Below are 57,671 nucleotides of genomic sequence, written 5' to 3'. Positions count from 1 at the left end.
GTGTTTGTAAAACCAAGGTCTCGTAGTAAATTCTTGATAATTCTTCTCATTGTTGAAAAATCGTCAACAATTAGCACTTTCATATTTCTGTCCAAAACATTCCCCTAAGTAAAAAATATTTTTATTTATCTACTACAAATAAATAAAAGCAAATATAAAAAAAAATGAGCGTAATAGCCTGTCATTTCTTTATTTGTTAATGCAACTGTGATGTATCTCTTAGTAATCGAAGAGCATGTCTAGCAACTCACTAAGCAATTAGCGCTTTTGCTTTCAAGCGGTGTAGTGCTTGGCTATGAATTTGGCTTACTCTAGACTCACTCACATCGAGTACTAAACCAATTTCTTTTAAGTTTAACTCTTCATCATAATATAAGGATAATACTAATGCTTCTCGTTCAGGAAGCTGTTTTATCAACTCCACGAGCTTGCTTGAAAATTGATTTTCACTGACAGCATCAAAAACAGTATCACTACTTTCTTCCCCATGCACTTCATCACAATCAGAAATATCTTCATAGGCAACTAATCTAGCACAATTTACATCCTGCAACATTTGTTGATAATCAATAAGTGATATACCTAACTCTTTTGCAACTTCACTGTCCTTTGCATCTTGACCAGTACGTTTTTCAACCGCGTTGATTGCAGCCGCTATTTCACGACTGTTTTTATGCACTGAACGCGGTACCCAATCGCCTTTACGTATTTCATCTAACATTGCACCACGTATCCGGATACCTGCAAAAGTTTCAAAACTTGCGCCCTTAGAGGCATCAAAATTTCTCGCAGCTTCCAATAAACCAATCATACCAGATTGCAGCAAATCATCGATCAGCACGGTAGCAGGCAACCTAGCATTAAGATGATAAGCTATTTTTTTTACTAGTTCAGAATGGCGGTCAATGAGATCTGAAGTATTATTGTAATAGCCCTGTGCTTTTATCACTTATGGCAACTCGCTTATTTTAGCATTATCATTGAGTAACAATTTTTCAATAAAGAACTCCAAGTGTCCGCCGGGTTGATTCGGGATAGGCCAATCACAAACTCGATTTGCTAATGCCTTTAATGCTAATGATGCAGGTGTTTTAGGGTATGCTTCAACAACCACTTTTTGCTTACGCACCGCTTGGCGAACATTGCCATCAAATGGGATACAAGCAACAAGCTCTAAGGAAGCATCGAGGAAACGATCCGTTACGCGCGTCAATTTAGTGAATAGGTCTTGCCCTTCTCGTAAGCTACGAACCATATTGGCAACAATTTTAAAACGATAAACGCCATTTTGTTTACTTAAAATTTTAATCAGTGCATAGGCATCTGTAATTGATGTAGGTTCATCACAAACCACCATGATCACATCCTGCGCCGCTTGAGCAAAACTGACAACCATATTGGAAATACCGGCGGCGGTGTCGATCAGAAGAATATCGATCGGAGTTTGTAAAGAGCTGAAGGCTTGAATCAGCCCAGCATGCTCAACATCAGACAATTCAACCATTGACTGTGTTCCAGATGTCGCAGGAACAATCATGACCCCATCCGGACCTTCCACAATCACTTCATCAAGGGTGCATTCACCAGATAAGACATGCGATAAATTTTTGGTGACGCGAATACCAAGTAGCACATCGACATTTGCCAGACCTAAATCGGCATCTAGAATTAAAACTCGTTTGCCTCGTTGCGCAAGTGATACAGCAAGATTCAAAGTAACATTCGTTTTACCCACGCCGCCTTTACCACCGGTAACGGCAATTACTTTTACTTGATTATTTGTCATTCTTCTTAAGCCACTTGCTTGATCTGAAATCATCATATTACTCATTATTTATTAACTTATTTTATACGATAAAGGTTTGCTATTACCTTTATTGCTAATTATAACAAAAAATTTAATCGCTAAAGTTATCAAACCACTGCTGTTGCTGCTGTGTGAATAACTCGTTCATCATCTCTAATGTTTGCGTGATTAAACTTTCCGTTTTTGCTATTTCAATATCTTCAGGCACTCGCTGCCCCGTTGTCACATAACTAATAGGTAGCGCATGCTCCATGGTAACACTCAGCACTTCACCTAAACCGACACTTTCATCGACTTTTGTTAAGATACAACCAGAAAGTTTAATTCGTTTAAAATGTAATAAAGCTTCTTCAATAACACGCCGTTGAGATGTAGATGATATAACTAAATAGCTATGGATATTGACCCGACTATTACGCATTAACGTATCAAGTTGTTCCGATAATCGTACATCTCGTTGCCCCATCCCAGCTGTGTCAATAAGTACTAAACGCTTTTCTCTGAATTGATACAATATCTCTGAAAGCTCATCGGCATCTTTTGCAACCCGTATCGCACAGCCCATTATTTTAGCATAGGTTGCTAATTGCTCATGAGCCCCTATACGATAAGTATCAGTAGTAATTAATGCAACCTGTTCAGCACCATATTTCATGGCAAATTGCGCTGCAAGTTTGGCAATGGTGGTTGTTTTTCCAACCCCAGTTGGCCCCAAAAGCGCAATGGCTCCTCCCTGCGCTAAAATTTCATTATTACCTACTTTTAATTTTTCTTGCAATAATGCTTGTATATAATCCTGAACTTGTGACGAAGACGCATCCTCTGGAATATATTCGGCTAATTTATCTGCAACATCATGAGAAAATCCGGCGCCAGTTAGCCATTTGATAACCATCGCACGAACAGGCTCTTTACGTTCTAATTCTTGCCATAGTAATCCAGATACTTGATGTTCTAATAATTTGCGTAATGAAGCAACATCTTCGCTAATTTTTGCTATCTCTTTATTCTCTCCACTACGACTAACAGGGGCGCTTCGTCGAATAGAGGGCGAAGCCGGTTTCGCTTCTTTAGGATGACTCCAATTCTGTTGCTCTGCTAATGTTTTAGGCTGCGCCACATCAGCTGAATATTTATTTTTAGCTAATGAATATTCCCCGTTATGGTTAGCCGTTGGAGCGACCTTATTTGCACTGTTTTTTGCCTGCTGTGCATTCACTTTACCGAAGAATGAATTTAATGATTTAGCAAAATCATCACCACTCTCTTTATCCTCTTTACGGGGGGATGCTTTTAACCTAATCGGCGCTTTACTAGCCTGAGAAGAAAGTTGCACATTATCCTCAGCTAACAAGCCGTAGGGGTCATCATTTTTTTTATTTTTTTGTAATTCCGTTTTTTCCGATTGATAATCGACGGCAGCAACAATCTCAATGCCGCCAACTACTTTTTTATTAGACATGATCACAGCATCAGGTCCAAGAACTTCTTTAACCTCAGTCATTGCTGTACGCATATCTTTTGCAAAAAAACGTTTAATTTTCATCTATAACAACCAATTATTGCCCTATCGAACTAATTATTTTTATCTGCTTGTCATCGGGTATCTCTTGATATGACAGAACATGTAAACTCGGAATTGTATATTTTACAAATTTAGCTAACGTACCGCGTAATATACCGGAGGTTAACAATACCGCAGGCTGCCCCATCAATTCTTGCTGTTGTGCCGCCTCTAGTAATGAAGATTGTACTCTTTCAGCCAATCCCGGCTCAATACCTGCACCATCAGCACCACCAGCTTGCATAGATTTATGCAAAATTTGCTCCAAATCTGAAGATAGTGTTATAACAGGTAATTCGAGTTCATTGCCAATGATTTCTTGCACGATCATGCGTTTTAGTGAAATTCGACACGCGGCAGTCAATACCTCCGTGTCTTGGCTTTTAGGTCCATAGTCAACTAAGGTTTGAACAATTGTACGGATATCCCTCAGTGCTACATTTTCATTGAGCAAATTTTGTAATACTTTCACAACACTACTCAAGGATAATGTCTCTGGTACTAATCCCTCGACTAATTTAGGGTGTTTTTTAGCCAACAAATCTAACAGATTTTGCGCCTCTTCATGGCCTAACAATTGCGCGGCATTGTTACTTAAAATCTGGCTTAAATGAGTAGCAACCACGGTGGCGGTATCCACCACGGTATAACCTAACGCTTGGGCTTAAGTTTCGTTGAACTTCATCTATCCAAACTGCTTCCAAGCCAAAGGCAGGATCAATCCCAGCGACACCATCGATAGGGCCAAAAACTTGTCCTGGATTAATAGCCATCTCTTTATCGTGATAAATATCAGCAAAACCACAGCTAACACCCATCAAGGAGATATTATAATTATTAGGTGGTAAATCTAAATTATCACGTATATGAACTGGTGGGATTAAAAACCCCATTTCTTGCGACAATTTTTTACGCACGCCCTTAATACGATCAAGTAACTGACCTCCTTGACTTCGATCAACAAGGGGGATCAAACGGTAGCCGACCTCAAGCCCGATGGTGTCAACACTTCGCACATCATCCCAGCCTAACTCTTTATTAACGGCTGTTTGTTTGGCGTTCTCATTTACGCTACTCTCTTGCACTTGTAGTGCGGCTTCTTCTTTAGCTTTACTACGACTAAATTGCCAATACGCGCCACCAGCAGCCATACCACCTAATAATAAAAAGGCAAAATGAGGCATCCCCGGTACAATGCCCATTACTAATAAAATAGCCGCCGTGATCATTAATGCTTTGGGGTTGTCAAACATTTGACCCAGCATCCGCCCACCCATGTCGGCATCAGTATTTTCACGGGTAACGGTAATGGCAGCAGCAATGGATAAAAGTAGAGAGGGTATTTGTGCGACTAAGCCATCACCAATGGTCAATATAGTATAAATTTCAGCGGCTTGTGAAAATGGCAGGTCATATTCCAACATACCAATGATGAAACCACCGATAATATTAATAAATAGGATCATAATACCGGCAATGGCATCACCCTTCACGAATTTACTCGCACCGTCCATGGAACCGTAAAAGTCAGCTTCCATAGTTACTTCTTCGCGTCGTTTTCGTGCCTGATCTTGATCAATTAATCCCGCATTGAGATCGGCATCTATTGCCATCTGTTTTCCGGGCATGGCATCCAAAGTAAAGCGGGCGCTTACTTCTGAAATACGACCAGCACCTTTAGTCACAACAACAAAGTTAATGATCATTAAAATAAGGAAAACAATTAAACCAACAGCTAAATTGCCACCAATAACAACCGACCCAAATGCTTCAATAACATGTCCTGCAGCAGCGCCACCTTGATGACCTTCAAGTAACACAACGCGTGTTGAGGCGACATTTAACGCAAGCCGTAATAATGTAGCAATCAACAATACACTTGGGAATGCAGCAAAATCCAACGGACGTCGGGTATAAATGGAAACGAATAAAACCACTAAAGAAAGTGCGATATTAAAGGTAAAGAGCATATCAAGTAGAAACGCGGGCATTGGTAACATAACCATACCTAGCGCAGCCAACACCATGATAGGTGTACCTAAACCGCCACCTAATTTTGCTCTATTTGCCCATAGGGAAGTAAATAGTGTATTAATGTTGTTAACCTATAATCAAGTGATGATGTCTGTGATAGGAATCATGCCATAAATTGTATGATCATGCTGAATTCAAACGGCTACTATAATAAATCATTTACAATAATTTGAACAACTTCTAATTAAATAGATGATAAAAGTAGGTCGCAAAAAATTAACTATCATATTTAAAGTCATCTGGTATCACCAAATCACTAGGAAGTGCTTTAGGACGGCCAGACTTGCCTTGACGAAATCGGTCCAATTGATAAATGTAAGCAAGCACTTGTGCCACTGCGGCAAATAGAGCTTCAGGCACCTCGTCATTGATCTCTGTACTATGATATAAGGCACGACAGAGCGCTGGTGATTGTAAAATTGGCACCTCATTTTCCCGTCCAACTTCCCTTATTTTCATCGCCATAAAGTCAACCCCCTTAGCGACAACATAGGGAGCTCTGTCACCACTTTGCTCATACTTAATAGCGACCGAATAGTGTGTTGGATTGGTCACTATCACATCCGCATCGGGCACATCTCCCATCATTTTGCGTTGTGATGCCTCATATTGGAGCTGTCTGATCCGCTGTTTTACCTCGGGCTTCCCCTCTGAATTACGGTACTCATCTTTCACCTCTTGTTTAGTCATTTTTAATTCTTCACTGTGTTTATGTATTTGATAAGGTACATCAACAGCCACTATGATTAACAATGACAAACATAACACCATAAACATCCAAGCAATCATATCTAATGCTTTAAAAACACTACCAGGCAAAGGCGATACGGATAACTGTAATATTTCGTTAAAGGTAACGCCTAAAATCCACCACGCTATTCCCATCACGACAAGCACCTTTAGAATTGATTTTATTAACTCAACCCATGCCTGTTTTCCAACCATACGCTTCAAACCCGCAGCAGGGCTTAGACGACTCCATTTAGGCATCATCGCTTGCGTACTAAATATCATCCCACCCAATAGTGAGCTACCTAAGATGGAAACAATGAAAAGCATAAATAAAATAATAAACATCGGTAAACCCAAGCCAGAAAAGCCTGCCGATATATGTAACCACATCTGCTCAGGGGCAAAAATATCATCACGAACAAGGGTGAAACTTCGTTTCATCATTAGAAATAGCTGATAAGCGAGACGCTCGCCAAAAATAATAATGGCAATAGAGGCTGAAATTAATACGGAAGCTGTCGCTAACTCTTTAGAGCGAGCAACTTGCCCCTTTTCTTTGGATTTTCGCAGCTTATCGGGGGTGGCATCTTCGGAACGTTCCGTGCCGTTTTCATTTTCAGCCATCGCTACAACTCTCCTAGATGATCAAAGTGAAGCCCCATATAAGGCAGATAATAGTTACGGCCTTTCACAGCTATTATTAATTAATTCACACATTAAATTAATCGCACGCAACCATTGATTATCAAAGTGTATAGGGACATTGATCATGGTTACCCACAAAATAAATAGACCAAACACCATGCTAATTGAAAAGCCTAAACTGAATATATTTAATTGTGGTGCCGCTTTGGTCATTATGCCAAAGGAGAGGTTGACTAAAAGCATGGCTACCATGGATGCGATTGAAAAGGCTAATGCGGCACTAAACATCAAAGAAAACCAACTGGCCAGTTTTTCATAATCGGTTGCTAATAAGCCTTGCATAGATATTGGAAGCGTATCAAAACTGCGCACAATCATTTCGATCATCAACAGATGTCCATCTACCGCTAAAAAGAGAAGTGTCACTAATAGCACATAAAATTGCCCAACAACGGGGGAGGATTGCCCATTAGTCGGATCGGCCATCGAAGCAAAACCTAAACTGGTTTGCATTGCAATAATTTGTCCCGCAACGACAAAGGTCTGCACCACGAAAATTGAGATTGTACCGATTGCAATACCAATCAATAGTTGTTGCAAAATAACAATGACACTGGCAAATGAAAAGAGCTCGATAGTGACATGCAAAGGAGGTAGGACGGGTAACACAGCAAATGTAATTGCCAGTGCATAAAAAAGGCGAATACGTGTTGGTGTGGTACGAGAGCCAACCACAACCATCACCATCAACATGGCCGCAATACGACAAAATGCCCATAAATAAGAGGCAAGCCAATCGAGCAAAAATTCAGCAGAAAATACCATCAACCTACAACTTGCGGTATCTGTTCAATCATTGAGATAAAAAACACCATCAGCTTTTCCATTCCCCAATGCGCACCAAATGCAAGCGCGATTAAGGTCATCATTAAACGCGGTAAAAAACTTAATGTTTGCTCATTGATAGAAGTCGCCGCTTGGAAAATGGCAACCACTAAACCAATTAACAAGCTCGGTACAATAACGGCCGAAACTAACATCAGTACAAGCCATAATGCTTGTCTAAAAATAGAGACAAATACTTCAGGTTCCATCTGCTCTCCTACAGGCCAAAGCTATTAGCTAAACTACCCATAATCAAATTCCAACCATCCACTAAAACAAATAACATCAACTTAAATGGTAATGAAATAATCATCGGTGACAACATCATCATCCCCATTGCCATTAAAATACTTGCCACGACCAAATCTATAATTAAAAAAGGAATGAAGATCATAAAACCAATTTGAAATGCGGTTTTTAATTCACTGGTAACAAAAGCAGGAATAAGCACTGTGATAGGCACATCTTCTGGTGTCTCGGCCTGAACATTCGCGATTTCCATGAAGGTTTCCAAATCTTTCAGACGCGTCTGCGCTAACATAAAATCCATCATCGGCTTTTTGCCTTTTTCAAGCGCCTGAACAATGGTCAATTCTTCACTTAAGTAAGGCTGCAGCGCAGCCTCATTAATACGGTCGAAGACCGGAGCCATAATAAAAAAAGTTAAAAATAATGCGATCCCGTTAATCACTTGATTTGAAGGGGTTTGTTGCAAACCAAGTGCCTGTCGTAAAATTGACATCACGACAACAATACGCGTAAAGGAGGTCATTAAAATAAGCATCGCAGGCAAGAAACTTAACGCAGTCATGAACGCTAATACTTGTAGCGTAACGCTATACTCTTGATTTCCTGCGCTATTAGTGGTAACGGTTACAGCGGATAACGCCCCTGTTTGTGCCAATAGCTGAGGTGAGAAGAGTAATAAGATAAGGGCAAGTAGCGGATATATTTTACGCATCTGATTTACGACTTATTTTAGCTAATAATGTAGCAAAAGAGGTATTTACTTCTTTTGTAGTAGGCTCGTCAGTAGTTAACGGTTTACTATATTTATCAAGTAGTGAGATATTTTGCTCCGTCACTCCTAATAGATAGTGTTGACCATTAAGTTCAACTATCTGCACGCGACCTTTATTAGTTAGTGGCAATGTCGCAACCACTTTCATTGCAGTTTTTCCCTGTCCATTTTTTAAAAGATTGGTTTTTTTCATTAAAAAAGCAAATAAAAAAATACAGGCAATGACTAATAGCAAGGAGGCAAGTACGCTACCCAAAGCAAAATCAGGGTTGTTCATACTCTCCTCCATAGCAGATACATTGCTAGAAAAAACGGCTGCAATAGTAAGGAAAAAAATCCTCATTTTAGCTTTTTAATTCGTTCAGTTTGGCTGATGACATCCGTTAATCGGATACCAAACTTATCATTAACCACAACCACTTCACCATGCGCTATCAAGGTCCCATTTACCAAAACATCCAAAGGCTCTCCAGCAACGCGATCCAGTTCAACCACCGAACCTTGGTTTAACTGTAATAAATTACGAATATTAATTTTGCTACGGCCAACTTCCATGGAAATAGTCACGGGAATATCAAGTATACTCTCTAAGCGTGATGATTCTTCACTATCTAATCCCGTTGACGTGTCCTTAAGTTCATCAAGTTCAACACTATTAATCTGATTGGCTTTGCCAGCGTCACCAGATTCTTCGAGTGCCGCAGCCCACTCATCAGCCATATCTTGTTCATTACTCATATTTTTCCCTATTTACCATTTTTATGACTATCGTTAGTTATCCTAAGAACTAATTATGCTAGTGTTCTTCAGAGCCTAATTTTAAATTTGAAATCTGTAATTTACTATTATGTATCTTCGGACGTCTCAAGCGCTCTGTTATTTTCATGGCTAACTGCTCATTAGACTGCCCTAACGTTGCCTTGAATGTCGGCAATCCCTCTACAGATACCAACATTGACTCTGGCATATCCACAGGAATAATATCACCCACTTTAAAATTCATCATTTCGCGCAAGGTTAACTCTTTTTCCAATAATTTAGCGGTAATATCGACCGATACATCCATAATTTCATCTTCAAGCGCCTGGCTCCAGCGCTGATCGGTATCTTCTTTATCACTCTGCACACCCGCATCAAGTAATTCTCTTATTGGCTCTAACATAGCGTAAGGCATTGCAATATGAAAATCACCGCCACCGCCATCAAGTTCAATATGAAAAGAATTAACGACGATAACTTCGGTCGGGCTAACAATATTCGCCATGGCAGGGTTAACTTCTGAATCAAGGTACTCAAATTCAGCGTCCATCACGGGGGCCCATGCATCGTGGTAATCTTCAAATATTATTTTTAACAGCATTTGAATAATACGGCGCTCCGTTGGCGTAAATTCGCGTCCTTCTATCTTTGCATGATAGCGACCATCACCGCCAAAGAAATTCTCCACAAGAATAAATACCAAACGTGCTTCCATGGTGACGAGAGCGGTTCCTTTCAATGGGCGAAAACGTACCATATTCAAACTGGTTGGTACAAAAAGGGTGTGTAAATATTCACCAAATTTAAGCATTTGCACGCCATTAATGGAGACTTCTGCCGTGTGACGTAACATATTAAATAAACTAATTCTTAAATGACGCGCAAATCGTTCATTAACCAACTCCAAGGTTGGCATACGTCCTCGAACGATACGATCTTGTGAGGAAAAATCAAAATGAACAAGAGATTCTTCAGAGCCACCATCAATTTCAGCAATATCCTCTTCAACATCATCTACGCCATGAAGTAGCGCATCAATCTCATCTTGGGATAACAAATCTGCCATGAAAAATCCTACTGATATAAAGAATTAAAAAAGTAATGATTCAGGCAAACATCATGTTTGCCGTTCGACCATTAATAAAATTAAACCGCTTAAACTTTGCTCTTCGTAATAACGACTCTATTATGATGAAAGTAAAATGGGCTAAATAGTCACTAAAATTTACTGTAAAACAAAGCCTGTAAATAGTACCGCATTAATTAATGCTTTTTGCTCAACTTTTGATGTAGCTTCATTTAGTGCTTTTAAAAGATCGCTCTTAAGAGCTTCTTTACCTTCTGGACTACGCAATTGTGCAACCGTTGCAGAACTTAATACCTTAACAATTGTGCCTTCTAATAGTGGCCTATGCTTGCGAGTAAGTAACGCATATTCGTTGTTTCGAACCATTAATTGCACTTTAATTTGTACCAAACGCGTACGTTTACCATCTTCAACATTAAAAACAAAAGGCAGAGGCATAGGCACATAAACATTTTCAACAAACCCATTATCCACTTCTTCTTCAACCACTTGCTCTACGACGGGTTGTTCTTTTTCAGCGCTGTCATTGAAAAATAAAAAGTAAGCGCCGGCTGCAATTATTAATAATAATATACTGGCGGCTGCAATAATGATGATTAACTTTTTTTTACCGCCTTCTTTGACAGCTTCACCTTCAGCTGTTTCTTTATTGTTATCCGTGTCAGCCATTAACCTATATCCTTAAACTGTTAAAATAATTGTGCGGATTTTAATGCATTTCGATGACAAATTCAGTAATAATCAAAAACGTTATGCATAATAGTCTATTCCTTGAGCAGCCAAGGTGATATTTCCTTTAACCCATCCATCTAACTCCGACGTTGCAGACAATGTATTTTCACTTCGTGAACTATCACTATGTGCTAAATTCGTTTGCTGTTGGTTCTGCTGCTTTTGTTGTTGGCTTTGCTGCTCGATATTAGCTTCACCCAAATTAACCCCCTGTTGAGCAAGTTGTTCACGGAGTTTGGGTAAATGTTGCTCAATAAAATCGCGCGTTTGGCTCATTTGCGTGTGAATGGTTAGCTGCACTTGGTCCTGCTGTACTTGTACTTTTATATTCATTGAGCCAAGTTCAGCGGGATCAAGGCGAATTTGTATTTCCTGCTTATCCTGTGAAATCATCATCATCACTCGCTCTCCCAATAAAGCCGCATTCTGTTTAGCATGCAGAGATAATGGATCATGTAATGACGTTGCGTGCATGGTTAACATTGGTTGCGGCTGCCCATTCAATTTATCGCTTTGAGTCCCCGTGATGTGATTCGAACGAAGTAGCGAATTGCTATCCATCGATGCCGTTAATGCTGTTTTATCAGTTTGATTTGACGTTAAAATGTGTTCTTGTTTATCAGGGATAACCACGGCTGCTTGATTTTTTAAAAATGCTTCAGTTGATGCTTTATCGTTACTCATAGCGTTATCTTTTAACGCGATTTTTTCAGGCTCAAATAAACTTTTAGAAATCAGTTTACCCTTTTTTTCATCCTGAACTTCTACACTCTCATTTTCTGATTCTGTTTTATCCGATCCGCTCACAGCTTGACTGTTTAATCCACTAATACGTATATTGGTTTTTTGTGCTTCTTCTATCTGCGCTAAAATATTGGCAGGTTGCAACTCTGCTTGTGAGGGCTTAATCTCACCACTAGAATTGATAGAAGTACGCTTATCATCTTGCTGCGATAGCTTTGCGTCACCAGCAATATTAGCCGGGTTCCTTGTTTCGTTATTAGATGAAAAATAATGCGCTTCAAGCTGATTTTGAGCAACATTTTGTAAGCGACCTTCTGTATCGGATAAGACTCCTTGGGCTTGGATCCCTTCTTGGTCATTAATACGTGACGATAGCGATTGATGTTCCTTTTGCTTTTCGGCAAATGAAACACTATTTTGCTCCCCTTTTTTGACTTTATCATTTTCTATTTCGTTATCAATACCAGAAACATTGACCTTATTTGATTTATCGATGTTGCCTGTCGATAAAACAGCGTTATTCTTATCTGATTCGTTAATTTCTTGATCAACAGAGAGTTCCCTGTTTTTCTCTGAGTGCAACTTTTCATTTTCACTCCTATTGAGCAGGCGCTCGCCCTCAGCAACTACCGCGTGAGTATCAACCTCAACGGTCTGATTATCCCACTCAAAGCTGACCTCTGTCTGGCTATAATCTTGAACGCTCAGCTCCTCTTCAACTGCATCAACTAATTCGCTCTCATTGATTGAACTAGGCTCAGCACTATCTTTATTTATTTCTTCTTCAGATAAAGTTGATTGAAGTTGCTCTGATAATGTTTTTGCACTGGCATCGATTGCTTGTTTTGGTGTTATCGCAGCATCAAGCAGAGTAGAAAAAATGCTATTTTTCTTTTTCACTTGCGTCTCTGCGGATGATCCATCAATCTCATCGCCCTTGGATTCATTTGAGCTAACCGACTCTTTTGACTGCAAGGAGGACGGTGAGGTCGGTAATAAAATAGATTGCATCATGTAATAACTCTCTTAAACAACATTTATTGCCGCTTTTTCTAATTCAACACCAAAAGCAAACAATAAATAACATTAAAAATCAGATAATTAACCAAAAAACAGAGCAATTAACCAACATGTAAAGTAGACATTTAAAAATAAAGCAATATATAGGCCATAAATTATCTTCGTGGGGCGCTTTTTTGAAAAAACTGAAAGGTGGAAAACTCATCAAGTAATTGTTGCTCTTTACGGTCGGCTATTTTCGCATTTTGTTGCGCTTTCTTCTCTAATAACATTAGCAATGCTTTGCAGCTCACCTGACTATCTAACCAATGCTTCTTACTGGCCTGCACATCGTATTCAAATTTAACCATCGATTGCTGCTGATTGGTGATCCCTTCATCAATCTGCATGATGAAACGCTGGTATTTAGCCAATTCAGAGATGGATAGCCCCTCCCCCCTTTGCAGTTAATTGGGAAATATATTGTTGTCGGTATTGGCTTAGATTTTGTAATTGTTTGCGCTGCTCAAACAACATCTTTTGTGATTTTTGATAGGCGTATAATGCTTGCTCTACCTGTTTTTCACGCTGTTCATAAACAAGTTGTAGTGCATCTCTGGCCATCTAAATCCCTTTTTCATAAAGTTAACTATTAACAAACTGTTGCGTTAAGGACGCTAGTTGTGTCAAACAATCGTTATAACTAATGCTATCTTTCATACCCTGCTGCAAAAAATGGTCCAACTTTGGCTTAATTACGATCGCTTTATCAATTCTTGGATCACTGCCCCTCGCATAGGCGCCAATAGTTATCAACTCTTTGTTCTCTTGATATAAAGAATAAGCTTGTTTTAAAGCGCGAGCTAAAATTTGATGTTCATCTGAAGTGACCATGGGCATCACACGACTAATCGATTTACCCACATCAATCGCGGGGAAGTGGCCAGAATCGGCCAATTCTCGAGATAATACGATATGACCATCAAGAATAGCTCTTGATGCATCGGCAATGGGATCCTGCAAATCATCACCTTCCGTTAATACTGTGAAGAAGGCGCTAATAGACCCTTGATTTTCATTACCATTTCCAGCTCGTTCAACTAAAGCGGGTAATTTAGCAAACACGGAGGGAGGATACCCCTTGGTTGCAGGAGGCTCTCCGATGGCTAAGGCGATTTCACGTTGAGCTTGTGCAAAACGCGTTAAAGAGTCCATTAAAAGTAAGACATTTAAGCCTTGATCACGAAAATATTCTGCAATAGTTAAAGAGGTTTCACATCCTTTTAAGCGCATTAATGGCGAAGCATCCGCCGGAGCTGCAATTACAACGGCACGCTTACGTCCCTCTACACCTAATATTTCCTCAATAAACTCTTTAACCTCTCGGCCACGTTCCCCAATAAGACCAACCACCACGACATCAGCCGTTGTACCACGAGTCATCATACCTAAAAGCACACTTTTACCGACACCAGACCCCGCAAATAACCCCATACGTTGACCTTTGCCAACAGTTAATAATGAATTAATCGCTTTAATACCAACATCCAGAGGCTCTTTAATTGCTTTACGACTTAGTGGATTAATACGCGGGTTATTATATTGGCTAGATTGTGCCGTAATGATATCTCCCTTGCCATCAATCGGTTTACCAATGCCGTCTAAGACCCTTCCCAATAATTCCATGCCAACGGGAATTCCCTGTGCAACGGTTTGTGGGATAACTTTCGCACCTGGGACAACTCCTGTTAGCCTTTCACTGGGCATTAAAAAAAGACGTTCATCAGAAAAACCAACGACTTCGGCATCAATAAAGCCATCCTTGGTTTCCACTTTGCATAAACTTCCCACCGCAGCGGTACAACCGATAGCCTCCAAGGTTAGCCCAACGACACGAATAAGTTTCCCTGATACCGTTGGGTGAGTCACTAACTGATCTGTTTGGTATTGCGTAAGTCGCTGTGCAAGGCTATTCATTTTTAGCATCAACATCCGAATTAGGATTAAGCTCATCGCTATCACTGACATCATCGGGCGGCGCTATTTCTGGCTGGTCAATATTATCGATAGGCGCATTATTTGATAAGTCAGAATCATCATTTTTATCTGGCATGAAATCATGGTTTTCTTTAAAGAACTGCTTTAACACCTGATCTATTCGATGTGAAAATAGATAATCCACACTGGAAATTTTTGTCTGTATTTGACAGTCGCCACGCGCTAATGCCGGCTCAGCTTGCAAATCCCAACCTCGTTTTTCACAGAGCGAAGGAGGATAGGCGGCTTGTACAAAGAGTAGATCATCTGGATGTAATAAAATATGTATTGTTTGCTCTGAGACAGGGAGTGCTTCAACGGCTTGTTTTAAAGCATGCAAAATTATCTGCGGATTAGTTTGTACTTCACAACGGGTAATTTGTTCAGCAAGCGCTGTTGCTAAACGCACCAATTGATACTCAACACTATCATCAAGCTTTTCGAGTGGATTATGCAGCCGCTCAATCAAACGTTGCCAATGATTGACTTGCTCATCAATTTGCGTTTGCCCTTCACTACGACCTTCACTCAAGCCTAATTCCGTACCTTCTTGTTTGCCCTCAATAAAACCTGCCGCCTTCCCTTCTTCATGTCCAGCACTGTCACCGGCTTCTTTTCCTTCTTTAAAGCCATCCTCATAGGCCGATAAACGAATTGCCTCAATGTCCTCTAACGTTAATGGGGTTGGTTCATCTTCAAGGGCTTCTTCTTCTTCGCTTATTTTTTCATGACTATACCAAGCAGCAGGTTTACCAAATAAACTCACCTCATCAGCATCGTCCTCTGTTTCTCCCATTTCGGGCAAATGCCAATTAACAAATTCTGGTTTGTCATCTTTCATGAGAGTACTCTCCGGCTACCTGAATTATAAGTATTCATCACCACCACCACCACCAAGCATGATTTCACCAGCATCAGACAGGCGACGAGCAATGGTAAGTATCTCTTTTTGAGCCGCTTCCACTTCACTAATACGCACAGGTCCCATCGCTTCTAGATCGTCACGTAGCATTTCAGCTGCACGAGAAGACATATTTTTGAATATTTTTTCTTTAAGCTGTTCATCGGCACCTTTAATCGCTAATTTCAGCTGCTCACCAGGTACTTCACGTAATAATGTTTGTGTACCACGGTCATCAAGGTCAATAAGGTTATCAAAGACAAACATAAGATCTTGAATTTGTTGACTCATATCTTCATCAGACTCGCGCAGAGCATCCATTAACGGACCTTCTATAGCCGTATCTAAATAGTTCATTATATTAGCAGCAGCTTTGGTTCCCCCATTTTCGCTGCTTGAGCACCCGCCTGTCCGGCAAACTGTTTCTCCATGATTTCATTCAGCTCTTGTAATGCGGCAGGTTGTACCTCTTCTAATCCGGCAATACGCATCATCAGATCCAGTCGAATTTTTTCGGGGAATTGAGTTAATATTTCAGCAGATTGTTCCGGCTCCAAGTAAGACAACACAATGGTTTGGATTTGAGGATGCTCATTTTGAATAATCGCAGCCACTTGCCGCGCATCCATCCATTTCAATGAATCAAGTCCTTTCGAGCCACTGCCTAATATAATTTGATCAACCAAATTCCCGGCTTTATCTTCACCTAATGCTTCAATAAGCGATGCTCTAACAAAGTTTTCACTATCTAAACCGATGTTGCTATATTTTTGGATATCTTCTATAAATAAACGGTGCACACTACTCACACTCGCCTGTGAAGAATCCTTTAAAGCAGCCATCTGCATCCCTAACTTTTGCACTTGTTTCGGCTCTAAGTTACGAAATATTTGTGCAGCATCGGCAGGCGTTAAACTGAGCATAAGTAAGGCTGATTTTTCTACACCTGTAAGCGTAGTGACATCAAAATCGGTACCCGCGACCTTATTATTTTTACTATCTACTTCTGCTTTTTTATCCGTCATCTTTAATTAACCACTCTTTAATTACCTGTGCAGACAAACCGGGCTCATTGGCAACTAATGCCCGCACCGCTTTAAGTAAGTCTTCATCTTTGTGTAAATCTGGCAATACAACTTGACCATTCGTGATACCAAATTCAATACCATTATCATCGTCATTCAATAACTGCAAATCATTACCAGACATAGAGCCAATTGCACCACCTAACTCATACTCATCCACTTTTTCAAGCATTTCAGGATAAAGTAGTTTTTTCATAATAGGGCGTACAATTAACAGTAAAGTTAATAAAATAATCAACATACTGCCACCGAAGCGGACATAGCTTTGGAATATCTCAGTTTTCCAGAACTCTTCTTCTGCATCACTTGCTAACTCGGGGCGGTTAAAACTCACCGATGCTATTTCTAACACATCACCACGAGCAACATTAATACCTAATCCACCCAATAGTAAACGACGTATATTGGCGATTTCTTCAGCAGGACGAGGCGTATAAACGACATCACCAGCTTCATTGGTGGTCGTGACATAATCTAGTGCAACGGAAACAGCTAAGCGATCCACTTTACCAATTTTATGCTTAATATAGGTAACCGTACTATCCACTTCGAAATTTCGCGTTGTTTCATTATGTGAATTACCATCAACGGTTTTAGCCGATTCGTTTCCAGCAACTTCTTCTGGTATAGAGGACGTTGCTGGAGGCTGATTACTTAATGCTCCGGGTACTGAGCCAGCCAAGGCACTGGTTGATTTTGTTTCAACAAGCATTTCACTTCTAACTGCTTGCTGAGTTGGGTTAAAGGTTTTCTTGGTCTCTTCAACAACGGTAAAATCCATCATCAAATCGACTTCAGAAGTGTAGTTAGCCAATCCTAGCACCGGAATTAATATGGCATCAATTTTCGCTTTATATTCGTCTTCGCGTTCACGTTGGAGAGCAAATTCTTTACTCGATTGAGCAGACATGCCACTACTGCTACCAGAATGAAGTAAACGTCCCCGCTGATCGCTCACGGTGACATTATTCGGAGATAACCCTTGCACAGCGGATGCCACAATATCGACAATGGAGTCAACTTCTTGACTCGAAAGCGTATAAGAGCGAGCAGTCGTGACCACTACGGTAGCACTTGCTTCACGTTCTTTTCGTGCAAACACACTCTCCTTTGGTATCGCCAGTAATACCTTCGCGTTAGTCACACTTTTCATCTCTTGAATGGCCAAGGCTAATTGGCGCTCACGACTTAGCTTCAAACGCTCTTTTTCTACACGTTGGCTAACCCCAAAGCCCATATCTTGGAGAAGAATATCATCACCATCTTCACTATTATCATTAACTAACCCAGCACGTGTCATCTGTAGTTTTATTTTCTGATATTGTTCAGAGATAACAAGTATCGAATTTCCTTCGAGTTTGTATTGAATTTGCTGTTTATCAAGGAAATCAAGTGTCGTAATTAACTCCTCTGTTTGGTAGGTACCAAGAGGACGGTAGTCAGCTTCTTTACCCCATGACCAAATAATAACAACGATGGCCAAAACAATCAGCAAACCGATAATCATGCTAATTTGTCTGAGTACGTCAACATTTGAAAAGAAAGCCGCGATAGCCCCCTTTTGAGGCGCAACCGTTTCATCATTGTTGTAGTTACTATCTTCTAATAACATGTTAGGGGTATTATCTGAACTAGCCACAGTTTATCCTTTTTCTGAGTCAATACACCTAAACAGGCATGCTCATCACTTCTTTATATGCTTCTACCATTTTATTACGTATTTGCACGGTTGCATCAAATGCCAAGCTTGATTTATTGGCAGCAATCATCACTTCGCCTAAACTAATCTCTTTATCACCCATTTCAAAGCGATTACGTAATTCTGTTGTATTTTGTTGTAGCCCATTCACATTATCTATCGCTTGTTTGAGCATTTTAGAAAAATCAGCGGATGAGGAGTTGGTTGGTTGGCTGGCAAATTCGCCTTCGATTCGCTTATTCTGAATGTTTGCGCTGCCTAACTCATTAAATAATGCAGAAGTATTAAGATTCATAATATTAACCCATTTATTGACACATACATCCAGAAAAGCAATATTCATGCCATTAAATGGGCTGATTAACTCTGCGTTTTAGCCAGCAACACTATTGTTGCTGTAATTTTTCTAATTCAGCATCAAGCTGTTGTTCAGCTCTTTGCGCTTTAAACTCCGTATACAACAGATCTTTTTGTTGTGCAGACATAGGGCGTTTTGCTGCATTTACTAAATTATCAAATATCTCTTTAGTAGATTCTTGACCAATAGCAACCAAGACACAGAGATTATCTTTACCAGCAATTTCAACAATATCTGTTTTAACAAGGCTAGTACCCACTAACGTTTGTTGTGTTACCTGCTTAGAAACACTAGAAAATGTAGTCCCAGATTCTACGCCACTGCTCACTTCTATTTTATCCCGATATATTTTGTCTAGCGCACTGACTCGCGATTCAATACGTTGAGCAAGAGAAGCACGCCCATTAGCTAATGCTTGTTGCCTATCAATGGACATATTTCCAGAAAATAAAACACACTCAGAAACAGCAATACCATCTTCAATTTGCGGATCTAAAATCCATTTAGGAATACTGCCAATGGATGTCTCTTTCTCCGTTGATGAAGAGCAACCAACAACTAAAACAAGCAAAGATAAACTCAAAACCTTCATTATAGATAACATCGCTTTATTCCTTATCGTTATTATAATCAAAAAAACACCTTTCTATGACTATAACTGCTCCCAATTAAAATGCAAAAATAGCCGTTGGTTATAGTATCAACTAAGAGACACTTAAACTTCGCTTTCTGTTCCACGAAAACGTTTAGTTATACCATTTAAAAAATTTCTAAGTAATTGATCTCCACAGACTTTATAATTACGGTAATCTTTTTTCCTAAATAAAGCTGAAAGCTCCGCTTTAGAAACAGGGAATTCCACCGAGTCTAACGCAGCAAGCATATCTTCTTCTTTAAAGTTAAGTGCGATGCGTAATTTACGTAAAATATCATTATTAGAAATCACCGCTTTAGCAGGCAAAAGAATTGGACTACTACCTTCTTTTTTACCACGTTTAGCATCGATAAGCCCATCAAGAAATAAAGAAAGTAAGCTATCACGACAAAACACAAAATTATCTTCGCCCTCTTTTGCGATGATGCTATGCAGATAATTTTCATCGATAGGATTATCTACCGATGCAAATATTTCTAACATCTTTTTATCATTAAGTTGTAGCGCATAACGTACACGTCGTAGAACATCATTTGTGATCATAATTTCTCAGTAAGTAATAAGTAAGTAATAGGGTTAATTAAGTCAATGCAATGGGTATAATCAAATTGATATTATGCATTACCTTGCACTTTCAACTGTTGCTCCGCAGCAAAGTCAAGCATACGATTTAATGAAACTAATGCACCTTGAGCAACTTTTTCATCTACATAAATCTCATGGCCCGTTGCATCCGTTAATGCATTATAGATCGCTTTCAACCCATTCATTGCCATCCAAGGACAATGCGCACAACTTCGACAGGTTGCACCGTTGCCAGCGGTTGGTGCAGCTAGAATCTCTTTATCCGGGCAAGCCTGTTGCATCTTATAAAAAATGCCCTTATCCGTTGCTACAATGAGCTTTTTATTAGGTAACGCCTTCGCTGCTTTAATTAATTGACTTGTTGAACCAACTGCATCGGCTAATTTAACGACGCTTTCGGGTGACTCAGGATGGACTAAAATTGCAGCATCTGGGTACACAGCTTTCATATCTCGTAACGCACTGGCTTTAAATTCATCGTGAACGATACAGTCGCCTTGCCACATTAGCATATCTGCATCTGTTTTAGCTTGTATATAACCACCAAGGTGTCGGTCAGGCCCCCAAATTATTTTTTTATTTTCACTGTCTAAATGTTCAACGATCTCCAATGCAATACTTGATGTTACAACCCAGTCTGCTCTTGCCTTTACTGCTGCCGATGTATTGGCATAAACAACCACGGTACGATCTGGATGTTGATCGCAGAACTCGCTAAATGCATCAACTGGGCAACCTACATCTAACGAACAGGTTGCTTCAAGTTCTGGCATTAAGACATGCTTATGGGGCGTTAAAATTTTAGCGGTCTCCCCCATAAAACGAACACCAGCAATAATCAAGGTTTTAGCAGCGTGATCTCGGCCGAAACGAGCCATTTCTAAAGAATCGGCAACATAGCCTCCAGTCTCTTCAGCTAACGCTTGGATTTCAGGATCGGTATAATAGTGAGCAACTAAAACAGCATCTTTTTCAATTAATAACTGTTTAATCTTTGCTTTGTAATCGCACTTTTCAGACTCGGTAAGTACCGACGGCTTTGCTGGGAACGGGTAATCAGAACCAGCAAGAGGAGATATTTTGCTCATATTTGTCTCGATGTTTAGTAAATATAGATAAATTATACCGTGGTTAAAAATAAAAACGACAATTAAAACATGAGGGAGTGATTAATAAATTTCATTTAAAATGAGTGGTGGGCCGTGAAGGATTTGAACCTTCGACAAATGGATTAAAAGTCCACTGCTCTACCAACTGAGCTAACGGCCCATATAATGGGTATGAATAAATTTACTTTTATAAAATAAAAGTGGTGGGCCGTGAAGGATTTGAACCTTCGACAAATGGATTAAAAGTCCACTGCTCTACCAACTGAGCTAACGGCCCGATATACGGTGAAACTGACGAATAAAAGGTTGAACCTTCGACTCTTATCAACACAATAGGATTAAAAATCGACTTCTAAACCAACTGAGCTAACGGCCCATAAATGGGTCTTACTAACTGTACTTTTACAAAATAAAAGTGGTGGGCCGTGAAGGATTTGAACCTTCGACAAATGGATTAAAAGTCCACTGCTCTACCAACTGAGCTAACGGCCCACAAATGGGTCTTACTATTTTTACTTTTACAATGCATAAAAGTGGTGGGCCGTGAAGGATTTGAACCTTCGACAAATGGATTAAAAGTCCACTGCTCTACCAACTGAGCTAACGGCCCATAAATGGGGTATTACTATTATACTTTTACAATAAAAGTGGTGGGCCGTGAAGGATTTGAACCTTCGACAAATGGATTAAAAGTCCACTGCTCTACCAACTGAGCTAACGGCCCATAAATGGGTCTTACTAATTTAGATTAGTTTGTACTTATCAATCATTTTAACCAATAAGTTAACACAAAAGAACCTTAAATTGAAAACAACCACCGTGATATAACTCACAGGTCACGCTTCAACTGCGGCGTATAATATAGAATTTTTTTAATAGCGCAACAAAAAAAAAAGCTTTTCGTTCTGCTTGCTGAGAAAACAAACAAAATCACCTAGTTCAGCAAAGTGCTCACCAATGTGATCATAAAACTTTCAACCTCTCCTTCGACAATTCAGCGGCTGACGAGTTGGGATATTCAGCCACGGCTTTTTGATAAAAAACTTTCGCCGATGTTAGGTTCCCCAAATATTCATCGATAAGGCCAATTTTAAAAAGAGAATCAGCTCGCTTATTAGATTTAGGGTAATCATCTATAACAATTAAAAAGGCTGATCGCGCTTCATCACGCTTTTTCTGTTTATATAGCAATTGCCCTAACCAGTACTGTGCATTTGCAACATATTCTGATTTCGGGTAGTCAACTACAAAGGCCTCGAAGGCGGCAATCGCTTGTTGGTATTCTTTATTTACCAAGACAAGATCAACGGCACTTTGATAGGCAACTTGCTCATTTTTGCTTTCAGGTTTTACACTGTCAACATTTGCAACGGGTTGCAGCTTGGCTTTTTTCTGTTCTTCAATTAATTGATATAAATTACGTTGGCGATTTTCAATTTCTTCAATTTTATGATTAAAGACCTCGATATTACCTTGTAACATACTCATTTCTTGTGATAAAAGATCAAGCTGACTCTGCATCTTGACTTGCATTTTATTACGCGTCTCCAATAAGCGAGACAACTCATTTAGCTGCTTTTCTAACTCGCCATTAGTCGTATTTCCCGTACTTGACCTAAGGTCAGCCACAGGAGCCGCTGCAGATACAGGTAACGAGGATAAAGAGGCCAATAAGATGGCCATTGTATAGATTTTATATCTCATAGGTAAAAACTTAATAGGTTAATTCAGCACGACGATTTTCAGCCCAACCAGACTCATTATGTTCAAAATTAACAGGCTTTTCTTCACCATAACTTACAACTGAAATTTGCTTACTCATTACCCCCATATTTTCTAAATAGGTAGCAACCGATGCTGCACGACGCTCTCCTAAAGCGATGTTATATTCAGGTGTCCCTTTGGCATCGGTATGCCCTTCGATAACCACTACTTTTGCAGGGTGATCAATCAAAAATTTGGCATGAGCATCTAAAATTGTAGCAAATTGAGGTTTGATTGTTGCTGCATCAAAATCAAATAAAATAGTTGATTCTAAAATCGCTGAGGTATATTCCTTCACCATTATCTCTTCATCAGTTAATTCAATAACGTCACCAACTTCAATAGACTCAGTTTGCACTCCATTGTTATTTTCACTAGTGTTTGTAGCAGCTTGTTGCGATGCAGATTTTGTTGCTTCTGACTCAGTGGTAGAGCTACATGCCCCTAATGCCAACATAGGTAATGCAATTAATAAGCTTTTTGAAATCATAGTTAGGTTCATACTACTTCCTTATCGTTTGGTTGAATTAATTTAAAAATGGAGACCAAGCTGGCGATTTAACTTCACCATTGAGCGCTGGTATATTAGCTTTAAAACGTCCATCCATAGATACCAGTGCTAATCCCTGCTTACCTTTATAAACCGTACTATAGATTATCATACTACCATTAGGAGCAATACTTGGTGATTCATCTAGTTGGGTTTTAGTTAATGTTCTTAACTCACTTGAATTTAGGTCTTGTACTGATATTTTATAATCACCTTGATGGCGAGTTACCACAACTAGACTATCACCATTGGGGGTAATTGTGCCACCTAAATTAACATCCCCCTGCCAAGTAACTCGTTTTATTTTCCCCGTTGCGAGTGTCACTTGATAGACCTGCGCTTTTCCGCCTCGTTCGGAGGTAAATACAAGACTTTGCCCATCGGGAGCCCAACTTGGTTCGGTATCAATGACTCGACTTTTAGTGATACGGCGTAGCGCTTTAGTGGTCAGATTAATGGTATAAATATCTGGTTGCCCATCCTTTGAAAGAACGATTGCTAACTCTTTACCATCGGGAGAAAAACTCGGTGCACCATTAATTTTAGGGTATTGAGTAATTAATTCGCGTTGCTGAGTAAACAGATCTTGCACCCAAATTTCTGAGCGACGTTTCTCAAAACTGACATAGGCCAATTTACGCCCATCTGGCGACCAAGAAGGAGACATTATAGGTTGTTTAGAACGTAAAATGGTTTTTTCATTATAGCCATCGTAATCGGAAATACGCAGTTGAAATGGATGCTCATCGTTTCTATCAACGGCGACATAGGCAATCTTAGTCGAAAAAGCGCCCTTAACACCGGTCAATTTCTCATAAACAATATCACTGATTTTATGGGCTAACGGACGCAGTTGTTCTGTTTTTACAATACTTCGTCCTTGATCTAATAGAGGGTTATAACCTTCGATATCAACATTACCTTTTACAACATCAAACAATTGATAACTTACAATATATTGTCCCGCATCTTGCGCAGCTTGGATCGTGCCAATAACAATCACTTCAACCCCCGCTTTATGCCATAACGCATAATTAATATCTTCACTTTTAGAAGGTGTCTGCGGCATTTTAGCAATAGCGATAGCGTTAAATTGTCCACTGCGTTGCAAATCTGCGGCAATAATATCAGAGAGATTATCCGGTTTATCTCCTGCACCTACCCATTGAAAGGGGACCACGGCAACGGGTCTTGCACTATTAACCCCCTCCGTAATTAAAATTTCTAGACGCGCACTGACATTCGCTGAAAAAACAATAAAAAGAAAAGACAATATAAAACGATAAAACATGGACAACTCTCCTATAAATCGGGATCTAAGGTTATATCAAAATCGCGAAACTGTAATGATATTTCAGGATCCTTTGGAATCGGTAATGTGCGCGCTTTTAGGGCTGCACGTTTGGCAGATGCACATAACTTATCATCGCCTTTACTTTTATTTGCAGATAAGACTAAACCATCTGGAGCAAGACGAATAGCAAGCGTACATGTTTTACCTTTCATATCGGCATCAACTTGCCAATTTCGGCTGATTTTGTCTCGAATTAATGCTTCATAACGCTTAATTTCAGATAACTGCTTAGCACTTTGCGCACTAGAAAAAGCTTCTGCAAATTCATCTTCCATTAGCCTTTCCAATTCTGCTTTACGAAGACGCTCTTTTTCAGCAGCCTCTTTTTGTGCTTTCTCTTTCGCAGCCTTCTCCTGCGCCTCTTTTACTGCTTTCTCTTTGGCCGCTTTTTCCTGTGCTTCTTTAATCGCTTTCTCTTTGGCGGCCTTCTCCTGCGCCTCTTTTATTGCTTTCTCTTTCGCCGCTTTTTCCTGTGCTTCTTTAATTGCCTTCTCTTTCGCCGCTTTTTCCTGTGCTTCTTTTACTGCTTTCTCTTTCGCAGCCTTCTCCTGCGCCTCTTTAATCGCCTTCTCCTTTGCCGCCTTTTCCGTCGCTATCTTTTCAGCCTGTATACGCTCTGCTTCCTCTCTTTTACGTTCAGCTTGCGCTTTTTCTTCTTTTATTCTCTGTACTTCCCTTTGCTTGCGCAATGCTTCTTCCTTTTGCAAGCGCTCTTTTTCTTGACGAATTGCTTGTTGTTTTTTCTGTTCAGCTAATATTTTATCTTTTTTTCGCTGCGCCAAATCATCAAACAATTTTTGTTCAACCAATGATGCATTAATAATATTTTCTTTCGGTTTATCCTTTGGCAAAGTAAATTCAATATTCATTAATAAAATACCGCCAACAATAAGATGTAACGCGACAGCTGTAATAAAAGCAATTATCGTTGTGCTATTTTTCATTCGTCCTCAGGCTCTGTCATTAATCCTAGCGAAGGGACTCCCGCTTCTTGCAATAGCACCATTAAATCAATGACTGATTTATAGGGCACATCACCATCCCCTTTGACGACAAATTGTGCATTTTTATCAAGCGCCAATTGAGCACTCACTAACGCCTTCATTTCCGAGGCCTGAAGAGGCGTTTTAACACTCTCACCAACATTAAGATAATAACGCCCTTGTTTATCAATAGAGGCAATCAGTGGCGGTTTACTATCTTCAGATAAAGGCTCTGCGGCAGCTTGTGGCAAATCGACTTTAACGCCTTGCGTGATTAACGGGGCTGTAACCATAAAAATAATTAACAAAACCAACATTACATCGATATAAGGAACAACATTAATTTCAGCAATAACGCGGCGTCTTTTCGGGTTTCGATAAGAATATTGCATGCTCATCACTCATTCTCATTCATGGATTGGCGGTGCAGAATCGAGGTAAAATCTTCCATTAAATTAATATAAGCAGTTTCTAATGAAGCAACTTGTGTGGAAAAACGGTTGTAGGCCATAACGGCAGGGATCGCAGCAAAGAGGCCCATAGCTGTAGCAATAAGCGCTTCGGCAATTCCTGGTGCAACCATTGCTAATGTTGCTTGTTGAACTTGTCCAAGTGCAATAAAGGAGTTCATTATCCCCCATACTGTGCCAAACAATCCTATGTAGGGGCTGATTGAACCGATAGTAGCAAGCACTGGCAAACCTTTCTCCAACTCATCGATTTCACGTGATAAGGTGACTCGCATAGCACGATGTGCCCCTTCGGTAACACTGTCAACATTGCGTCCAGGAATACGATGTAAACGAGAAAACTCTTTAAAACCACTATAAAATATTTTTTCACTCCCTACGATTCGTTCGCTACGAGCAGCCGTTTCTTTATACAGGCGACTCAAATCATGCCCTGACCAAAACCGTTCTTCAAAATGCTGCAACGATATTTTCGCGGCATTAATGACCCTTGTACGCGAAAAAATGAGTGTCCACGAATAGATAGACATAGCTAATAATAACAACATAACAAACTTCACAAGCCAACTGGCTTGCAAAAATAGACCTATAAAAGACATATCAGCGTGCACTGGACATTACCTCTAGTATTTCAGCCGGAATAGCTGTGGGTTTCATTTTCTGTAAATTAACACAGGCGATTAAAGTTGTCGCTTGACAAAGCAGTTCGCCATTTTCATTGACAATAGTTTGCTTAAAAATGATGCTTGCTTTTCGATAAGAAAGCACCTCGGTATTAACATGGATCAGCTGATTGAATCGTGCTGATTTTACGCAATCCATGTCAACTTTTTTTACCACAAAAGCAATATCTTGTGCCAATAAAGTATCTTGTTCTATCGAGGCTTCACGCAAACACTCTGTTCGGCCTCGCTCAAAAAATTTTAAATAATTAGCATAATAAACGACACCACCGGCATCAGTATCTTCGTAATAAATTCGTACGGGTAATGTTGAGCTTAACACGTCTTTCCCTCTTTGCTAAAAATAGCTTTCAAAGCTACTACAAAAGACTTTTTTTGTCGAATTATCTCTTTGTCGTCACCTTATTTTGTCACAAAAAAAAGAGCCTGTCCGGCTCTTTTTTATTTTTAAATCAGCAATGATGAATTAACTGTTATCGCTATCATTTTGCTTTTCAGCAAGCTCATTAGTTTCCACTTGCTCTAGCCATAAGCCATTGATAATACCAAATGAACAGGCTAATAGTACACCTAAAATCCACGCAAAATACCACATATATTTCCCCTAAATTTCTTAATAAGCTGAATGTTTATATTTAGCCATATATTGCTTACCTAAACGCCCAAACATTTTTATATAACCCCATGAGGTATAAGAGAGAACGATAGGCAAAAAGATAACAGCAGCAATAGTCATAATATTCAGCGTCATCTCACTTGATACCGCATCCCACACAGTAAAGCTCATACTCGGATTAATGCTTGATGGCATCACAAATGGGAAAATACTCAATGCAAAGGTCATCAATACTGCCGCTTGTGTCAAGCTAGTAAATAAAAATGCAAAGCCTGCTCGGTTAAATTTAGTCGCAATAACGGCTAACAGCGGCAGTAATAATCCCAACGCAGGCGCTAACATCATTATTGGGTATTTCTCATAGTTCAAGAACCATGCTCCCGCCTGTAGTTCAGCTGTTTTTAATAATGGATTAGAGGGGCCATTAAGATCGCCAATCGCGGTGATCACATAACCATCAATACCGTAATATAACCAAACACCTGCAATAGCAAATAACAGAACAGCTAATGGCGCGACAACAAAAATAACACGTCGAGCACGTGCATGTAACTCATCTTCGGTTTTCATCTGTAACCAAGCAGCACCTTGCATCACAAATAACATTAAGCTGAATACCCCCACCAATAACGCAAAGGGATTAAGCAGGGCAAAAAAGCTTCCTAAATACTGTGCACGTAAAAAATCATCAAGTACAAAAGGGATCCCCTGCAATAAATTAGCAAAAGCGACACCAAAAACAATTGGTGGCACCGTACTACCTGCAAAGATCCCCCAGTCCCAGCTTTTACGCCAGCGAGAGCTTTCTAGTTTACTACGGTAATCAAAACCAACGGGCCTGAAGAATAATGAGAATAAAGTCAGCATCATAGCAATATAGAAACCAGAAAAAGCAGTCGCATAAACAGCAGGCCAAGCTGCAAAAACAGCCCCCGCAGCTAACACTAGCCAGACCTGATTACCTTCCCAATGTGGCGCAATACTATTTATCATAATACGTCGTTCATCATCGGTTTTTCCGATAACAGGCAGCAATGTACCGACTCCCATATCGAAACCATCAGTGATAACAAAACCAATCAACAATACGCCAATCAGTAACCACCAAAGTAATTTTAACGTTTCATAATCAAACATAATAATTCCTATCCCTTTTGTTCTGTTCTATTTTCTGGTTGTTCAAAATGGTAACGACCGGTTTTCAAACTACTTGGACCTAGACGTGCAAAACGGAACATTAAAAACATCTCAGCGACCAACAGTATGGTGTAGAAAGCGGCAATAGAGATAATACTAAACCAGATCTGCTCAATCGAAACGCCTGAAACACCTATAGATGTTGGTAATATTTCAGCAATAGCCCATGGTTGACGCCCATACTCAGCAACAAACCAACCAGCTTCGGCTGCAATCCAAGGTAGTGGTAAACTGTACAAACATATTTTTAAAAATAGCTTATTTTCACCAATACGATGACGGGCAGATTGATAGAAAGCGAATAAGAAAATGAACAGCATAACAATACCGCAGCCAACCATAATACGGAATGACCAAAACATTGGAGCTACTTCAGGAATACTGTCATTAACAGCCATTTGAATTTGCTCTTCCGTGGCATCAACGACATTTGGCGCATATATTTTCAACAGCAAACCGTAACCTAAATCACTTTTTGCAGCTTCGAAAGCAGCTCTTGTTTCATCTGAAGTATCACCCGCACGCAAAGCTTCAAGATATTGATAAGCAATCATACCATTACGAATACGCACTTCATGCTCAGCCATTAAATCTTTTAAGCCTGTCACTTCTTCATCCAAAGAGCGCGTTGCAATAATCCCTAATGCATAAGGAATTTTAATCGCGTAATCGGTGCGCTGCTCTTCTTGATTAGGTAAACCTATCATCGTAAAAGCAGCTGGTGCAGGATGAGTCTCCCATTCAGACTCTATCGCTGCTAACTTCACTTTTTGCACATCACCTACTTCATAGCCACTTTCATCACCAAGCACAATGGTCGATAAAATCCCAGCCAAACCAAATGCTGCTGCTATTGCAAAAGATCGCTTAGCAAAACCAATATCACGCCCTTTCAGTAAATAATAAGCACTAATCGCTAAGACGAACACGGCGCCCGTTGTATAACCAGAAGCCACCGTATGAACAAATTTAACCTGTGCGACTGGATTAAATACTAATTCAGCAAAGCTGGTCATTTCCATACGCATGGTTTCATAGTTAAATTCAGCACCAACCGGATTTTGCATCCAGCCATTAGCCACCAGAATCCACAGTGCGGACATACTCGAGCCTAATGCAACTAACCAAGTTGCAGTTAAATGCTGTACTTTGCTTAATCTATCCCAACCAAAGAAAAACAGGCCAACAAAGGTTGATTCTAAGAAAAATGCCATCATACCTTCAATGGCAAGAGGCGCACCAAATACATCCCCAACGTAATGGGAATAATAAGCCCAGTTAGTCCCGAACTGGAACTCCATAGTAAGACCCGTTGCCACACCAAGCGCAAAATTAATACCGAACAATTTGCCCCAAAACTTGGTCATGTCCTTATATATTTCTTTATTTGTCATCACATAAAGTGATTCCATTATCGCTAAGATCCAAGCCAGACCTAATGTTAATGGTACAAATAAGAAATGATACATAGCGGTCATCGCAAACTGAAATCGCGATAAATCTACAATGTCATCCATCTATTTTTCTCCTAAAGTTAATTTTTAATAAATTATGAAATATTTAAATTATTTATCTATATAGGGCATCCCTAATAAGATATTCGACATAAAAGAAACAAGCTCAAAAACGACTGATATTAAATTTTAATATAATAATTATTTGATAATTTTAATACCATTGTAGTTTTTTAAGTAAAAGAAAAATTCCTTTTCGTCACAATCACACTATCGTTCAAGTCTTCGCTAGATTAAATAAAAAGCTATATTGTTAACGATATGTTAAAATATGATGTAAATAACCACTTTCATTAACAATCAATAAACATCAAAGGGTTGCACTGATAATAATTACATTTATACAAGTGAATTTGATTTAGATCAAGTTAGATATTGAGTAAGAAATTATCACCGCGCAACTGTGATCGCAGATCTATTCATTGAAGTATCAGAGGTATGATTCAAAACGAAATATACTCAAATTAATGACATGTTGATACCGTAACATTAGCTAATAGGGGTCAAATAGCAACACGTCTCCCCTTCCTAATTAACGAGATGTTTCTGGCTTATCAAATCCAAAATGCAAATAGGTTCGGTTAGTGGCAATGCGACCACGAGGTGTGCGTTGTAAAAAACCTTGCTGAATTAAATAGGGCTCAAGCACATCTTCAATCGTCTCTTTCTCTTCCCCTATTGCCGCAGCTAAATTATCCAAACCAACGGGGCCTCCTTGAAAGGTATCTAAAATAGCGAGCAGGAGTTTTCTATCCATATAATCAAACCCCTGATTATCAACCTCAAGCATATCCAACGCTTGTTTAGCAATCTCATCGTTAATCACCGTCACATTTTTGACTTGCGCAAAATCTCGCACTCGACGTAGCAGACGATTGGCAATACGTGGTGTACCACGAGACCGTTTTGCAACTTCAATTGCCCCCGATTCATCCATCTTCAGTAGCAGATGATTCGCGCTTCGTAAGACGATCCGAGTTAATGATTTTAAATCGTAATATTCAAGGCGTTGTACAATACCAAAACGATCCCGTAATGGTGAAGTCAAGGAACCAGCACGGGTCGTGGCACCAATTAATGTAAAGGGGGGAAGATCAAGTTTAATAGAGCGCGCAGCGGGCCCTTCACCGATCATAATATCGAGTTGATAGTCCTCCATTGCAGGATATAAAATCTCTTCGACCATGGGGCTTAAACGATGTATTTCATCAATAAACAAGACATCGTTCTCTTCAAGGTTCGTTAATAGTGCCGCTAAATCACCCGCTTTTTCTAAAATAGGCCCCGAAGTGGTTTTAATATTCACTTGTAGTTCGTTCGCGACAATGTGCGATAGTGTTGTTTTACCCAGACCAGGAGGACCAAATATCAATAGGTGATCTAGCGCCTCGCTGCGCTGACGTGCCGCTTCAATAAAAATTTCCATCTGACAATTTACTTGTGGTTGACCTTCATAGTCTGCTAATAATTTCGGTCGAATGGCACGATCCACAAAAGTATCATCAATTTTTTCTTGGCCGGAAATCAGGCGATCTTGTTCAATCATTATTTACTCTTAATTATATTCGCAGTGATAGCACTTATAGCATATTTTTAAGGGCAGAACGGATCAGAGCTTCACAGTCCATGCCAGCTTGATATATCTGATTAATGGTTTTCTCTGCCAACATCGGTTTATAGCCCAATGCTACTAATGCACTGATCGCCTCTTCTTTACTATTATTTATCTGCTGCGGGTGCTCACTGTCACTTTCTAATGCCATTCTATCTGCTTCAGGAGTTAATAAATCGGCCCCCGTCCAATTTTTTAGGCGATCTTTCATTTCCACCAACAAACGTTCAGCGGTTTTTTTACCCACCCCAGGTAATTTTACTAAACTATTAACGGCATCATTATGGATACATTGCACGAATTGATTGGCAGTCATTCCCGACAGAATAGCAAGTGCCAACTTAGGCCCAACGCCATTCACTTTAATCAATTCACGAAACATTGCACGTTCATGTTTATCGGTAAATCCATATAGCAATTGAGCATCTTCACGAACCACGAAATGGATGTAGATAATAGCCTCTTGGCCAATGTCGGGTAGAAGATAGAATGAACTCATCGGTAATTGTATTTCATAGCCCACCCCGGATACATCTAACAATACCTCTGGTGGTTGTTTTTCTAATAATATGCCACGTAAACGACCAATCATTTGCTCTTTTCTCTTTAATGTTGATTATACTACTAGCATAAAAAACAACTGATTAAATATCCAGCTTTATTTAAGCCATGTTTGTATTTTATTTTCACAAGCAAAAAGGCAGACTCCTAGCCAAATAAATACAAAAGTAACCATTTTAACCAAACTTAATGGCTCTGCGTAAATAAATACGGCAAATAAAAACATTAATGTCGGCGCCAAATATTGAAAGAAGCCTAATGTGGATAATTTTAATCGTAATGCTGCTTGCCCGAAAAAAATTAACGGCATCGCCGTTACAACGCCCGCAAACATCAGCCAAATATTCAAAGACCAACTGTTCTCGAACATATTAGCACTCGGGCCATTGGCAATATAGACAAGATAGTATAGTGCTATGGGCGTAACTAATAGGGTTTCAACAAATAATCCCGTCAATGCTGCAATTTTTATTTTTTTACGAACCAATCCATAAATAGCGAAGCTGTTAGCCAAAAATAAGGCAATCCAGGGTATTTCACCTAATTGTACAACCTGAATAGAAACACCAATGACAGCAAGCATGACTGCGAGCCATTTTATGCGGCTTAAGGACTCCTGTAAGAAAAATAAACCAAATAAAACATTAATAATAGGATTGATAAAATAACCTAAACTAGCATCGAGCATATAGCCATTATTAATCGCCCAGATAAACATCATCCAATTACCACTAATGAGTAGTGAGGTTAACGCCAATAACGCTATCTTTTTAGGGGATTGCAATAATTGCAATACATTACCCCACCCATTGCTATAGCTGATAATAAGAGCTGTCACCAATAGTGACCAAACAACTCGATGCGCTAATATTTCATAAACAGGAATAAACTGTAAGTATTTAAAATAGACAGGGGCAAAGCCCCACATTAAATAAGCACCAAGCGCATAAAAAACACCTAGATGTGTATCGGATAAATTTTTCATTCATGTCTCAAGGAAGGGCAAAATAAATTACTGATTATAATATTCTAGTAACGTAAACGTCCGCGCACAGTTTTCTTTACCTGTCCAGACATTGCGACTAACGATTGTGCGGTATGGGCATGGCAGATGGCCACCGCTAATCCATCGGCAGCATCTGCTTGAGGCGTTCCCGATAAAGAAAGAATTTTCATCACCATCTGCTGTACTTGTTCTTTGCTCGCCCCACCACTTCCTGTGACCGCTTGTTTTATTTGTCGTGCAGAATATTCACAAACATAGAGATCCGCTTGCGTTGCGGCAACAATTGCCGCACCTCGAGCTTGCCCCAATTTTAATGCCGAATCGGGATTCTTAGCCATAAAAACCTGCTCAATAGCAAATTCGGAGGGTTGATATTGGCTAATAATTTCACAGATCCCTTTAAAGATCATATCTAATTTAGGAGCTAACTGATCACCTTTAGTGCGAATACATCCACTAGCAATATAGATACATTTACTGCCTTTTTGTTGGATCACACCGTAACCCGTAATACGCGACCCAGGATCAATACCAAGAATAATACTCACACCAACATACCTTTAAAAAATCCCACGGGGTCAAAATAGTAGCCTACTGTACGCTTTGCGCATTGCTAGCGCAAAATAAATTTACAGCCCATCGATAAATTGCTCAACTAACTTAAATACCTCTAAACAAGCGTTCCCCCGTACAATAACATGGCGATTAAATGCAATTTCCTCTAACTTTTTCTGTGATGAGCAAACCGTATTAACTATCTCCCTTGCGCCACTAGGATCAACGAGAGGATCATTACTACCCTGTATAATTAATAAAGGAGCACGAACCTTAGCCAACTTATCCCCACAGAGGGCTTGTAATTCGGTAAATTGACGCAATCCACTGATATATATTTTATCGTAATTGCTGTCGCTATTTTCACTCTCATTTTCTAACCAAGGTAAAGTGCCCCGCTTAAGCGATAAATTATGTAGCGCTTTATTCCATCTATCTAACATTGGAGATAATTGGCTCGATTTTTGTCGTAAAGTCAAAGCGGGATTAATTGCGACAATACCCGCTAATTGTTTGCCTTCACTACTGCCCTTGAGTAAGGCGAGTAACGCTCCGGCAGAAAATCCAACAACGATGACTTTACGGTAATAATGGCTCAGCAGCGCATATCCTCGTTGCACAGAATCTCTCCACTTCTCGACAGTGGCATTTTCCAATTCAGAAGGATGTGTCCCATGCCCCTCTAAACGCACCAAATAAACGCCATATCCCAGTTTATTCAAATACTCACCCAGCGCTAACATTTCCAATGGGGAAGCCAAAAAACCATGGATAAGCACGATACCGGGCTTGCTTTTATCGCCCACTAAATGGCGCGGCTTACCCACGTCTCGTGATTTACTTTCGTCTTTGATATAGGAACGCATTCGCTCTTCCTCATAGATAGAGCAGTCTCGGTTCATAATGGCATCGGCTACCTGATAGGTTAATTTAGCCGCAGAGTTAGCCAGTAATTTTTTTATCGCCGCAACGCTCTCCTCCATCACCTCAAACTCATTGGCTAATACGGCCGTCGTATTATCAAGGCGCACGCGATGGAAGGCATGTTGCAGTTTTATTTTATTATGATCGACATATAGGAGACCATCTTCTCGCCGTAACACTTTTTCCGATTCAGCGAGGGCAATAATACTCTCATAGGGTTTATAGGGGTCTTCAGCAATGAGATTAATCACCCTATCATCAATACTTTGATGCACGCGTCGCTGCCCATGATTTTTTATCATGACAATAGCAAGGTAGATAACTTGTTTAAAGGTTTGCTCAGCAATTCCCTGAACGGGGACATAACGCAATGCCGTTGCGACCAAATGGTCCATATTGATAGATAAACGTTTATAGATTCGGTGCATAAATAGCCGCGTTAAGCGGTGACGCATCAGCAGCATCAACCAATTAATTTTCCTCTGAGTCGATAAAAAAGGTAAAAATAGATTAAATAAACGACGGTAGGGCTTACAGAAACTACGCACATCCAGTGGATGTCCAAAGGAGATAGACATATCACTCTCTTGTAGTAATAGCTTTCCCTCAACTAATAACTCTTCTTCTACTTTCGGGGGAAGATTTTTTAATAAAAGCTGTACGCCCGTTGCCAATAAATTCCTACCTGGGCGTAATGGGTAGTAGGTAATATTGACAGGCACAATACATAGGTCTAACGGGTCGAGATTGCCCGGACCACGCAAATGATAAGTATCTTGGTAAAAATTAATCAACTTTTCATTATTATCAGCAATCGCCTGTTTATAATCTTCTTTCAATAAAAAACTTTTCAATGCTAAGGTCGCTGCCCCCGTATAAGGTGAGCGCTTTATATGGGGTAAGTGTAATTGTAAGCGTCCATTTTCAACCACTTTCTTATTTTTCATCATTGACCCTTCAGGAAAAATCACCCAGTTATAACTACCACGCATCAATTCAGATATGATTTTTTCATCCCGGCCCTTAAGATTAACGGGAAAAGCCCCCACTGAGGTTAAAAATTGCCCAAACTTTCCAACGAACAATGCGCTGTCAGCTAAAGAATGGACCATTTGCCCATTGAATTGGTACAATACTTTGGGCAACAGGCAGGTCTCAATACGGGTAAAATGGTTGACAACAAATAAGGTCGGGTTAGCACGCGTATTTTCTAACCCCTCAACAGAAATAGAAGTACGCGTAAATTTTTCCAACGCACTGATCAACAGCCCTGATATTCGAAAGGATCGACTCGCTTTTTCTAGCCTGCTCTCATATAACATAGTGATTACTCCTTATCATTAACCGGATAGATCCCCCTCTCTAACCAAATTAAATGATCCTTGAGCAGACTGTCACTTATATTTTTTGCCGTTTTACGCTGTTTAAATGAGAGCGCATTATATTCAGCCTTAATACGTTGACGTGCTAATCGACAATAGTGCTGCGCTAAGTCGATTGCATTACGGTTTCCTTGTTGGTACTGATTTTGTGCGTATGAACAGGTAGCAGCAATGGCGAAAATTTCACTACCAATCGCCATTAAATGACCTAATATCTCCTGACGTAATTCCAGTTTTTCACGATGAATTAACAATTGTAAAAACAGCGTTCGCGCCAACTTATGGGCTGCACGTTCACAATAACTCAGCTGTTTTGCCAAATTGCCACCTGCGATGCTTGTGACAGTTGTAATCAAACTCATGTTAATGAACTGTTTTGGATACCAACTAAGATAAGCTTTACTCAATTTAATCATGGCCGCTTTTTTGCCCTTTGCATCAAGACCCGGTTGCAGTAAATCCTGCGCCAGTTTTAGGTGACTATCAAGCGCCTCTCGACTTAAAAAAAGCTCCATGATATCCGTTGTCCCCTCAATAATACGATTGATTCGACAATCTCGTAGCATACGTTCGATGGGAAAGGGTAATTCCCCCCGCGCTTTTAATGAGCTGGCTTTCTCATATCCACGCCCACCAAAAAACTGCACCGTTTCATCGACCACCTGCCACGCCATTTCACTACAAAACATTTTCGCCATCGCCGCTTCCATGCGAATATCAACATCGCCTCTGTCCGCTAAATGGCTAGTTAACCAAGTGACGGATTCCATTGCCAAGGTGGTCGAAGCAATAAAAGCAAGACGATTCGACCCTTTTTCATGCTCTCCAATTGGCAACCCCCATTGAACTCGTTGATTGCCCCAACGTCGTGTCATATTAACGCACTGTTTTGCCATACCCGTGGAGGCAGCCGGGATAGTAAGTCGCCCAGTATTAAGGGTTGCCAAGGCAATTTTAAGGCCACGCCCCTCTTCTAAAATACGATTTTCAACGGGCACCGCAACATCAGTAAAATGCAAAAGACCATTTTGAATACCACGTATCCCCATAAAATCACAGCGGTGCCGTATCTCAATACCCGGCGATTTCCCTTCCACAATAAATGCCGATATTTGCTTATTCTCTTTACCATTAATTATTTTAGGGGCGGTGCATGCCATCACCACCAAGTAGTCTGCAATCAAGCCATTGGTACACCAGAGCTTTTCGCCATTAATGAGGTAATGGGTGCCCGCTTCATTTAAGGTGGCGGTGGTTTTCATGTGTGCAGGATCGGAGCCAACACTTGGCTCCGTTAATGCGAAAGCAGAGATTGCCCCTTCTTTAAACCGCGGTAAAAAACGTTGTTTCTGCTCCTCTGTTCCAAATAATTTCAAGGGTTGAGGTACACCAATACTTTGATGTGCCGATATTAAAACCGCGGTCGAGCCACAATGGCTGGATATAGCTGCCATGACACGATTATAATTGACCAAAGAAAGCCCTAATCCACCATATTTTTTATCCACTTTCATGCTGAAAATACCGATTTTTTGTAATGCTTGAATCGCCTCCTCTGGAATAACTCGCGTTTCATCAACTAAATCAGCATCCAATTTTTCACGTAGGATAACCTCCACATCAGCAACCAGTTGATCGCCTATTTTCTTATCTTCCTCACTTTGTTTTGGAAAGGGGAAAATCATCGCTTTATTAAATTCGCCCATGAACAGGGATTTGCCAAAACTAGGATGATGCCATATCGACTCGCGAGCATTTTCGGTCAGATGTAATGATGACGCCTTCGCATCGCTCATTTTCGATGTATCTATGACCATTTTATTGTCATCTTCTGAGTTCATAATACCTCCTTAGCCTGCGCGTAAAATCCTTTCTGAGCAGCGACCAACTCCGTTAAATAGGGGCTAACTTGATAGCGTTAGGGATAATTTCATTAAGAGCGTTACATTTATTGACGATAGTCTCCAAACCAACACTGTCAGCCCAGCGGCACAATCCACCTCGCCAAGGCGGGAAGCCCGTGCCCATCACCATCGCCAAGTCCAACTGTCCTGCATTAGCAACGATATTTTCCTGCAAACAATGTGCGGCTTCGTTAACCATAATAATCATTAAGCGGTCAATAATATCCTCTTCACTGTGCGCTTTTTTCGCCGTTGTCCCCGTAAAATTGGCCACCAATGGATTGACTGTGACTTCCTTACCTTGATATTTATAAAATCCAGCACCCCCTTTCTTTCCTAACAGTTTTAAATCCTCATATACGGTTGTGAGCAGCGGACTCACCGCCATGCGCGAACCAAAACCTTCCTGTAGCGTTTTAGCAACCTTATAACCAACATCAATGCCCACCTCATCGGCTAACTGAAAAGGTCCCATCGGCATACCAAACTCAGTGATCACGCGATCAATCATCTCAATATCAGCCCCCTCTTGTAGTAAATAGGCAGCTTCATTCATGTAGGGTAATAAAATTCGATTAACTAAAAATCCCGGGCAGTTAGCCACAACAATTGCCGTTTTCCCCCAACTTTTAACCATAGCAACCGCACGCGCAATGGTCTCATCACTGCTTTTTTCGCCGCGAATAATCTCCACCAAAGGCATACGATTAACGGGATTAAAAAAGTGCATCCCACAGAAATTTTCTGGGCGATTTAGCACACTCGCCATCTCGGTAATAGACAATGCAGAAGTATTACTACAGAGCAATGTCGAATCACTGATGTGCGTTTCTGTCTCCGCTAATAGCTGTTTTTTGATAGTGATATTTTCCACAATCGCTTCGATCACCACTTCTACATGGGCAAAACCTTCATAATTTACCGATCCACCAATGCGATTCATGGCCCGATCAATGTCACCTTGTTGAAGGCGACGACGTTTTTTTAACTGGGCAAAATAATTACTCGCCTGTGCATAACCTAATGCGACGGCATCCCAACTAATATCCTTCATTCTGACGGAAAGTTTGTGCTGAGATAATAGCCACGCGATACCGCCCCCCATTACCCCGGCACCAAGCACTGCTGCGTGCTGAGGCGGCGTAATTTCGCCCTTATAATCTGCTCCCGTAGACTTTTTAACCGCTTCGGTTAAGAAAAACAGTTCGATCAAATTTTTCGATATATCGCTAACCGCTAATTTGGAAAAGGCCTCAAGTTCACGGCTGATGCCCTCATTAAAACTGCATTTAGTCGCGACAACATCGAGCACGGCAAGTGGAGCGGGATAAAAACCTTTACTGCTTTTCAGAACACTTTTGCGCGCTTGTTTAATCACCCATGCACGGCCCCAGGATGTCTCTAAGAGTTGATTCATGATGCGTTGTGTTTTAGCTCGAGGCTCCCTATTCGCCTTTAACTCATCTCTAAAGTTCGGATCGCGCAACTGTTGTAAAAAGCCTTCACATTGATCATTTAATAACGCAGAGGCGATCAACTTATCTATCAATTTTATTTTTTTCGCTTTACTGCCATTAACGGTTTTTCCTGCCAAAATAATATCCAATGCATTGGGTAAACCGATTAATCTTGGTAAGCGTTGTGTTCCCCCCCACCCGGGAATAATTCCTAAGCGAACTTCAGGTAACCCAATAGTTGTTTTAGGATTATCCGTGGCGATACGGTAATCGCAGGCTAGCGCCAACTCGCAGCCCCCACCAACACAGGCACCATCAATAATCGCGACGGTGGTTTGTGGTAATGCGGCGATACGGGTAAACAACATTTGCCCAACTTGCCCCTTTTCACGTGCAGTTGCTAAGTCATTAATATCGCGTAATTCCTCAATATCGGCCCCCGCAATAAAAATATCTTTTTTAGCACTTTCAAAACTGACCACTTCATACTGCGTCTCTTTACTAAGCTCTGTGACCACTTGAGCTAGCTCAGACATAACAGCTGTGGATAACTTATTTACTCTTTCATCGGGAAGGTCAAAAATAACACGTAATAACCAATCGTTTTTTTCCATGCGAATTGTTTTCATTACTCTACCTCCAGTGCCAGAGATGCACCTTGACCACCACCAATACAAAGTGTCGCTAATCCTCTTTGCCCCCCTCTTCTGCGCAATTCATGCAACAAGGTTAATATTAATCGCCCGCCCGTTGCGCCAACGGGATGACCGAGTGCAATCGCCCCACCATTGACATTTAACTTGGCGCGATTGATGACCCCTATGGCTTTATCTCTGTGTAGATATTGCTTTGCAAATTGGTCACTCGCAAAGGCACGCTCATTGGCGATCACCTGCACGGCAAAAGCTTCATTTAGTTCAATTAAATCGAAATCATCGAGTGTCAGCCCCGTTTTATCTAATAAACAGGCTGTAGAGTAAACGGGCCCAAGTCCCATTCGCGCACCATCAAGTCCGGCATAGCTGTAATCACGTAAATATCCAAGGGGTTTTAAACCGCGCTGTTTTGCCGTTGACTCCGCCATCACAGTGAAAGCTACCGCACCATCGGTTATCGGACAGGCATTACCAACGGTCACACTACCTGCATCGCGGTCAAAATAGGGACGTAATTTAGATAATGCCACACTGCTTTGATCACCGCGCGGGCCATTATCAAGGTGTTGAATATGTTTATAATCAGGTGCACAGGGAACAGGCACAATTTCATCGCTCAAACGTCCATCGGACTGTGCCTGTGCTGCACGTTGATGACTAAGCAATGCAAACTCATCTTGCTCTTGGCGGGTAATGGCAAATTCACGGCATAACACTTCCGCCGTTTGCCCCATATTTAACCCACAAACGGGGTCAGTTAATCCGAGCTCAATACCAATCACTGGTTTTAAAAAATGGGCGCGGAATGTCAATAGCGCCTTTAATTTATCCGGCAAGCTTTTAGCCATCATTAGCCGAGTAAAAAAATCACTCATTTGCGCACTCAATAATAGTGGAATATTAGACATCGATTCAGCCCCACCTACGACCGCGATCTCGATTTCACCAGCAAATATTTTATTCGCGGCGGTGGTCATCGCTTCCATACCCGACGCACAATTGCGATTAACCGTATAAGCGATGGTGGTTGAAGGAAAACCACCCTGTAAGGCGATCACACGAGCAATATTAGCGGCATGACCGGGCTGAGCCACATTGCCCATTATCACCTCGTCAATGTCATTATAATTGAGTACCGATCGTGCCATTAACTCACGAACAACAATGGCACCAAGTTGATCCGCCTGCATCCCCTTAAAAGCCGTACCCGCTTTACAAAAAGGGCTACGAATCCCTTCAATTATCGCTAATCGCTCTTTCATATCCTCTCCTATCAATGCTTAAAATGGATCACAGTTGATGGTCTTTAGTAATTATTTTATTCGCTATGATGGCTATACATAGACGTTATCAGCTCTGCATGTCGCTCACTCACTTTTCCTCGGCAAAGTTTCATGGTCGGCGTTAATAAACCTGACTCAATCGTCGGCTCCTCGGTAATTAACCTGAAGCTACGTATTTTTTCCCAGTCATTAATCGTTGCATTGATTTGATCGACGTGTTTTTGCAAGGACTGCATAATGCAATGATCCGCATCCTGAGACTCAGCACATTCAGGCGAGTTTTGATAGGTGGTAAATGCTCTTTGGAAAGCTTCGCCTTCCGCAAAAAGCAGTGCGCTAACAAATGAGCGACCATCTGCAATCACCATTGCAGCATCAACTAAAGGATGTTTAAGTAGAGCTTGCTCAAGCGGTACGGGCGAAACAAATTTACCCGTTGAGGTTTTACAAATATCACTCAAGCGTCCAGTAATAATCAAATTTCCATGTTTGTCGAATACTCCCGTATCGCCAGTACAAAACCAGCCGTCATCATCAAAACGACTAGCCGTATACTCGGGCATTTTATGATACCCCAGCATGATGTTTGGTCCCTTACAGCGAATCTCCCCCTCTTCTCCCCGAATTTCCACCAGCACATCGGGAAAAGCGGGGCCAACTGTTCCTGGATGATTATGACCAGGATAATTAGCAGTTAACACTGGCGATGTTTCCGTTAAACCATAACCTTGATAAATGGGAATACCTGCATTAATAAAAAAACGACATAAATGTTCATCGAGAGCGGCACCACCAGCAATGACTGTTTTTAATCGACCTCCTAAACCCGATCTGATTTTTTTAAATAGCAATTTATCTGCGGCAAATTTACTGAGCGCATTAGCATTATCTTGATGCCCGACTTGCACACTCCAATTGCCCAGTGCTTTTATTAAAGAAGAGGAGCTGTCTATTTTTTCATGTAATTTCGAATAGAGTTTTTCTAAAATACGCGGCACCATGGTCATTATCGTAGGCTCGACTATCGGTAAATACTCTTTAAGCTTTTGCACGTCATCAGCAAAATAGATGGGCACCCCCTGACAGAAATAGGTATAAACCACCGTACGTTCAAAACAATGCGCAAGAGGTAATGCACTGAGCGCCCTATCTTTACTATGATCCAGAGGATAACGCTGTATAGCAGCAACGATTTGGCTACATAGATTATTATGGCTAAGGACAACACCTTTAGGATCACCAGTGCTACCTGATGTATAAATAATGGTGGCAATATCATCGGGCTTTAGCTGTGCACAAAGTTGTCGATATAGCTCCGGTTTAGCCAGTGATAATTGGTCGCCTTTTTTTAGCAAATCGTTAAAATTGACATAGTTACTTTTTTGCTGATGGGCAACATCTCTTAAGATTACTTTTTTTAATGACTTGCATTCACTTTGTGCAAAAGTCCATAACTCAGGATCATCTACATAGGCAAAACGGCAAGCTGAATCTTTGAGTTGATAGGCAAGATTTTGTTTGCTGATTTTAGGGAATACTGCGGTACTGTAACCACCCGCTAACATTATGGCCAAATCCACCATTAACCACCAAGGGCTAGAATTAGCAATAATAGCTACCACATCGCCACGCTTTAAGCCTAACGCAGCAAATCCCAAAGCCATACGACGAATAGTTTCTAAAAAATGTTCAGATGAAAGGGGAGAAAAACCATCTCCTCGACGATAAAAAAACGCTCCACTACTACGGAAAGTGGTAAAAGATTGTTGCACAAGTTCTGGTAATGTCATTCCTTCTTTCGTCATAACATGAATCCCTCTGTTTCACCTGCGGGTATTGCATATTAAGTATAGGGCGGCTTTGCCATTGGGCAAACGTAACCGATCTGTTTGTTTTGTTTATCTGTGAGTTAGCTTGAAATAATAGGTAAATATAATGGGGTGTGGAGTTCAGTCCGCATGGCTATGCGAAGCATGGTGAATAATAGTTCTAAGCAAAAAAAATATAAAAATGCAGACTCAAACCTGCGCACCATTTACTCTCAGATAAAGCAACCAATAGAGTAATAACAAGCAAGGATATGGGATTTTCTATATTACAGAAATGAAAAAGGCTTCTCAATTGAGAAGCCTTTAAAATGTGGCGGAGGAGGAGAGATTTGAACTCTCGGAGAGCTATTAACCCTCGCTGGTTTTCAAGACCAGTGCATTAAGCCGCTCTGCCACCCCTCCGGAACAGGACGAATCATACAGATTGTCGCTTCAATTTGTAAAGTAGAATTACATAAAAAAAATTTGTTTGCCGAATTTATCAACAAAATGGGTAAATTAACGTCAAAAAATTACTAATAATGATAGCTACAGTGGATCCGTATTATCATCAACACGCATCGCATAGCTTAAGTTGCAATCTCCTCAATAGCCACTTAGATCATATTCAACTTTTTGACTACTATCGCTGCGTTGCCTCACTCTGCTGTTGAGGGGGAAATTCATCTTTACTGAGCAATAAATACAATTACCCAATAGCAAGGCAACTCACTTCGCAAAGAAAGTACAAAAAACAGCCCCTTTTTAGCTCGTTTTTACGCTACAGCCATCAATATGTTAACAATCCGAGTAAAAATCACGCTTATTTCTCATAAATATTGTTGCTCAGTCCTCGCTCCTGTATCCTATCACCCTATTTATTTTTTCATTTATTATTGCTAGGCAGATACGATATGCAAGAGTTATATAATCCCAAAGAGATTGAAAAGAAATTCCAAACAAAATGGGAAGAAGAACAATCATTTAAAGCGACAGAAGATCCATCAAAAGAAAAATATTACTGCCTATCTATGTTCCCTTACCCAAGTGGGAAATTACACATGGGTCACGTCCGCAATTATACCATTGGCGATGTAGTATCACGTTATCAACGCATGCAAGGCAAAAACGTCATGCAGCCTATGGGCTGGGATGCTTCGGATTACCAGCAGAAAATGCGGCGATTAAAAATAATACCGCACCAGCTGGTTGGACCTATGACAATATTGAATATATGAAAACGCAGCTAAAACAGCTCGGTTTTGGTTACGATTGGTCTCGAGAGTTGGCCACTTGCCGTCCTGAATATTACCGCTGGGAACAGTGGTTCTTTACTAAGCTCTATGAAAAAGGGTTAGTTTATAAAAAAATGTCTACGGTAAACTGGGATCCTGTCGATCAAACTGTACTCGCCAATGAACAGGTTATTGATGGTCGTGGTTGGCGCTCTGGTGCCCTCGTTGAGCAAAAAGAGATCCCACAGTGGTTTATTAAAATTTCCGCCTATGCGCAAGAACTTTTAGATGATTTAGATACGTTAGAAGAGTGGCCTGAGCAAGTACGTACCATGCAACGTAATTGGATTGGTCGTTCTGAAGGGATTGAGATGGACTTTAACGTTGCAGGAAGCGATGAACGCTTTTCTGTTTACACAACCCGTCCTGATACCGTGATGGGTGTCACCTATGTTGCCGTGGCAGCTCAACATCCATTGGCACTAGCGGCTGCCCAAAACAATCCTGAACTTGCTGCGTTTTGTGAAAAATGCAAAAACGTAAAATTGGCAGAAGCTGATATGGCAACCATGGAAAAAGAAGGCGTTGATACGGGCCTAAAAGCGATTCACCCTATTACTGGTTTAGAAGTGCCAATTTGGACTGCTAACTTTGTCTTAATGGGATATGGATCTGGCGCCGTAATGTCTGTACCGGACATGATCAACGTGATTATGAGTTTGCTAAAGCCTACGGACTCGATATTAAAGCGGTAATCAAACCTGCCGATAGTGATGTCGATGTCTCCCTTGAAGCATACACAGAAAAAGGCATCTGCTTTAATTCCGCTGAATTTGATGGTTTAGACTTCGAGGCAGCATTTAATGCCGTTGAAGCAAAATTAGTGGCAGAGAACAAAGGTAAACGTCAAGTTAACTTCCGTCTACGTGACTGGGGTGTCTCGCGTCAGCGCTACTGGGGTGCACCTATCCCGATGTTAAACTTGGAAGATGGCTCAGTGGTTCCAGTCCCAGAAGATCAACTCCCGGTTGTTTTACCTGAAGATGTTCAGATGAATGGTATCATCTCTCCGATTAAGGCTGATCCAGAGTGGGCAAAAACAACCTTTAACGGCGAAATAGCAACGCATGAAACAGATACCTTTGATACCTTTATGGAATCAAGCTGGTATTATGCGCGTTACTGTTCACCACAAAGTGACGATATGATGCTCGATCCAGAAAAAGCCAACTACTGGCTACCTGTAGATCAATATATCGGTGGTATCGAACATGCCATTTTACATCTTTTATATTCGCGCTTTTTCCATAAATTATTACGTGACTTTGGTTTGGTTAACTGCGATGAGCCATATAAAAAACTCCTCACTCAAGGCATGGTATTAGCAGATGCTTATTACTATGAAGATGAGAAAGGCGGTAAAGTTTGGGTTGCACCAACGGATGTTGAAACAGAACTTGATGGCAAAGGTAAAGTGATCGCCGCTAAAACAAAAGACGGCAGAGCTGTTATTTATGATGGCATGAGTAAAATGTCTAAATCTAAAAATAACGGCATAGATCCACAGTTGATGATCGATAAATACGGTGCCGATAGTGTGCGCTTATTTATGATGTTTGCTGCACCTTCCGATCAAACGCTAGAATGGTCTGACTCCGCCCTAGAAGGTTCGCTACGCTTTTTAAAACGTCTGTGGAAACTATCTTATGACCACGTGGCATTAGGTGAAACTGCGCCGTTAAACCTTGACGCACATAATGATGAACAAAAAGCGCTACGCCGTGATGTACATAAAACCATCGCCAAAGTGACCGATGATATTGGCCGTCGTCAAACTTTTAACACAGCTATTGCAGCCGTCATGGAGTTAATGAATAAGTTAACTAAAGCGGCAATGGATGACGAACAAAGCCGTGCTATTTTGCATGAAGCGTTAGTTGCCATCGTGAAACTCTTATCACCGATCACGCCACATATCGCCGCAGAGATATATGCAATGCTCGGTGCACAAGATGATATCATCAACGCAGAATGGCCAACGGTTGATGAAACTGCATTAGTGGAAGATTCAAAACTGATTGTGGTACAAGTTAATGGCAAGCTACGCGCAAAATTATCTGTACCAGCTACAGCGGAGCAAGAGAGTGTCGAGGCACTTGCATTTGCAACTGACAATGTCAGTAAATTTACCGATGGAAAAACGGTGCGAAAAATCATTTACGTTCCAGGTAAATTACTTAATATCGTCGCAAATTAGTGGTAACAAACTAGGTTTTCATTGCGCAGCAATAGATGAGAGTAAAAAATAGTCTACTCTCATCTTATTGATATTAACTAACCGAAAAGGCTTCTTAATGATCTCTTATTTTGTAACCTCTTATATGCCAAGCAGCGATACTGCAAAAGCTCTTTTATTTTATGCACAACACTCTTACTCAGTGGCTGTGGATTTCACCTCAAGCATGTCGATGGATTAGCCGATAAATATCCGCAACTTTACCTGCAAACGCATGAACCGAATGGTGATTTAGCACGTTTTGTTAAGGTTCGCCTCCGTGGTGCAGGTATCGAGCTTGTCCCTAATCCTGATGCCAATATCGCGACCTTAAAAATAGACTCAGAGCGTCGTTCATCACGCACTATCTCACTTTATGTGAACGCACAAAATGCTGAACAAGAAATCAGTTACAACCTAAATTATTCAATTCAAACACCAGGCTATCAAGCGCAGGAGTTCAGTGTTAATTTATACCGTGATTTTTTGGATAATTCAGCAAAAGCATTGGCAAAGTCGCGCGAATCAGAGCGCTTACTCAAAGAATTACGTAGTATTGCCGCGGATAACATAATAACAACGATGCTTAGCCTAAATATTAACAATGCAGATAAATTACCCGAAGCAACGGTAACCGAGTGATTATTTGTGCGAATTTATCCTGAGCAGTTACTGCAACACTTAAAACAAAAAATACCTCATTGCTGCCTGATTTTTGGCGATGAGGCACTGCTCTGTTTGGAAGCCCGAGATCAAATTCAACGGGTTGCCAAAACAGCGGGGTTTATGGAGACCTTCTCCTTCAGCTTGGACGGGAAGTTCTCAGGTGACCTTATTTACAATGAGTTTAATTGCCACTCTCTTTTTTCAGAAAAAAAAATTATTGAGCTTAGCTTTACTAAAACAAGTAAAGAAAACACCGCGTTTATCCGTGAAATAACCACGCTCATTAACGACGATATATTATTAGTTTTGCAAGGCCCAAAACTTAATAGCCAACAACTCAATAGTGTTTGGTTTAAAACCCTTGAGCAACAAGGTATCTATATTTCCACCAACACTCCCGCTGCACATAGGCTACCCCAGTGGATGTTCCAACGCTTAAAGGCGTTAAACTTACACGCAGACAAAGAGGTCATTGACTATCTTTGTACCCACTTTGAAGGCAATTTATTAGCGGCAAAACAAGAATTTGAAAAACTCTCTTTACTTTACCCAAAGCAACACTTAACGTTAAAGCAAGTTGAGCAGTTGATTACGACACATAATCATTACAGCCTTTTTCAATGGATAGATTGCTTACTAGCTGGTGATCAAATTCGCGCGACGCGTATATTCAAACAACTTAAAGCAGAAGGCAGTGAGATTCTGCTGTTAAGTGCCACCCTTAATAATGAGGTTGTTAAATTACTTAAGTTAAGTTATCAGCGCCAACATACGCCATTAACACAACTATTTAAACAGCAAAAACCGATGCTCTGGGCAACTAAGCAACAGCTTATTACGGATGCATTAACACGCCTGAGTAGTGCTCAACTTGAAAAGACACTCAATTGCTGTGCCGAATTAGAAATTGCCATTAAAGTGGATAATAGCGATGATAACTGGCTACAACTTGAGGCCATCAGCAGATCATTTTTTAGTAAAGAGTAGCAATAGATGAATCAATATAATCAACAAACCGCGATTGGATTTTTAGGCGGTACCTTTGATCCCATCCATTTTGGCCACCTTCGCCCTGCACTCGAAATCAGTACTGCTCTGGCGTTACAAAAACTCTATGTCATGCCAAATCATATCGCGCCACATAAAAAGAGCAGTCAAGCCAATGCACAACAGCGCAGTGAGATGGTGCGTTTAGCAATACAAGATCAAGCCAATATAGAGATAGATACCAGAGAGCTAAATCGACACGCTAAAAGTTATACTATTGATACGCTCAAAGAGTTAAAAAAAGAGCACCCTAATAATCCAATCTGTTTTATTATGGGCATGGATTCACTACAAAGTTTTGACTCGTGGTATCAATGGCAGGAGATACTTAACTACTGCCATTTAGTGATTAGTGAGCGACCAGGAACAACGCAACTATTCAATAAAACCATACAAGCGTTAGTGGAACGCTGCCGCTGTGATGATATCGCGACCTTACATAATTTACCCTGCGGTAAAATATACTTTCAAACAACTAGCCAATTTGATATTTCATCAACGCAAATTCGTCAATTACTAAAAAACAAGATGCCTATTGACTACTTACTGCCAGAGGCCGTTCATCAATATATTAAGCAGCAGGGTCTTTACCAAAGAGATTAATCTATCCCCAAGTACTTATGAACCTGCACCGACAATCGCCAATTTCGTTCAATGCAGACGCGACTGCAAAGCGCTGTCGCTCTACTCTTTTGTGAGATAGGTTGTAAACAGATCACCTTATTCTGTATCGATATTAATGATGCTAATAGCTCATCGAGTTGCGCAATATCATGCTCAGTGCCCACGGGATGCTTAATTTCATTGGCTCGCTCAAGTGCACTCGACAGAATGGCCTTACCGCCACGCATATTGACTTTAGGCGATAACGTCACCCAACTTCTATCATCCACTAAAATAGGATGTGTACCACTGGTTTCAATTTGTGTTTGAAAAGCATATTGATGTAATAGTGTTGTCAATTCACGAAGATCATACATACAGGGCTCTCCACCTGTGATCACCACCAAATTCGCGCTATAACCTAAGCGTTTAATCTCATCAATAATATCCTGTGCAGTGACGCCCGCCCAACAATCGGAATCATTACTTTGATCCGTCAGATTAGTTAACTGTGTCTCTTTATCGGGATCGATATGCCAAGTATTTTTTGTATCACACCATGCACAGCCAACATCACACCCCTGTAAACGGACAAAAATAGCAGGCAAGCCAGTGAAATGACCTTCCCCTTGGATAGTTTGAAATAATTCATTTACTTTATAGTTGCTATGCATTCGCGTATTATACTCCGCTAATAAAAATTTGTTCGGACTTATAAGTTAATAGAACAGGAAACACAAGTATTATGAATAAAAAAGTTGTCGTAATTTACTCCGGTGGCATGGACTCTTACACCGTATTGCACAAAGCGATTCAGCAAGGATTTACGCCATATGCATTAACCTTTGATTATGGACAACGCCATATCAAAGAGATTGAAGCGGCAAAAAAAGTGTGTGCCGATCTTGGCATCAACCATAAAGTGATCGATATATCTGCTATTAACGAACTTATTGGTGGTTCATCACTCACCGATAGCAATATAGATATCCCACTTGGTGATTACCAAAAAGATAACATGGTCTCAACGGTCGTACCCAATCGTAATATGATTTTGCTTTCCCTCGCGATTGGTTATGCCGTCTCATTAAAGATAGAAAAAGTCTACTACGGCGCACATTCTGGCGACCATGACATTTATCCCGACTGTCGCCCCGTATTCATCGAAAAAATGAACGATGTGGCCGCAGTCGCCAATTATGAAAAAACGGAAATTTTTTCTCCCTATTTACATAGCGACAAGGTTGGTATTCTAAAAGATGGCTTAGCGATGGGACTAGATTATATCAATACGTGGACTTGCTACAATGGCCGAGAAAAAGCATGCGGTCACTGTGGTAGTTGTCTGGAGCGACTCCATGCATTCGCTGCTAATGGTGTAACCGATCCCGTTGCGTACGAAGCATAATCAGTTGTAAAATTCGCCCCCTTTAGCTTGAATTAATTTTTCATTAATAAAGGAGGCGCTATAATTATCGGTAGTCATTTACTATAAAGCAACACATCAAACGAAAGGACTCTAGCAATGCTATTACGGCAGCTCTTGATAGTACTAAGCACTCTTTTTATCTTCTCTTGTTCAGATACCACAAAAGAGATGAATGAAGATTATGGCACACCGCAAGTCCGCGATCGCATACGCCCTAACGATGACCCCCTCGCTATTGATTACCTAACACAAGTAAAGCCTATAATTGATCAACGCTGCGTTGTTTGCCATGGCTGTTACGATGCCCCCTGCCAGTTAAAACTCACCTCACCAGAGGGGATAGATAGAGGCACCTCAATCGAGAGTGTTTATGCCACTCGTCTATTTGAAACTGAACCTACTCGATTATTTATCGATCATAAAACAACGCAAGCGTGGCGCGATAATCATTTCAATTCCATATTAAATGAACGAGATCAGACACCGACCGCAAACTTGCAAGGCAGTGTGCTATATCAACTACTAGTACAGAAAATGAAACATCCGCTTCCAAATGTCGCGGTACTGCCCGATGATTTTGATTTTTCTTTAGATAGAGAGCAGCAATGCCCAAGTATCGAAGAGTTTGCTAGCTACGCGGAAGACAAACCACTTGCGGGCATGCCCTATGGCCTACCACAGCTAAGTAACAGCGAATTTAAAAAAATAGAGAAGTGGATTAGTCAAGGCGCACCAATGGCACAACCAATAGCACTCAATGACAATATGCTCGCTGAAATTGAAAAATGGGAGATGTTATTAAATGGCAAGGATAATAAATCGCAACTAATCAGCCGCTATATTTATGAACATCTGTTTTTAGCGCATATCTATTTTTCAGAACAGACTACAGACAATAACAAGCAACCGATATTTTTCCGATTGGTGCGTTCAACAACGCCACCAGGAACAGACGTGGATGAAATTGCAACGCGACGCCCCTACACAAAACCACCCGTTGATCAATTTTACTATCGCTTACTTCGCGATACAGAAACCATATTAACAAAAACACATATGCCCTATGCACTGAACAAGGATAAATTAGCACGTTGGAATGCATTGTTCTATAAAGCTCATTTTAGCGTCGAAAATCTACCAAGCTACGAAAAGGGGTACAATCCGTTCAGCACATTTGCAGCTATCCCTGCACATTCCCGTTATCAATTTATGCTCGATGAAGCTCACTTTACGATTATGGGATTTATTAAGGGTCCCGTTTGCCGAGGACGAATCGCCTTAAATGTTATACGAGACAAGTTTTGGGTCTTTTTTGTCGCCCCAGAACTAACAAATTCAAAGGCGTATGACGAATTTATCCTGGGGCAAGCAGAAAATTTGCAATTACCATCGGACTATAGTGAAAATCATCTCGCTCTTACCACTTGGCATAAATTCTCTAAATTAGAACAAAAATACATTGCCGCACAGGACACTGCCTTAAAAAGTACCAAAAAAATAGATCAATACCTCGGTCTAAATGGTATCTGGAACGGTAATGAAAATGCTGGATTAACTATTTTTAGGCATGCAGATAATGCTCAAGTAGTAAAAGGGTTACAGGGTCCCCACCCTAAAACAGCATGGTTAATTAACTACCCCATTTTAGAACGAATTCATTACCTATTAGTTGCAGGCTATGATGTTTACGGGCGAGTAGGTCATGAATTAACCACACGGTTGTATATGGACTTTTTAAGAATTGAAAGTGAAATGGACTTCATCACCCTACTTCCGATTGGCAACCGCACCGATGAAATTAATAGTTGGTACCTTGACGCTAATAAAGATTTAAAAACTTACTTTGATGAAAATAGTTTTTCTTACATAAACAAAATAATTTAACCTATGTAACAAGTAACCCGAAAAAAGAGTTATTTAACAAATTAAAACAACACTACCAAGAGCCGTTAAGCACGACACAACGCGATAAACAACGATTGGATCTCGTTAATGAGCCCTTAGCGAGATTGAATCATTTACCAAACCACGCCGTTCAGCAATTATCACAGGCGAGCTTTATATTAGTTGAAGATGCCAATGAAGGAGAGCAACTATTTAGTTTAATACGTCACAACGCTCATAAAAATGTCTCTAGCTTGTTTCGTGCAGAAAAAATGCATCTTCCCGATCAAGATACCGCTGAAATATATACGGGTTTATTAAGTAACTACCCTGAAACTATTTTTGCGTTCAAGGCTTCACAGCAAGCAGCATTTAGTCAACAACTTGCCGCAGTCGCTGATGCCGAAAGTTATGCGAAGTTACTGGATAAATATGGAGTTCGCCGCAGTAGTAAAAACTTCTGGGAGGTGAGCGATACAATTCATCGCTTATATCAACAAGGTGATGCGATTAACTCCGGTTTGTTTGATTATAATCGCTTAGATAATCGCTAAGCGTCGAAATTTTTCTTACGCATCGCTTTAATTTGTCCGCGCGCTGTTTTTTTATCCATACGCCGATGCTGAGAACCTCGCGTTGGCTTGGTATCTCGTCGAGCCTTCTGCACAACCACCGCGGCCAAAATTAACGTTTTTAAGCGTTCCAATGCATCACTACGATTTTTTTCTTGAGTACGATGCTGTTGCGCTTTAATGATAATCACACCATCAGCGGTGATACGCGAATCGGAGTATTTGAGTAAACGTTCTTTATAAAATGGCGGTAATGTAGAAGCGTTTATATCAAAACGAAGGTGAATGGCACTAGAGACCTTATTAACATTCTGCCCACCTGCTCCCTGCGATCTAATTGCGCTCAACTCAATTTGCCAGTCCGCTATCTCCACACCCGCTGTAATTTTTAACATTATGAGGCTGTCTCTCTGCTATTTTTATCAAGATAATGTTTTTTATAAGTCCCCTCTGGCATTCTGGATATTTGATAATCAATCATGGCATTAAAACTTTCCAACAAAGGCAAATATTTTTCACTTTCGTTTTCCAATTGAGAAAGTAAATAGTAACCCGCTTCGACCGTCGATAAACCATCTTCACGCGGTGATTTACGGATACGGTAATGGCTACTCTCTGTCCCTGTTATCGCCACTTTCGGTAATTTTTGCAAAAAAGGGTTGCTCATTAATAGTTTATAGGCTTTTTTCCAACTACCATCGAGAATAATAAAATGACTGTCAAAATTAATATTGGCCTGATTTATTAAGCTATCGGCAGGAATTGCCGCCTCATCAGGGAACAATAAATAACTGTTATCAATATCAAATAAACCTTCGTCAAACAAGTTAGCAGTAGTAATTTCACAGCGCTGTAACGATAACGCTAGTATTTTGGCGGTGCCGATCGCTTTTTTTTCTTCACTCGGATCTTGCAATATGTGCAAAAAGTGTTGATTATCAATCATTTTAATCGTTGCACAAATACATGCAGATTGTGCTTTTAAACAACGTTGGCACACGACTCGTTTGGTCATAAATTCTCACAGCAATAAAGGAAACGGATGCGAAATCTTGCTATTGAAACTACGCTCATCATATCAATATCGATATTAGTTTATATATTTGAGCCACAAGCTAGTCAGCTTCTGGCATATTATCACAATGCTATTACCCATTTCGAGTATTGGCGATTCATCAGCGCAACTTTCTGCCATACTAATTTCAATCACCTTGGCCTCAATTTAATCGGTTTACTTATTACGCTCGGACTTTTTATCGACACCTTTAAAGAAGTTAAGGTATTGCCCCTTCTCCTATTTAATAGCCTATTTATTGGTCTTTGTCTGTTTTTATTAGAGCCAACAGTTACAGGGTATGTCGGTTTATCTGGGGTGTTACACGGATTATTTAGTTATGGAGTGATAAGTGATATCAAAAATAAAGATCGCTGGGGGTATTTATTAGGAACAGGTTTTGTGATTAAAATTTTTTATGAGCAAATTTTTGGTGCGCAACAAAGTACCATTGATTTAATTGCCGCCCCCGTGCTGGTTAACGCCCATCTATACGGCGCTATCGCGGGGCTCATTTATTATTTTTTATTGGCAGCCATAAATAGAAAAAGGCAGCCAAAGCTGCCTTTAAATGGGTGAACCATCGGAGAAAATGAGAGTAAAAACCAAAGAAATTTTCACCCATTTTACCTGTGGTAATTAGCGATTAACGACTAACTACCTGTAATATCACTATTAGCCCTGTAGCAATGATAATACGTTTTGTGAACTTGCGTTTGCTTGCGATAGCATAGAGGTACCTGCTTGTTGCAAGATTTGCGCTTTACTCATTTTCGATGTTTCAGCAGCAAAATCGGCATCTTGAATACGCGAATTTGATGCAGATAAGTTTTGTGAAACATTCTCAAGGTTAGAGATAGTAGAGCTCAAACGATTTTGAATCGCACCTAAGTTAGCCCGTGAATCGGATATTTTATCTAAAGCAACATCTATTTTATCAAGGCTACTGACCGCATTTTTTGAAGTGGTCACGCTTAATCCTAATTCAGTCACAGAGGTACCACCGACATCGATCATGCCTAATTTATCTAGTGCCGTTGCTTTAGCCGCTTCCGTTGGTGCGTGACTAGCCACAACAATATCACCATCATCGGCAGCGGTAAGTAAAATTTCAGTTCCACTTATTGTGGCGATCACGCCCGTTTCTTCAGTTAATTTATTGATGGCATTGACTTGATCTGCTAATGCTGCGCCCGAAGAAATTAATGGCACACCATTAATCGTAATCGCATCCGCTTCATTAATCGCACCACCCGTAGGAGTTTCACCCAGTACAGCAGAGCCATTGGTCACCATAAAACCTAAATTTTTCGTCTCTGTAGCGACCCCATTTGTACCTAAATCAACGCCAATAGGTTCTGCATTTTGACTGGTTAAACCTAAGTAACCTTTAAAGGTCCCGTTTTCTAAGCCAGAAGTAGCACCAGCGCCAGCGATGGTGATAGTTTCACCGCTATCATTATTTAAAATGAGTTGACCATCTTCTCCCACTGTTGCTTTTAATCCTTCAACGTCACGATTAATGGTTTCCGCTAAGTTTTCCATGGAAGATGTCGCTGCAAGCGTCACCGCGGTGCCGTTACCAATGGTAATCTGCAAACCACTGGTGATCCCTGTTACATTGGTGCCCGATTGTCCTTCAACCACATTATAGGCATCAGCGGTTACCCCTGTAGAAGCGGTCTCAAGATTAATGACTCGCGCCATTTCAGCAGCGCCACCACCGGCAGCTATTGCACCAATATCAACGCCATTAATAGCAACAGCACCATCCGCCGTTGCGACACTATCAAGAATTCGACCACCATCGAGATCTCCCATTAACTCCGCCATTTAAGCCAAGTTCGGCAGTGGTCACGCTAGCAATACTAAAGGTGATATTTTCACCAGAATTCGCGCCTATTTGCAAAGTGGTTGAGGCATTAGAGCCATCTAATAAATTTGTCCCATTAAATTGGGTGGTTGTGGGGATGCAATAACTTTATTGTGGTATAAAGTTGATCCACCTCTTTTTGAATAGAGGCTTTATTTGATGCAGAGTTAGTGTCATTCGCAGCTTGCACGGAAAGCTCACGCATACGTTGCAAAATGTTGGTCATCTCATCCGCATCGACCCCTCGGCGGTTTGCGCCATCGAGATACCATCGTTTGAGTTACGTACCGCTTGGTTAATACCACGAATTTGTGACTGCATCCCCGTTGAGATAGCTAAACCTGCGGCATCGTCCTTGGCACTGTTGATACGTAAACCAGAAGATAGACGTTCCATCGCTTGGTTTTGGGTAATTTGACTTTTGTTTAATTGGCGCTGTGCATTGAGCGACATTATGTTGGTATTGATTATTTGAGCCATGGGCTCCTCCTTAATTTCTTTGCAATCCCTTTGCGGGAAAATAGGCAATTATTGTTTTAATTGCCGTCAACTTTTACTCTCCCTCGTAATAAAGCGATTTTCATGCCAAGTTTTCAAAACAAAAGTAATCTAAATAAAAACAATAACTTACATTAACCCTAATTGATAAATTGAGAAAATGAGAGACTGTTTTTTGACTGATTAAATAAGAAGCAAAAAAGAGGCAATCAATTGCCTCTTTTTTTGTCAATTTATTGTTCTTTACAATAATTTAAAAAGACTTAATCCCTGCATTTTCACAAAGGTTTGCTGAGTGATTTCTAATAGGCTCATCTGTTGTTGAAATTCACTCATTGCAGCAGCCATATCTAAATCTTCTAAATTTGATAATGTTTTTTGACTGCTTAAATTAAAATCAAGTGTCGACTCGCGCTGATTTTCTATAGTACGTATGCGAGCCCCTACCGCGGTACCAACGTTTGACACTGAACTCATGGTATTGTCAATTTGGTGACGGGCCATATTTAGCCCCATTTCCCGTTGAGATTGTCCACACTATCTTCTCCCGGTATTCTTAAGGTATCGATAGCATCTTTGATAGTGGCAAAAATATCCTTTGTGTCACTTTGACGTAATGTGAAACTATCAAGATTTTGACCTCCCCCTTTTAGCTCGGTTTTAATACCATTAAACTCAATGGATTGGCCTTCTTGATAAGGCGTTGGCTCAACATATTTATTGATTTTATAGGTATCGGTCAAATCAGGGATACCATCAATCTCAAATGAAAATCCATTCACAGAAAGATAGTTGGCGCTTCAGTATTTGCAGGATTA

53 protein-coding genes, 6 tRNA genes and 5 pseudogenes (1 of these 64 running past the window's edge) are annotated in these 57,671 nt (G+C 40.5%); 8 read left to right on the top strand and 56 right to left on the bottom strand.

Features of this window, described 5'->3' with window-relative positions:
* From cheY to AB1A03_RS07000, 48 genes and pseudogenes are all read right to left on the bottom strand, one after another.
* Nucleotides 1–95: the 5' end (the start) of a chemotaxis response regulator CheY gene (cheY, locus tag AB1A03_RS07240; protein ID WP_354623982.1), read on the bottom strand. It extends 289 nt beyond the left edge of the window; only the first 95 of its 384 coding nucleotides appear in the window; its start codon is at nucleotides 93–95; the stop codon falls past the left edge of the window.
* A 155-nt stretch (nucleotides 96–250) separates the two neighbouring features.
* On the bottom strand, nucleotides 251–949 hold the full coding sequence (locus AB1A03_RS07235) for an RNA polymerase sigma factor FliA (RefSeq protein ID WP_354623981.1): 699 nt from the start codon (nucleotides 947–949) through the stop codon (nucleotides 251–253).
* The gene (locus AB1A03_RS07230) at nucleotides 950–1,819 is read right to left on the bottom strand and encodes a MinD/ParA family protein (protein ID WP_354624187.1); all 870 of its coding nucleotides are present in this window, start codon (nucleotides 1,817–1,819) and stop codon (nucleotides 950–952) included.
* A gap of 79 nt (nucleotides 1,820–1,898) precedes the next feature.
* Nucleotides 1,899–3,353, bottom strand: a complete 1,455-nt coding sequence (gene flhF / locus AB1A03_RS07225; RefSeq protein ID WP_354623980.1) for a flagellar biosynthesis GTPase FlhF — start codon at nucleotides 3,351–3,353, stop codon at nucleotides 1,899–1,901.
* A gap of 13 nt (nucleotides 3,354–3,366) precedes the next feature.
* A pseudogene (gene flhA / locus AB1A03_RS07220) lies at nucleotides 3,367–5,467 on the bottom strand (flagellar biosynthesis protein FlhA).
* 154 nt (nucleotides 5,468–5,621) lie between these two features.
* A complete protein-coding gene (gene flhB, locus AB1A03_RS07215) occupies nucleotides 5,622–6,761 on the bottom strand; it encodes a flagellar biosynthesis protein FlhB (RefSeq protein WP_354623979.1) in 1,140 nt (379 codons plus the stop codon).
* Nucleotides 6,762–6,815: 54 nt separating this feature from the next.
* Entirely contained in the window at nucleotides 6,816–7,607 is a 792-nt protein-coding gene (fliR, locus tag AB1A03_RS07210) for a flagellar biosynthetic protein FliR (protein WP_354624186.1), read from the bottom strand.
* Entirely contained in the window at nucleotides 7,607–7,876 is a 270-nt protein-coding gene (gene fliQ / locus AB1A03_RS07205) for a flagellar biosynthesis protein FliQ (protein ID WP_354623978.1), read from the bottom strand. Before fliQ ends, fliR begins: the two co-directional genes overlap by 1 nt.
* An 8-nt stretch (nucleotides 7,877–7,884) precedes the next feature.
* Nucleotides 7,885–8,628, bottom strand: coding sequence for a flagellar type III secretion system pore protein FliP (fliP, locus tag AB1A03_RS07200; RefSeq protein WP_354623977.1), 744 nt, complete (start codon nucleotides 8,626–8,628; stop codon nucleotides 7,885–7,887).
* Entirely contained in the window at nucleotides 8,621–8,965 is a 345-nt protein-coding gene (fliO, locus tag AB1A03_RS07195) for a flagellar biosynthetic protein FliO (RefSeq protein WP_354623976.1), read from the bottom strand. The genes fliP and fliO overlap by 8 nt, the downstream gene beginning before the upstream one ends.
* A gap of 62 nt (nucleotides 8,966–9,027) precedes the next feature.
* Complete coding sequence (gene fliN, locus AB1A03_RS07190; protein ID WP_354623975.1) at nucleotides 9,028–9,426, bottom strand: flagellar motor switch protein FliN; 399 nt, start codon at nucleotides 9,424–9,426, stop codon at nucleotides 9,028–9,030.
* A gap of 58 nt (nucleotides 9,427–9,484) precedes the next feature.
* Nucleotides 9,485–10,513, bottom strand: coding sequence for a flagellar motor switch protein FliM (gene fliM / locus AB1A03_RS07185; protein ID WP_354623973.1), 1,029 nt, complete (start codon nucleotides 10,511–10,513; stop codon nucleotides 9,485–9,487).
* 159 nt (nucleotides 10,514–10,672) lie between these two features.
* Nucleotides 10,673–11,203, bottom strand: a complete 531-nt coding sequence (locus AB1A03_RS07180) for a flagellar basal body-associated FliL family protein (protein ID WP_354623972.1) — start codon at nucleotides 11,201–11,203, stop codon at nucleotides 10,673–10,675.
* Nucleotides 11,204–11,284: 81 nt separating this feature from the next.
* Nucleotides 11,285–13,024: a flagellar hook-length control protein FliK gene (locus AB1A03_RS07175; protein ID WP_354623971.1), complete on the bottom strand. Its 1,740-nt coding sequence runs from the start codon at nucleotides 13,022–13,024 to the stop codon at nucleotides 11,285–11,287.
* Nucleotides 13,025–13,185: 161 nt separating this feature from the next.
* Nucleotides 13,186–13,633, bottom strand: a pseudogene (fliJ, locus tag AB1A03_RS17340) (flagellar export protein FliJ).
* Between the two features lie 21 nt (nucleotides 13,634–13,654).
* The gene (fliI, locus tag AB1A03_RS07160; RefSeq protein ID WP_354624185.1) at nucleotides 13,655–14,986 is read right to left on the bottom strand and encodes a flagellar protein export ATPase FliI; all 1,332 of its coding nucleotides are present in this window, start codon (nucleotides 14,984–14,986) and stop codon (nucleotides 13,655–13,657) included.
* Nucleotides 14,979–15,887, bottom strand: coding sequence for a flagellar assembly protein FliH (gene fliH, locus AB1A03_RS07155; RefSeq protein ID WP_354623968.1), 909 nt, complete (start codon nucleotides 15,885–15,887; stop codon nucleotides 14,979–14,981). Before fliH ends, fliI begins: the two co-directional genes overlap by 8 nt.
* Before the next feature lie 24 nt (nucleotides 15,888–15,911).
* Nucleotides 15,912–16,972: pseudogene (fliG, locus tag AB1A03_RS07150) on the bottom strand (flagellar motor switch protein FliG).
* Nucleotides 16,962–18,644 carry a flagellar basal-body MS-ring/collar protein FliF gene (gene fliF, locus AB1A03_RS07145; protein ID WP_502945934.1) on the bottom strand — a complete coding sequence of 561 codons (1,683 nt, stop codon included), beginning with the start codon at nucleotides 18,642–18,644 and terminating at the stop codon, nucleotides 16,962–16,964. Before fliF ends, fliG begins: the two are co-directional and overlap by 11 nt.
* A gap of 55 nt (nucleotides 18,645–18,699) precedes the next feature.
* Nucleotides 18,700–19,026 carry a flagellar hook-basal body complex protein FliE gene (gene fliE, locus AB1A03_RS07140; RefSeq protein ID WP_354623966.1) on the bottom strand — a complete coding sequence of 109 codons (327 nt, stop codon included), beginning with the start codon at nucleotides 19,024–19,026 and terminating at the stop codon, nucleotides 18,700–18,702.
* A 91-nt stretch (nucleotides 19,027–19,117) separates the two neighbouring features.
* Nucleotides 19,118–19,693 carry a hypothetical protein gene (locus AB1A03_RS07135; RefSeq protein WP_354623965.1) on the bottom strand — a complete coding sequence of 192 codons (576 nt, stop codon included), beginning with the start codon at nucleotides 19,691–19,693 and terminating at the stop codon, nucleotides 19,118–19,120.
* 111 nt (nucleotides 19,694–19,804) lie between these two features.
* Nucleotides 19,805–20,287 (bottom strand): YehS family protein, encoded by a 483-nt coding sequence (locus AB1A03_RS07130; protein ID WP_354623964.1) that lies wholly within the window; start codon nucleotides 20,285–20,287, stop codon nucleotides 19,805–19,807.
* Nucleotides 20,288–20,358: 71 nt separating this feature from the next.
* Nucleotides 20,359–21,417 (bottom strand): quinolinate synthase NadA, encoded by a 1,059-nt coding sequence (gene nadA, locus AB1A03_RS07125; RefSeq protein WP_354623963.1) that lies wholly within the window; start codon nucleotides 21,415–21,417, stop codon nucleotides 20,359–20,361.
* A gap of 105 nt (nucleotides 21,418–21,522) precedes the next feature.
* Nucleotides 21,523–21,598, bottom strand: a tRNA-Lys gene (locus AB1A03_RS07120).
* 41 nt (nucleotides 21,599–21,639) lie between these two features.
* Nucleotides 21,640–21,715 (bottom strand) — tRNA-Lys (locus tag AB1A03_RS07115).
* A 139-nt stretch (nucleotides 21,716–21,854) separates the two neighbouring features.
* Nucleotides 21,855–21,930 (bottom strand) — tRNA-Lys (locus tag AB1A03_RS07110).
* 42 nt (nucleotides 21,931–21,972) lie between these two features.
* Nucleotides 21,973–22,048: transfer RNA gene (locus tag AB1A03_RS07105), tRNA-Lys, on the bottom strand.
* Nucleotides 22,049–22,086: 38 nt separating this feature from the next.
* Nucleotides 22,087–22,162 (bottom strand) — tRNA-Lys (locus AB1A03_RS07100).
* Nucleotides 22,163–22,401: 239 nt separating this feature from the next.
* On the bottom strand, nucleotides 22,402–23,142 hold the full coding sequence (gene ybgF / locus AB1A03_RS07095) for a tol-pal system protein YbgF (RefSeq protein ID WP_354623962.1): 741 nt from the start codon (nucleotides 23,140–23,142) through the stop codon (nucleotides 22,402–22,404).
* A gap of 10 nt (nucleotides 23,143–23,152) precedes the next feature.
* A complete protein-coding gene (pal, locus tag AB1A03_RS07090) occupies nucleotides 23,153–23,704 on the bottom strand; it encodes a peptidoglycan-associated lipoprotein Pal (protein WP_354623961.1) in 552 nt (183 codons plus the stop codon).
* Nucleotides 23,705–23,729: 25 nt separating this feature from the next.
* Nucleotides 23,730–25,043 (bottom strand): Tol-Pal system beta propeller repeat protein TolB, encoded by a 1,314-nt coding sequence (gene tolB / locus AB1A03_RS07085; protein WP_354623960.1) that lies wholly within the window; start codon nucleotides 25,041–25,043, stop codon nucleotides 23,730–23,732.
* 11 nt (nucleotides 25,044–25,054) lie between these two features.
* Nucleotides 25,055–26,050 carry a cell envelope integrity protein TolA gene (gene tolA / locus AB1A03_RS07080; protein WP_354623959.1) on the bottom strand — a complete coding sequence of 332 codons (996 nt, stop codon included), beginning with the start codon at nucleotides 26,048–26,050 and terminating at the stop codon, nucleotides 25,055–25,057.
* Nucleotides 26,047–26,481 (bottom strand): protein TolR, encoded by a 435-nt coding sequence (gene tolR / locus AB1A03_RS07075; protein ID WP_354623958.1) that lies wholly within the window; start codon nucleotides 26,479–26,481, stop codon nucleotides 26,047–26,049. Before tolR ends, tolA begins: the two co-directional genes overlap by 4 nt.
* A 5-nt stretch (nucleotides 26,482–26,486) precedes the next feature.
* A complete protein-coding gene (tolQ, locus tag AB1A03_RS07070; RefSeq protein ID WP_354623957.1) occupies nucleotides 26,487–27,170 on the bottom strand; it encodes a protein TolQ in 684 nt (227 codons plus the stop codon).
* The gene (gene ybgC, locus AB1A03_RS07065) at nucleotides 27,160–27,564 is read right to left on the bottom strand and encodes a tol-pal system-associated acyl-CoA thioesterase (protein ID WP_354623956.1); all 405 of its coding nucleotides are present in this window, start codon (nucleotides 27,562–27,564) and stop codon (nucleotides 27,160–27,162) included. The genes tolQ and ybgC overlap by 11 nt, the downstream gene beginning before the upstream one ends.
* A gap of 144 nt (nucleotides 27,565–27,708) precedes the next feature.
* Nucleotides 27,709–27,837, bottom strand: coding sequence for a cytochrome bd-I oxidase subunit CydX (cydX, locus tag AB1A03_RS07060; protein WP_354623955.1), 129 nt, complete (start codon nucleotides 27,835–27,837; stop codon nucleotides 27,709–27,711).
* A gap of 18 nt (nucleotides 27,838–27,855) precedes the next feature.
* Nucleotides 27,856–28,995 (bottom strand): cytochrome d ubiquinol oxidase subunit II, encoded by a 1,140-nt coding sequence (cydB, locus tag AB1A03_RS07055; protein ID WP_354623954.1) that lies wholly within the window; start codon nucleotides 28,993–28,995, stop codon nucleotides 27,856–27,858.
* Nucleotides 28,996–29,003: 8 nt separating this feature from the next.
* Complete coding sequence (locus tag AB1A03_RS07050) at nucleotides 29,004–30,572, bottom strand: cytochrome ubiquinol oxidase subunit I (RefSeq protein ID WP_354623952.1); 1,569 nt, start codon at nucleotides 30,570–30,572, stop codon at nucleotides 29,004–29,006.
* Nucleotides 30,573–31,101: 529 nt separating this feature from the next.
* Nucleotides 31,102–32,115, bottom strand: a complete 1,014-nt coding sequence (ruvB, locus tag AB1A03_RS07045; protein ID WP_354623950.1) for a Holliday junction branch migration DNA helicase RuvB — start codon at nucleotides 32,113–32,115, stop codon at nucleotides 31,102–31,104.
* A 34-nt stretch (nucleotides 32,116–32,149) separates the two neighbouring features.
* The gene (gene ruvA / locus AB1A03_RS07040; RefSeq protein WP_354623949.1) at nucleotides 32,150–32,773 is read right to left on the bottom strand and encodes a Holliday junction branch migration protein RuvA; all 624 of its coding nucleotides are present in this window, start codon (nucleotides 32,771–32,773) and stop codon (nucleotides 32,150–32,152) included.
* Nucleotides 32,774–32,839: 66 nt separating this feature from the next.
* A complete protein-coding gene (rarD, locus tag AB1A03_RS07035) occupies nucleotides 32,840–33,727 on the bottom strand; it encodes an EamA family transporter RarD (protein ID WP_354623948.1) in 888 nt (295 codons plus the stop codon).
* A 44-nt stretch (nucleotides 33,728–33,771) separates the two neighbouring features.
* Nucleotides 33,772–34,296 carry a crossover junction endodeoxyribonuclease RuvC gene (gene ruvC / locus AB1A03_RS07030; protein WP_354623947.1) on the bottom strand — a complete coding sequence of 175 codons (525 nt, stop codon included), beginning with the start codon at nucleotides 34,294–34,296 and terminating at the stop codon, nucleotides 33,772–33,774.
* Nucleotides 34,297–34,377: 81 nt separating this feature from the next.
* A complete protein-coding gene (locus AB1A03_RS07025; RefSeq protein WP_354623946.1) occupies nucleotides 34,378–36,549 on the bottom strand; it encodes an alpha/beta fold hydrolase in 2,172 nt (723 codons plus the stop codon).
* 5 nt (nucleotides 36,550–36,554) lie between these two features.
* Complete coding sequence (locus AB1A03_RS07020; protein WP_354623945.1) at nucleotides 36,555–38,450, bottom strand: acyl-CoA dehydrogenase family protein; 1,896 nt, start codon at nucleotides 38,448–38,450, stop codon at nucleotides 36,555–36,557.
* A gap of 52 nt (nucleotides 38,451–38,502) precedes the next feature.
* Nucleotides 38,503–40,599, bottom strand: a complete 2,097-nt coding sequence (locus AB1A03_RS07015; protein WP_354623944.1) for a 3-hydroxyacyl-CoA dehydrogenase NAD-binding domain-containing protein — start codon at nucleotides 40,597–40,599, stop codon at nucleotides 38,503–38,505.
* The gene (locus AB1A03_RS07010; protein ID WP_354623943.1) at nucleotides 40,599–41,888 is read right to left on the bottom strand and encodes a thiolase family protein; all 1,290 of its coding nucleotides are present in this window, start codon (nucleotides 41,886–41,888) and stop codon (nucleotides 40,599–40,601) included. The genes AB1A03_RS07015 and AB1A03_RS07010 overlap by 1 nt, the downstream gene beginning before the upstream one ends.
* A gap of 56 nt (nucleotides 41,889–41,944) precedes the next feature.
* The gene (locus AB1A03_RS07005) at nucleotides 41,945–43,714 is read right to left on the bottom strand and encodes an AMP-dependent synthetase/ligase (protein WP_354623942.1); all 1,770 of its coding nucleotides are present in this window, start codon (nucleotides 43,712–43,714) and stop codon (nucleotides 41,945–41,947) included.
* 335 nt (nucleotides 43,715–44,049) lie between these two features.
* Nucleotides 44,050–44,140: transfer RNA gene (locus tag AB1A03_RS07000), tRNA-Ser, on the bottom strand.
* Between the two features lie 491 nt (nucleotides 44,141–44,631).
* Between AB1A03_RS07000 and leuS the strand changes: the two are divergent.
* The 4 genes and pseudogenes from leuS (at nucleotide 44,632) to nadD (ending at nucleotide 49,543) form a co-directional block, all read left to right on the top strand.
* Nucleotides 44,632–47,209 (top strand): annotated as a pseudogene (gene leuS / locus AB1A03_RS06995) (leucine--tRNA ligase).
* A gap of 156 nt (nucleotides 47,210–47,365) precedes the next feature.
* Entirely contained in the window at nucleotides 47,366–47,869 is a 504-nt protein-coding gene (locus tag AB1A03_RS06990) for an LPS-assembly lipoprotein LptE (protein ID WP_354624184.1), read from the top strand.
* 6 nt (nucleotides 47,870–47,875) lie between these two features.
* Nucleotides 47,876–48,880 carry a DNA polymerase III subunit delta gene (gene holA / locus AB1A03_RS06985; protein ID WP_354623941.1) on the top strand — a complete coding sequence of 335 codons (1,005 nt, stop codon included), beginning with the start codon at nucleotides 47,876–47,878 and terminating at the stop codon, nucleotides 48,878–48,880.
* A gap of 6 nt (nucleotides 48,881–48,886) precedes the next feature.
* Complete coding sequence (gene nadD, locus AB1A03_RS06980) at nucleotides 48,887–49,543, top strand: nicotinate-nucleotide adenylyltransferase (protein WP_354623939.1); 657 nt, start codon at nucleotides 48,887–48,889, stop codon at nucleotides 49,541–49,543.
* On the opposite strand, the gene queE is transcribed toward nadD, so the two are convergent.
* Nucleotides 49,540–50,217 (bottom strand): 7-carboxy-7-deazaguanine synthase QueE, encoded by a 678-nt coding sequence (gene queE / locus AB1A03_RS06975; RefSeq protein ID WP_354623938.1) that lies wholly within the window; start codon nucleotides 50,215–50,217, stop codon nucleotides 49,540–49,542. The genes nadD and queE overlap by 4 nt on opposite strands.
* A 71-nt stretch (nucleotides 50,218–50,288) precedes the next feature.
* On the opposite strand from queE, the gene queC reads away from it, so the two are divergent.
* From queC to AB1A03_RS06960, 3 genes and pseudogenes are all read left to right on the top strand, one after another.
* On the top strand, nucleotides 50,289–50,951 hold the full coding sequence (queC, locus tag AB1A03_RS06970; RefSeq protein WP_354623937.1) for a 7-cyano-7-deazaguanine synthase QueC: 663 nt from the start codon (nucleotides 50,289–50,291) through the stop codon (nucleotides 50,949–50,951).
* A 117-nt stretch (nucleotides 50,952–51,068) separates the two neighbouring features.
* Nucleotides 51,069–52,856 (top strand): fatty acid cis/trans isomerase, encoded by a 1,788-nt coding sequence (locus tag AB1A03_RS06965; RefSeq protein WP_354623936.1) that lies wholly within the window; start codon nucleotides 51,069–51,071, stop codon nucleotides 52,854–52,856.
* A gap of 44 nt (nucleotides 52,857–52,900) precedes the next feature.
* A pseudogene (locus AB1A03_RS06960) lies at nucleotides 52,901–53,410 on the top strand (fatty acid cis/trans isomerase); the annotation flags it as partial.
* Here the strand turns inward: AB1A03_RS06960 and arfB are convergent.
* Nucleotides 53,407–53,823 carry an alternative ribosome rescue aminoacyl-tRNA hydrolase ArfB gene (arfB, locus tag AB1A03_RS06955; protein ID WP_354623934.1) on the bottom strand — a complete coding sequence of 139 codons (417 nt, stop codon included), beginning with the start codon at nucleotides 53,821–53,823 and terminating at the stop codon, nucleotides 53,407–53,409. The pseudogene AB1A03_RS06960 and the gene arfB sit on opposite strands and share 4 nt — an antisense overlap.
* Nucleotides 53,823–54,443, bottom strand: a complete 621-nt coding sequence (locus AB1A03_RS06950; protein WP_354623933.1) for a tRNA-uridine aminocarboxypropyltransferase — start codon at nucleotides 54,441–54,443, stop codon at nucleotides 53,823–53,825. The genes arfB and AB1A03_RS06950 overlap by 1 nt, the downstream gene beginning before the upstream one ends.
* A gap of 27 nt (nucleotides 54,444–54,470) precedes the next feature.
* On the opposite strand from AB1A03_RS06950, the gene rrtA reads away from it, so the two are divergent.
* Nucleotides 54,471–55,061, top strand: coding sequence for a rhombosortase (gene rrtA, locus AB1A03_RS06945; protein ID WP_354623932.1), 591 nt, complete (start codon nucleotides 54,471–54,473; stop codon nucleotides 55,059–55,061).
* Nucleotides 55,062–55,157: 96 nt separating this feature from the next.
* Here the strand turns inward: rrtA and AB1A03_RS06940 are convergent, their stop codons facing one another.
* From AB1A03_RS06940 to AB1A03_RS06920, 5 genes are all read right to left on the bottom strand, one after another.
* Nucleotides 55,158–56,303: a flagellin gene (locus AB1A03_RS06940; RefSeq protein WP_354623931.1), complete on the bottom strand. Its 1,146-nt coding sequence runs from the start codon at nucleotides 56,301–56,303 to the stop codon at nucleotides 55,158–55,160.
* Between the two features lie 128 nt (nucleotides 56,304–56,431).
* The gene (locus AB1A03_RS06935) at nucleotides 56,432–56,581 is read right to left on the bottom strand and encodes a flagellin N-terminal helical domain-containing protein (protein ID WP_354623930.1); all 150 of its coding nucleotides are present in this window, start codon (nucleotides 56,579–56,581) and stop codon (nucleotides 56,432–56,434) included.
* The gene (locus AB1A03_RS06930; RefSeq protein WP_354623929.1) at nucleotides 56,578–56,835 is read right to left on the bottom strand and encodes a flagellin N-terminal helical domain-containing protein; all 258 of its coding nucleotides are present in this window, start codon (nucleotides 56,833–56,835) and stop codon (nucleotides 56,578–56,580) included. Before AB1A03_RS06930 ends, AB1A03_RS06935 begins: the two co-directional genes overlap by 4 nt.
* Nucleotides 56,836–57,096: 261 nt before the next feature.
* Entirely contained in the window at nucleotides 57,097–57,357 is a 261-nt protein-coding gene (locus tag AB1A03_RS06925) for a flagellin (protein ID WP_354623928.1), read from the bottom strand.
* Between the two features lie 2 nt (nucleotides 57,358–57,359).
* Nucleotides 57,360–57,635, bottom strand: coding sequence for a hypothetical protein (locus AB1A03_RS06920; protein WP_354623927.1), 276 nt, complete (start codon nucleotides 57,633–57,635; stop codon nucleotides 57,360–57,362).
* Between the last annotated feature and the right edge of the window lie 36 nt (nucleotides 57,636–57,671).

The sequence above is a fragment of the Psychromonas sp. MME2 genome (genome assembly GCF_040566515.1).
In the GTDB taxonomy this organism is placed as follows: Bacteria; Pseudomonadota; Gammaproteobacteria; order Enterobacterales; family Psychromonadaceae; genus Psychromonas.
This window is presented reverse-complemented; position numbering and strand designations above follow the sequence as displayed.

What these genes read in the sequence shown, in the direction of transcription:
- AB1A03_RS07230 (WP_354624187.1), bottom strand. Translation starts at nt 1,819, where the DNA reads ATGATTTCAGATCAAGCAAGTGGCTTAAGAAGAATGACAAATAATCAA.
- flhF (WP_354623980.1), bottom strand. Translation starts at nt 3,353, where the DNA reads ATGAAAATTAAACGTTTTTTTGCAAAAGATATGCGTACAGCAATGACT.
- flhB (WP_354623979.1), bottom strand. Translation starts at nt 6,761, where the DNA reads ATGGCTGAAAATGAAAACGGCACGGAACGTTCCGAAGATGCCACCCCC.
- fliR (WP_354624186.1), bottom strand. Translation starts at nt 7,607, where the DNA reads ATGGTATTTTCTGCTGAATTTTTGCTCGATTGGCTTGCCTCTTATTTA.
- fliQ (WP_354623978.1), bottom strand. Translation starts at nt 7,876, where the DNA reads ATGGAACCTGAAGTATTTGTCTCTATTTTTAGACAAGCATTATGGCTT.
- fliP (WP_354623977.1), bottom strand. Translation starts at nt 8,628, where the DNA reads ATGCGTAAAATATATCCGCTACTTGCCCTTATCTTATTACTCTTCTCA.
- fliO (WP_354623976.1), bottom strand. Translation starts at nt 8,965, where the DNA reads ATGAACAACCCTGATTTTGCTTTGGGTAGCGTACTTGCCTCCTTGCTA.
- fliN (WP_354623975.1), bottom strand. Translation starts at nt 9,426, where the DNA reads ATGAGTAATGAACAAGATATGGCTGATGAGTGGGCTGCGGCACTCGAA.
- fliM (WP_354623973.1), bottom strand. Translation starts at nt 10,513, where the DNA reads ATGGCAGATTTGTTATCCCAAGATGAGATTGATGCGCTACTTCATGGC.
- AB1A03_RS07180 (WP_354623972.1), bottom strand. Translation starts at nt 11,203, where the DNA reads ATGGCTGACACGGATAACAATAAAGAAACAGCTGAAGGTGAAGCTGTC.
- AB1A03_RS07175 (WP_354623971.1), bottom strand. Translation starts at nt 13,024, where the DNA reads ATGATGCAATCTATTTTATTACCGACCTCACCGTCCTCCTTGCAGTCA.
- fliI (WP_354624185.1), bottom strand. Translation starts at nt 14,986, where the DNA reads ATGAATAGCCTTGCACAGCGACTTACGCAATACCAAACAGATCAGTTA.
- fliH (WP_354623968.1), bottom strand. Translation starts at nt 15,887, where the DNA reads ATGAAAGATGACAAACCAGAATTTGTTAATTGGCATTTGCCCGAAATG.
- fliF (WP_502945934.1), bottom strand. Translation starts at nt 18,644, where the DNA reads ATGTTATTAGAAGATAGTAACTACAACAATGATGAAACGGTTGCGCCT.
- fliE (WP_354623966.1), bottom strand. Translation starts at nt 19,026, where the DNA reads ATGAATCTTAATACTTCTGCATTATTTAATGAGTTAGGCAGCGCAAAC.
- AB1A03_RS07135 (WP_354623965.1), bottom strand. Translation starts at nt 19,693, where the DNA reads ATGTTATCTATAATGAAGGTTTTGAGTTTATCTTTGCTTGTTTTAGTT.
- AB1A03_RS07130 (WP_354623964.1), bottom strand. Translation starts at nt 20,287, where the DNA reads ATGATCACAAATGATGTTCTACGACGTGTACGTTATGCGCTACAACTT.
- nadA (WP_354623963.1), bottom strand. Translation starts at nt 21,417, where the DNA reads ATGAGCAAAATATCTCCTCTTGCTGGTTCTGATTACCCGTTCCCAGCA.
- ybgF (WP_354623962.1), bottom strand. Translation starts at nt 23,142, where the DNA reads ATGAGATATAAAATCTATACAATGGCCATCTTATTGGCCTCTTTATCC.
- pal (WP_354623961.1), bottom strand. Translation starts at nt 23,704, where the DNA reads ATGAACCTAACTATGATTTCAAAAAGCTTATTAATTGCATTACCTATG.
- tolB (WP_354623960.1), bottom strand. Translation starts at nt 25,043, where the DNA reads ATGTTTTATCGTTTTATATTGTCTTTTCTTTTTATTGTTTTTTCAGCG.
- tolA (WP_354623959.1), bottom strand. Translation starts at nt 26,050, where the DNA reads ATGAAAAATAGCACAACGATAATTGCTTTTATTACAGCTGTCGCGTTA.
- tolR (WP_354623958.1), bottom strand. Translation starts at nt 26,481, where the DNA reads ATGCAATATTCTTATCGAAACCCGAAAAGACGCCGCGTTATTGCTGAA.
- cydX (WP_354623955.1), bottom strand. Translation starts at nt 27,837, where the DNA reads ATGTGGTATTTTGCGTGGATTTTAGGTGTACTATTAGCCTGTTCATTT.
- cydB (WP_354623954.1), bottom strand. Translation starts at nt 28,995, where the DNA reads ATGTTTGATTATGAAACGTTAAAATTACTTTGGTGGTTACTGATTGGC.
- AB1A03_RS07050 (WP_354623952.1), bottom strand. Translation starts at nt 30,572, where the DNA reads ATGGATGACATTGTAGATTTATCGCGATTTCAGTTTGCGATGACCGCT.
- ruvB (WP_354623950.1), bottom strand. Translation starts at nt 32,115, where the DNA reads ATGATTGAACAAGATCGCCTGATTTCCGGCCAAGAAAAAATTGATGAT.
- ruvA (WP_354623949.1), bottom strand. Translation starts at nt 32,773, where the DNA reads ATGATTGGTCGTTTACGTGGCATATTATTAGAAAAACAACCACCAGAG.
- rarD (WP_354623948.1), bottom strand. Translation starts at nt 33,727, where the DNA reads ATGAAAAATTTATCCGATACACATCTAGGTGTTTTTTATGCGCTTGGT.
- AB1A03_RS07025 (WP_354623946.1), bottom strand. Translation starts at nt 36,549, where the DNA reads ATGTTATATGAGAGCAGGCTAGAAAAAGCGAGTCGATCCTTTCGAATA.
- AB1A03_RS07020 (WP_354623945.1), bottom strand. Translation starts at nt 38,450, where the DNA reads ATGAACTCAGAAGATGACAATAAAATGGTCATAGATACATCGAAAATG.
- AB1A03_RS07015 (WP_354623944.1), bottom strand. Translation starts at nt 40,599, where the DNA reads ATGAAAACAATTCGCATGGAAAAAAACGATTGGTTATTACGTGTTATT.
- AB1A03_RS07010 (WP_354623943.1), bottom strand. Translation starts at nt 41,888, where the DNA reads ATGAAAGAGCGATTAGCGATAATTGAAGGGATTCGTAGCCCTTTTTGT.
- AB1A03_RS07005 (WP_354623942.1), bottom strand. Translation starts at nt 43,714, where the DNA reads ATGACGAAAGAAGGAATGACATTACCAGAACTTGTGCAACAATCTTTT.
- nadD (WP_354623939.1), top strand. Translation starts at nt 48,887, where the DNA reads ATGAATCAATATAATCAACAAACCGCGATTGGATTTTTAGGCGGTACC.
- queE (WP_354623938.1), bottom strand. Translation starts at nt 50,217, where the DNA reads ATGCATAGCAACTATAAAGTAAATGAATTATTTCAAACTATCCAAGGG.
- queC (WP_354623937.1), top strand. Translation starts at nt 50,289, where the DNA reads ATGAATAAAAAAGTTGTCGTAATTTACTCCGGTGGCATGGACTCTTAC.
- AB1A03_RS06965 (WP_354623936.1), top strand. Translation starts at nt 51,069, where the DNA reads ATGCTATTACGGCAGCTCTTGATAGTACTAAGCACTCTTTTTATCTTC.
- arfB (WP_354623934.1), bottom strand. Translation starts at nt 53,823, where the DNA reads ATGTTAAAAATTACAGCGGGTGTGGAGATAGCGGACTGGCAAATTGAG.
- AB1A03_RS06950 (WP_354623933.1), bottom strand. Translation starts at nt 54,443, where the DNA reads ATGACCAAACGAGTCGTGTGCCAACGTTGTTTAAAAGCACAATCTGCA.
- rrtA (WP_354623932.1), top strand. Translation starts at nt 54,471, where the DNA reads ATGCGAAATCTTGCTATTGAAACTACGCTCATCATATCAATATCGATA.
- AB1A03_RS06940 (WP_354623931.1), bottom strand. Translation starts at nt 56,303, where the DNA reads ATGGGAGATCTCGATGGTGGTCGAATTCTTGATAGTGTCGCAACGGCG.
- AB1A03_RS06935 (WP_354623930.1), bottom strand. Translation starts at nt 56,581, where the DNA reads ATGACCAACATTTTGCAACGTATGCGTGAGCTTTCCGTGCAAGCTGCG.
- AB1A03_RS06930 (WP_354623929.1), bottom strand. Translation starts at nt 56,835, where the DNA reads ATGGCTCAAATAATCAATACCAACATAATGTCGCTCAATGCACAGCGC.
- AB1A03_RS06925 (WP_354623928.1), bottom strand. Translation starts at nt 57,357, where the DNA reads ATGGCCCGTCACCAAATTGACAATACCATGAGTTCAGTGTCAAACGTT.